The sequence below is a fragment of the Paenibacillus sp. FSL K6-2862 genome, assembly GCF_038005125.1.
GTDB lineage: Bacteria > Bacillota > Bacilli > Paenibacillales > Paenibacillaceae > Paenibacillus > Paenibacillus illinoisensis_A.
On record NZ_JBBOSN010000001.1, the window covers coordinates 3658600 to 3716270 of the forward strand.

Consider the following 57671-nt stretch of genomic DNA (forward strand, 5'->3'; position numbering starts at 1 on the left):
AACGCGTCGCGTATGCTGTTGTTATTAACGCCCAGATGTTAGTAATAATTTCATAGCTTCACTCCAAGTCGCTTGGAACTTCTTAATTCAGCTTACTGGCTATATCATCTACCCTATATCCATTAAGACCATCTCGTAGAAACGTCATTTGAACTGTTTCTGGCTGCTCTCCTTTCATCACCGTCATTTCTAAAATAAATTCTATCTGCAGAGTGTCTGAACCTTGGATCGGTAATACATGGACATTCGAGTACAAAAAGTTGTCTTGGTACTTTTGACGAAGAGCACTCATTATTTGAGGATTCAATTCGACTATCAGTGCCTGTTGAATTAACGTGCATGGCATTGTGTCTGTTGCTGGCAGAGTGTCTTCGCCCGAAGCTGGGGTTTCTATTAGCGAAGCTAACCCAAGGGCTAAAACGAACGCCAAAATTATTTTTATCAAATGCAATCACCTCATAGTTGGGATATTTTATTTTTCCCAAAATGAGGATTTGAATGCTGTTTCAACTAATTTCTTACAGCTTTTTTGAAGAAAGTAGACATTTGATTGAAACCGTACAGACTGTTGCTAGTAAATATAATGGTTTGTCCCTTGGTGTTTGTTAAAAAATGTTCATTCCAAGAATCAATCATGGAGGTAGTCAATTCAGCCAATTCTTTATTAGCGAAATACCCTAGAGAGATGTGAGGTGTATAGGAATATCCGCACGTTTCTAATCCGAAATGTCCCTTATACTCTTCAATAAGGTATTTTCTTTCTTTTTCAATCTTATGTAAGATGGCTTGAGAATGAGAATTCGCAGGTTTTAGACTTGCTACTAACACAGAATTCCCCCACTTTAGGAGTCTATCAAATTGAAATGTAATGGGTTCTTTCATGTTGATATTTAGCGGCTGGTTTTCGATACAGAGAAACTCATTTTCTCTCAGAAAGGAATGCGGTAAACCTTCAAGCAGATCTTCGGCTTTGAACCTATGTTGGCGTGAGACAGCTTGAACGTTGGCTTCATTAATTCCATCCCAAAGCGTCACATGATAAGAATGAGAAGGCAAAGGGCAAAACAAATATGTATTGTTCAACTCTGTGAAAATTGTAAGAGTTTGATATAAACTTTTGTATAATTTTAATTCTTCAGTTTCAATATCACAACTAAGTGACCTCAGCTCTCTACTTTCATCTAAGGGAAATAATCGGTCTGATGGATTATCAAATAGAATTGAGAATCCTCTAAATTGTGACCACTGGGGCGTAAATCCAGAAACTTTAGGATTAGTAATGAGAAACATATTCACCCTCCATTTAACAATCTACTTTGACTATTATTATTTCCATGCGAGTAATTGTAATCCCTTTTATTTCATTAAACTGTCCTACCCATTAATTCAACGCGATTATGATAAGGTTTCCCATACATCCTGTTCAGCTAATTAGCTGTCCCTCTAATCTATTATTTCTCATCTATTAAATAGGTAGAAGCACGATCGTTGCGATTAGTAGAATCATATATTAATACATAAACATGAATAACTATGAAGGAAGTGATAAGATGCTGGATTGTATAATCTCTCCTTCCATTACGATACTAGGCAGCAGCGGAGGTGCGGCTAAAGCGGTATTAGCCATTCTTAATCAATCCGTTCAAGATAAAAATGACCCTATGCACTCTATCATTAACCAATCACAATTCCACCTCATTGATATGAACCAAAAGGATAAAGCATATTATGATCAACTCTGCCCCCATCTTTCGAAACAAATCAAAATCCACCAGTTAGATCTTAAAAAAGTCAGCGACTTCCGAAAGCACCTTACTAAAACAAACACAAAAGTAGTCATTGATGTATCATGGGCCGATACGATCGAGATGCTTAACTGCTGTAACGAACTAGGCATATTATATGTTAATTCTGCCCTTGAGAATGAGGAGGTGGATAATAACGAGAGCATGCACGGGTTTCCCCTTGCAGAGCGAAATATTAAATATCAAACTAGAAAAACTGATTTCACCCATACAACCGCCATTACATGCTCAGGTATGAATCCTGGCGTCGTACAATGGATGGCTATAAAACTGATGCAAGAAAATCCAGATAAAAAACCTTTAGCCTGCTACATTGTTGAGCATGATACCTCCTTTTTTGCAGACCAAACATTAATTGAACCTAACACCATTTATACTTCTTGGTCAGTCGAATGTTTCCTGGATGAAGCCATATTAAGTTATCCGATGTTTGTTCATAATCATTTGCCTCATTATTTTTATGAACAGGTCTATTCAATGGAATACAAAGTAAGGTTAGGAGACAAGGAATTTTACGGATGTCTGATGCCGCATGAAGAAGTGCTAACACTAGGTGAGTTGTTTGATATGCAGATTGGATTTATTTATCGTGTTAGTGAGTATACAACGAATTTAATTCGAAACCATTTAGATCGAGTAGACGATTTATGGAATTGGAACCAGCGCATAATTGATCCAGACAAAGGGGAGGTTGAAGGGGCTGACCTCGTTGGAGTTCTTTTGGTTTACGAGGATCATGAAAAGTTTATGTATAATTCGATGAAAAGTAGTAGCATTTATGCTCAGTACAAAACAAATGCCACGTATTTTCAAGTCGCATGCGGCATTTATGCTGCCTTGGCCAGCCTAATACTGGATGATATTCCTGTAGGTATTTATAACGTTCATGAGCTCCTGCTCAAAACCGAAAGCAAGTACGAACAATATCTAACGTACCATATGACTGATTTTGTCGTGGGAGAAAATAAAGATTCCGATGGATTACTTCATCAAAGATTAAAATGGACTAAATGATAGATGGCTTAGAGTACAACCATATGCAATAAGCTGACGAAGACGGACAAGTCTATAGAGCAGGTATAAGGTAATGGATAGTACTGCACAAAAATGGAAAGAAGCCGCATCTCAAGAATCCTCCCTAGTTTTCACTTCCAAAGTTTCATTCATCTAAACTGCCCTTAGCTCAATAAAAAGACAGCCGATCATGTTGGTCGGCTGCCATTTTTCTTACGATAATTTTTCAAAAAAAGCCGCATGACTGGAACTGCCCTACAGTGAATATGACATGACCTAATCACTCTGCTGGATGCTCAGCTAGATTTCGCAAGAAAAAGTTCTCCCGCCTTGGCTGCCTCTATGAACAATTTGTCTGTGATTTGTAGCATAATAGCCCGGTTCATTGCTACTTTGGAAGGAAAAACAATGTTGGATGCAAGCGGATCAGCCCATGAGTTCCAATTGCTATCATTTAGTTTATCATAAATCATTGAAAAAATATGAGCATCGTCTAATAGATATTTCCATTTTAAATAACTTAAGTAGTCATCATTTCCACTTGAAAAGATGGATGGGCTGCTTCAATGGTCAAATAAAGATTACATTTGTGACCCGAACTGTATCAAAACCTCTGCATCTTCTTGAGCTAATCCTTTGCCAATCTTGGCTTGCACTTGATGGACAAATCCGTTGATTGCGCCTTTTTTTCCTCCCTCATTACCTGATTCATCGGCTCTTTCTACTTTGGTCAATTGTTCCTTTAGTCTATCAGCCAGCTCTTGATCATTAGCGAGAAACTTGTCGATAAGTCCTGCCATACCTTTATAGGTAAGGATCACCTCATAAGAAAAAGAAGAATTCGTAGCGTTCCCAGCGATATCATGGGCGGAAGCATGGACCAAATGCTCCCCAACACCATTCAAATAGGCGTGGCGATCCGCAAGCACAGCATCACAATCACTTTTAGCTACACCTGATAATGCATCCTGAGCGGAGCATTCGATCCGCACTTCCTCATCCAGCTCGTAGACGGATTTCCCTGAAAATTCGATGATAGGAGCCGTTTTGTCAATCTTAACTTCGGTAGTAGAGGGTACCCCGGGCACACCATAAGCCGATGCCGACCAATAAGTTACGGCCGTCACTCCTTCTTCGCGTACGGTAAACTCAGTGGTACCACCTTCGGTCTCACGCTGATTGATTTCCTCAGCCCCCGTAGTTTCGAAAAAGATAGAGCTTGCTCCTTCCGATTTTAGAGTAATCGAAACATCTTCATGGTGCCAACCCTGCTCATTTGCCTGCGGATTAAACGCAGCTTCAGTTAAGGGAGCCGTATTATCTTTAACCGTTACGGAAAAATCGTCATAGTAAGCTGTGGAGATATTATAGCGGCTGGTTACCGCAATTAGTCTGGCATAAGCCGTTCCTTCCGGTGCCGTACCGCGGAGAGTTACTTTTTGCCATTGGTGAAGTCGCGATTCATCCAGATGCGTTTCCAAAGTAGACAAGCTGTGCCCTTCTGCATTATAAAATCGGAACATGAAACCAGGCTGGCCTGACTCAATATATATTTGAGTACTTGCGGTATACTCCTCTCCAGGCACTAATGCGATTGGATCGCTTTGCACTGCAACGGAGCCAGTACGAATAAGATCCGTTGTTTTCAGGCTGTAATCACCTGCATAACTCTTGTTGCTGCTACGCTCAAATTTAACATCCCCACTTGTTGCAAACAGTGAAGTCCAGCCCGGCAGCTTTCCGCTCTCTTCTGGCTGCTCCAACCCGGCATTATTTACCGGCAAAGGAAGCCCCGGCGGTTCGGCCACAATCTCACCATCAATTTGGATTCGATACAGAACCGTATTGGTTGCGAGATCTGTGAAATACAGGTCCCCATCCATCCCAAGATCAAATCTCGAAGCATCCGTTAATGTTCTGAAATCCAGTGTTTCGGGATCAATCACTGTCAGCTTGTTGTTAAACAGGACATACAAAAGTCCGTCTTCCGACCAACGCATCGGATGATGATGCCACTGGGTGTAATAGAGCTTCGGATAAATCTTTTTATATTTTACAAGTTGGTACGTATCCGGATCGATTGCAAATATATATTCGTAGGATGCTCCCCAGATCAATCCATCCGGCCCGAGAGACAGGTCCCCAATGAAAATCGGATCGACAAGTTCGGGAATATCCAACGTAAACTCCGTTATTTTTTGCTCATTTTGAACATCCCACACAAAAATTTTGGCCTCCTGCTCGCTCGGCGTGGAGCCCAGTCCTCCTCTGATGGTCGTAGATCCAAAAACCTTCCCGTCTACATAAGCGGTACTAAGCACACTCTGATTCTGAACTACATTTCGATGGACTTTGGTTTCACCTGTAGCGGTATCATGGACTGTAAGCGATCCTCCCAGCGTCCCGTATCCTGAGATGGTCGAAATAAACAGTTTACCGTCCCCTTCAGACATATGCACAAGACGTTCCTGATCGTTCCCGAGTACAGCGAGACGCTGCGGATTTGTGCTTCCCGGTTCTTGATTCAGATCATAAACGTACAAGCCACCTTCCGGGTAGACTCCCATATAGACTTTATTTCCAATTGGATATACACTATCCGCTTGACCAATGCTGAAAGGTTTTGTCGTCATGGTCTCTAAGTCAACTAACGAAGATCTGGCTTGAGAACCCGTTGTTATCAGCTGTGTATCGGAAACACTTTGGAGACGATTGACGACTCCCGGCAATCCCGGAATAATCGGCGGCTGTACAATGACTTTTTGGGTATCGATATTGAGCATGGCAACTCCGCCGTCATATCGTACCGTAACGAGCGTTTTTCCCGGCAGCTCGGGATTGTTCTGAAACTCTACCCAATCCGCCCCTCTGAACCCACTCTCATAGGTCATGCCGGTTTCCTCTACCTGATGTGTCGTGAGGTCAAAGGTTTTCAGTTTTTTCTCGGACATATAATACAGCTTTCCATCCACAGAGTCAGCTGCGTGAAGACCGGTTACCTGCTGGAGCTCCACATCAAGCCAGCTTCCTGTTGTAGTATCGTAAATATAACCCTCACCCGGTACACCACTTCCATCCGTATAACGCGCGAACAAATAACGGTTATCGATCGTACTCAAATCGTATACTGTATCGTTTTTGACGGTAAGCGAAGCGGCAATATTCGTTTTTTCACCCGTAGCCAAATCCACACGCACGATCTGTTCATGGGCTGTACCGGCATAAATATATCCCCCCTGGTAAGCAATGGAGCGAACATACTCCTGATCAAGCGCACCGATAACACGGCCATAATCCCTCACTTGCTTGGTCACAGGATCATACTGCCAAACCTTTCCGCCCGGATAAGTCCCCACATACACTCTACCCTGTTCATCCGTCGTGATACTATTAGAGACAGACTGTCCTTCGAATTGAGCCACTTGAACAGCCTGATGGGTGACTGGCGAATACTCCCATAATCGTGCACCCGATCCTTCGGCAGCCACATAAAGCGTACCGTTCGGCGCAACAGTATGCGCCCAGGAGCTTTCCGATGGCCCAAGTGAAATCGTACGAAGCAGTTTGTACTCTTCGAGGTCAATCACATTCAGGAAGCCAGGCTTGCCTTTACTCGTGGCATACATGACTGGTTTTCCATCCTCATAGCCTACAGTTCCGTTAAAGACAGCTACCGTGTAATTGTTGGGAACAAGCAGTTCTTCAGGGTCGCCGAAGTTTTTTTGAGTAAGCCTGGATTCCTCTGCTTGGGCAGGAGCAGACTGCACGGGAAACATCACAATAACAAGTAAACAACTCATGAACATGATGATCAGGTTGAAAAAAGGCTTTTTCATCACACATCTCCCCTTCTTCATGCATTAAAAATACTTGATCAACGTGGCAAGTGCCCCTTGAGCCGAATCAGATTGATAATTTTCATAAGCTTCAGATGCTTCATCCAAGGCATACATATGCGTGATGGCAGGACTTACCGTAATTCGCTTATCAGCAAGCAGCCTGACGTATTCGTCCATATTTCTTCCTTCTGTCCACCGCACGAAACCGATGGGATAATCCTGATTGTGCTGCTCGTACTGCAGATCGTACCTTCCAGGTCCGCCTGCTCTAGAGATAAGTACCTGGGCTTCTTTGCGAAACATCAAATCTCTAGAAAACTCCATAGACAAATCACCAACAATCACGACTTTTCCCCGATCACGAAGCCACTCAAGTGACTTGTTGATCAGCACTTCTCCAGGCCCGCCAGCACATAAGAGGATGGAATCAAATCCTAAACCTCCCGTTTCGTTCATCACAAAACGCTCCACTTCCTCTTCAGTTGAAAAGCCTGCTTGAATGCCCATCTGCTCCTGAAGCAGCTGAACCCGTGCTTTGCTCAGATCGTATGCAGCCGTGTGACATGCACCAGCAGCGGCGATTTGGGCCACAAGATTACCGAGAATGCCCAGTCCAACAACAAGCACCTTGTCGCCGAATCTCACGTCAGCCGTCCGAAGCGCATGTATGGCGATGGCTCCGAGCCCCGTAAATGCGGCCTCCTCTGGTTTGACATGTTGAGGTACTTTGGTTACCAGATTGGTCGGTACCGAAATGAGTTCAGCATGCCTTACATAAGGCACACCATAACAAGCTACCCGGTCTCCCGGTATAATATCTCTGACTTCACTTCCCGTTTTTTCCACAATCCCAACAGCGCTATAGCCAAGGTATACCGGGGATACGCCTGATCTTTTAATCGCACTCATTTCCGTACCAGGACTAATGCCAGAATATTCGGTCCTCACTTGCACATGTCGTTTGTTCAGTTCGGGTATATCCGCTTGCAGTATCGTGACCTTCCCTTCCTTTGCAGCAACGATTTTCATTAGATACGGCTCCTCCTTCAGTCGATTTAGCCTTTTTCCGAACCGAGCATCACCCCTTTAGCGAAATACTTCTGGGCAAACGGATACATGAGCAAAACGGGGATCATAGAAAGTACGATGGTTGCATTTTTAATAGACTGTGGGGCAAGGGCTGAACGATCCACAAGTCCCGCGTCGTTTTCTGCGCTGTAGATTAACATATCCCGCAGCACGACCTGCAAAGGATATTTATCCGGATCGTTCAAGTAAATCAGCGGTAGGAAAAAACTGTTCCAGTGGCCCATGAAATAAAAAAGTCCGATGGAAGCAAGCGCAGGCTTGGATAAGGGAATGACAATGTTAAACAGAATCCGGTATTCGGAAGCTCCGTCGATCAGGGCTGCTTCGCGTATCTGGGAAGACATGTTTTCGTAAAAGCTTTTAAGAATGATCAGTTCCATTGTCCAGATGGCATTGGGAAGTACGAGTGCCCAAACCGAATCTGTTAACCCCAGCTGCTGCACGACCACATACGTGGGAATAATGCCGGGATTCAAAAACATGGTGAGGACAATGGCCATCATAAAAAACTTGCGTCCGAAAAATCCTTTTTGCGACAAAGGATATGCAGCTACAGCCGTAAAGAGTAAATTCACAAACGTACCGAATGCCGTATAAAAAATAGAATTCAGGTAGGCTCTTGGAATCGTGTCATTTTTAAGCACCTCGATATAAGCCTCAAGGTTCAGCCCTTTCGGAAAAAGAAACACCCTACCTTGAACGACCGCTGCAGTATCACTTAAAGAAACAGCCGTAATGTACACGATGGGATAAAGTGTAGCTACAGCAACAAGACAGAGGATCAGCGAATTCATGACACTAAAAACCGATATTTTGCGCTCACCTACCATAAGCCATTACCTCCCAGCCGTTTGCTGATCGCATTGGCGGACAGCAGCATCACCATTGCCACGAGCGCTTCGAATAATCCTACTGCGGCTGCATAACTGTAATTGGATTCAAGCAGTCCTTTGCGGTATACATACGTTGAAAATACGTCTGCAACGTCATAGGTCATCGGATTATAGAGCAGAAGCACTTTCTCATAACCGACGCGAATCATGGAGCCCATTTTCAAGATGAACATGATAAGCATCGTGGGAAACAATCCAGGAAGCGTAATATGGCGGATCGTATGGAAACGACTGGCACCGTCCACCTTGGCTGCTTCATAAAGCGTAGGACTAATTCCCGCAATGGCTGCCAGATAAATGATGGATTCGTATCCTGCGTTCGCCCATATTTCCGAAATGACATAGATCGGACGGAACCAGCCCGGATCTACGAGAAAGTATTTTTTCTCAAAACCAAGTGCAGCCAGCATTTGATTCAAAATACCATGGTTTGGGGAGAGAAAATCGATAATCATGCTGCTGATAATGACCACGGACAAAAAGGCAGGCAAATAACTGAAGGTTTGAACCGATTTTTTAAACCATTTGGTTCTGACTTCGTTCAGCAGAAGGGCGAGCATGATGGGAAAGGGAAAGCCGAAAATAAGCGTATATAATCCCAAGAGCAGCGTGTTCCGGAAAAGCAGCCAAAAATCCTGGTTCGTAAAGAATTTGATGAAATGCTCCAGTCCGACCCATTCACTGCCAAGCACTCCTGTAAACACACTGTAGTCTTTGAAGGCAATAATCAATCCATATAGGGGCCCGTAACGAAAGATGACATAAAATAGGATGCAAGGAAGAAACAGCAGAAGCAGCTGCCTGTCGCGCTTAATATGATTCCACGTCTGTTTAAGCCGACCTCTGAAGCTCTTCTTTCGCAGTTCTTTATGGTAAGCTGCCGAATGTTCCGTGCCGATGTCTGCCATAAGATTATCGCCTCCAATACCTTTTTCCCTAAGGAGGAAACGTTCCAAGCATCGCCTCCTCCAGTTCAATCATGTCTTAAGCTCGTTTATTTGGATTCGTCATATCTTTTTTGAGCTTCATTATAGATTGCCATCAGTTCCTCCACACCGCCTTTGCTGATCTGACCTCTGAAATTCTCCCACTCGGCATCTCCGTAGCCGGCGTCAAGAATATATTTGGAGTTGAATTCTTCAGCTGATTTTTGCAGTGACGTCTGCTGCTCGGCAATCTTGGAAGTTTCGTCGTCCGTAAAATTAAGTATCGGATCAAGGGGCTCGAAACGCTCCTCATTCACGATTTTATCCTGCGCCTCCTGTTCTTTCTCCGAGAAACGATAATAGATGCTTCGATGGTCCGGTCTTAGATAAGCTCCTTCAAGCCACATGGCATAACGATCCTCGAGCACGGTTATATCCACAAGGGGAAGATCCTTTAATTCCGGGTACACGGGATATCCGTCCTCGCCCCATTCGAAGTTCACCTTTTCCACTCCGATCGTCATTAACTCGCTCCCGGATGGGCTGGTCAGATAATCGAGCAGTTTAAGCGAGGTTTCTGTATTTTTGTTCTTGGCAACAGCAACGCTGAAATCTGAAACCTCAGGCAGTGTTCTAATATTGCCGGTCGGTCCCACGGGATTGGCATACCTGAGGTCATAGTCTGGATTTTGCTCTTTGATCTGGTTATAAAAGAGATCCAGGCGTCCAATCCAGTCAAACGTGACAAACGATTGGTCTGTCGTCATCTTGGTCGTCCAGGAATCCTGCGTATCCGTCAAAAATTCTGGATCAAGCAGTTTTTCATTGTACAGCTTCTTCATGAAATCAAGCATGTCCTTATGCTCTTGCTGTACTGCGGCGTACTTCCATGTGCCGTCTTTTTCATCGTAATAGGCAGGGTACTGATCCGTATTGCCGAGTCCCCAGCCGAAGGTCCAATCTCTAAAGATATTAGCCAAGCTCTTGGAAGCATAAGGGTAAGAATCGGGATAAGCTTCTTTTACTTTTTTCAGAGCTTCATAAAACTCGTTTGTGTTCGTCCATTCCTTGATACCAAGCTCATCAAAAATATCCTTCCTGAACATGAATCCGTGATTGACTTTGCGATTGAGATTGTAGATAGGCCAGGTATATATATTGCCGGCTTCATCGCCGAAAGATTTGATGACCCAGTCGTTTTCTTCCATATATAGCTTTTTGAAGTTAGGGAGCTGATCTGCGTATTCATTGATGGCAACGACACCGTTTTGTTTGCCGATTTTCTTGAGTTCAGCCGGTTTTAGCCCTGTAAAAATGTCCGGCAGCTTACCGGATGCCACAATGACTTTTAATTTATCCTGGTAGGTTTGAGGGGAATACGTTTGGAAGTTAACTTTAATACCGGTCCGTTTTTCAAGCTCCTGGACAACCAGTTTGCTCGGGCCAAGGTCTTTTGCATTGCTTGGCAGCATGTACGTGATGGTCGTCGGTTCATCAACAAGAGGCAAAGTGAGACCCCCTGTATCACCGTACTGTCCGGGTTCCTGGGGAGGTAGGGCGGTCGAACCGCCTTTGTCTGTACCGCTGCTGCATGCGGCAAGGATTGAGGTCAACAGTGTGATCGCAAGTAGTATGGAAATCCTCTTTTTCAGCTTCATCAAACATTCCTCCTTCAGATAGGTGGATCTGATTCACTAGAGCAAGGAGTCAACACGTATAAGGTTTGATCACATTTCCATGGGGATGGTGCATTTTTGTAGACGACTTTGCTCTGCGCACTCCAAAAACCGGATGACTTCCAGCGTTTCAGAAGGATGCACGGTGCACACGCCGTTTTTGAGCCAATTCATGACCGACTTCAGGAGCCCTTTGTAGCTCGGTTCAAGCGGTATATGCTGGTTAGCGTTTCTGGTGTGCAGCGTTATTCCAAAGTTCTCTGGGCCATTTCGGATTCCGCGGATCGTTCCCATCCTCCCCTCTTTCCAGGTTCCAGTAATGAGATCGCCATGATCGGTAGAGAAGGCGGTCACTTCCCTGCATCCAGGGCCCATGATTTGAAAGAGTAGTTCTACCGAATGGATGCCGTACCAAAAATAATGTCCCTGCGTAGATTCGATGTGCATTGGGCCGTACACGTCCGCCCCCAAGATGTCTCCTCTTATGCATTCAGTCAGGACTTCGGCATAACGCAAGCTTGAAGCACTCATTAACGGGATTTGAAACTCTTCTGCGTGTCTGATGATTTCACCTGCGTCTGCTGAAGACAAAGCAAAAGGTTTATCGATAAATACGGGTTTCCGGTAAGAACAGATCGCTTTGAACTGATTCAGATGTATCCTACCGTCGGCACTCAAAATAAGGATGGCATCGGTGTTTTCTGCAACTTGCTGCATCGTGGGCATCAGTCTCACTCCGTATTCTTTCGTCATCCGGCCGGCAAAAGTCTTAACACGGGTGATGCTGAGAGGAAAATCCGGAGATCCGCCCGCATATGCAGCCGTCACAGTCACATCTGCGAAAAGAGTCTCCTGACTTTCGTGAAGAATACGGGTGAATGCCAGGGCATGAGAGCTGTCAAGGCCGATGATTCCGATATTCATGACTGGGAGAGCGAAGCAACCCTAAGCCACTCATCCAGATGCTGCTTCACAAAATCATCATCATTCAGGTGAGGATACTGGCGGTATACACGATCGATTTCCTCCTTTTGCCCTTCGGATAAGGTCTCATGTGGAATCAAGCACCAAATTCCTCGCATGAGACCCTGCCTTCGAAGAACCTCGTGTATCCCCGGTATACAGCCAGCAAACTGATGGGCAGGATCAAAAAAAGCGGCATTGGCATCTGTAATCTCCACGTTTCGTGTGAGCAAGTCCCGTGACAACGGTGATCCCTTGGGCTTGCGGAGACGTTTCACTTCTTCCAGCAGCTGGACCGCTTGATGTGTCCAGACAGCGAAGTGACCCAGCAGCCCGCCAACGATTTCTTTTTCCATGGTACCTTCTTCCGTTTCGAACCGAAAAGTTGTAAGTAGATCCATCAGGATGTTGTCATCGTTCCCTGTGTACAATGCAATTTCATTACGGCGGCTTGAGCAGCAAACCGCTCGGACAACATCAATCGTTTGATATCGGTTGAAAGGAGCTATTTTGATGGCGATGACATTATCAATTTCAGCAAAAGCCTGCCAAAAGTCGAAGCTTAGCCAGCGGCCACCAACAGAAGGCTGAAGATAAAATCCGATGACCGACATCATTTCGGCTATCTTTTCCGTATGCCGAAGTAGGTCCTGCTCACTCCAATCATGAAGTCCACCCATACTCAGCAGTACCGCATCATATCCGAGGGATTTACTAATCCGGGCTTCTTCCGTCGCCTGTTCACTATCCCCGCAAACGCCCGCCACCTTGATGAAGGGCCGCTGCAGGCGAGCTTGCTCCGTTTCCTCTGCCGCCAAGCGGAGCACCCGTTCATAGAGGTTAACCTTGGGATCCCGAATCTCAAATTGGGTGGAATGCACACCAACTGCAATTCCGCCAGCTCCTGATGCAATGTAGTACTTTGTCAGCACCCGCTGATAGACTTCATCCAGCTCTCTGCGTTCATTTAAAGCAAGCGGATGAGCGGGGATGACCAACCCTTCATGGAATGCAGCTGCCAGTTCCGGTGTAAGTGAAGCTTGTTTTTTGTGCATTCAGAACCTCCCCTTCCTCTCCGTAAAGTGGGTTGGTTTGTTCCACGTAGGTCCGCCGGATTCAACCCATTCAGCAATGAAATCGATCATCTCCAGCAAGCCTACTCTCGGATAACCAAATTCGCGAAACGCCTTAGCTGCATTGCTGAGTAGAGCCGTTTCGGATTCACTTCCCTCAAACGATGCGGTAACACCAAATCTTTTGGCAAACTGCTGCGCTGCCCAGCGTACGGACATGGTTTCAGGTCCAGTCACATTCAAAATTTCGGGAGGACTTTGGCACTTAAGCAGGCTCCTTAAGGCAATCTCATTGGCATCTCCCTGCCATATCACATTGGCATGCCCCATCGTAAGTGATACTGACTTGCCTTCATGGACCTTTTGGGCAATTTCGAGCAGCACCCCATAACGTAAATCAATGGCATAGTTCAAGCGGTACAGCAGCATCGGCGTGCCATACTTATGAGAGAAGTATTCAAACATTCGCTCTCTCCCCAGAGTGGATTGTGCATATTCGCCGAGAGGTTCTGGGGGTACTGATTCATCTACTCCGCCGAGAGCCACCGGGGAAAAGGGATACACGTTCCCGGAAGAAAAAACGACGATACGCGAATCTTTATACTTTTCTGCCACTTTTCCCGGCAAATACGTATTCATTGCCCATGTATAATACTCTCTGCCCGTTGTACCAAACTTGTTGCCAGCCATATATATGATGTTGTCCGCTGCAGGCAGCTGCATGAACTCTTGATCGTCCAAAAGATTGCAGGAAATCGTCTTAATTCCAGCGCTTTCAAGATCGTTCTTCACCTCCTGATTCTGAAACCGGGATACAGCAGTCACCTTCTTGTTCATTCCTCCCGCTCTGATGGCTTGTGCGGCCAATCTCGCAAGACTTGGGCCCATCTTCCCGCCTGCGCCCAAGATAAGAAGATCCCCATCCACTTTATGTAAGTCATTGATTAGCCGATCTGATGCCTCCGAAAGCTTTGCTTCCAATTCAGCCACGGTCTTCATCCGAATACGGTCACCTCTCCCTGTTAACTTTCATAGTTGGATCATATGTGGTTCTTATTTTCAATAAGAAATTAGCATACGGCACGTTTTCTGTCAACTGGTTCTTTTGTAGTTCATATAAAATAAAAAAAGCACTACCTGATGGCAGTGCCTTTTTAAAGCTTCTATTCGTATTTTATAACTTGAGGCTTTTAGACGGAAGCAATACTTCAGCAAGTCCCTCTTCATCCATTAGATAAGACATGTACTGCTTCAGGCTTTCTCCGAAACGAATCTGAGTTTGCATGGAAATCGACAGATCCCGATACGTCATGTATTTCGAACTATAGTCACGGTGAAGCTCCAACCTGGACGGTTTGTTTTTAAGCTCCACTGAACATGTTTCCGTTATATATCTGCTTGCAGGCAGACTATAGGTCTGCTGCCTAATATAGGTCTGTGCCTCATCTGAATGGAGATAATTCACAAAGCAGGCTGCCGTGTCCTTTTGGCTCGATTCTGCACTGAGAGCAATGGCTGTTGACAGAAGAAGTGTCCTATCATTCTTAAAATGTGGTAACTGTGCGATATCATAGGAAAAATCCGCATTTTTTAGCTCATTCAGCATGTAATATGTGGTTAGCATGACGGATATCTTCTGCTCCTTAAACAACTTCTCGGCTTCAAATTCACCTTGTGCCAAGGCAAGTGGAAATATGCCTTCCTCTGTCACAAGATCCCTCAACCATCTTAATCCTTCTGTAGGAAAGCTAGTTCCGTTCTGAGCTGGACTGGGATCCGTCGAAGATAGATCGTCCTCATTTTGCATCCAAAAAATCGGCCACCGATTCATGGAAAATAACTGAAAAGCGATACTGTAGCGATGAGGCGCCTTAAGTTCTCTGAGCAGCGCCGCCAGTTCATCCCAGCTCCAGCTACTATTGGGTTCGCCCAGTCTCTTCTCTCTCAGATGCTCCTTGTTGTAACACAGAATAACAGGTGAATATATGAAAGGCTGTGCTGCCAAAACACCCGATTCCTTCTCAAAATATGTTGTCAGAAAAGGGTAAATTGTATCGTCTCGATCCTGGTCGACCAACAAATCAAGGTACTTTTTTTCTTGGAATTGGTACATATCCTGCAAGTTGATGGTTAACGCATCGACAATCCCTAATTTGACAAGATTGGCGATACTGTCTGAATTCATATAAGGAAGCTCAATGGTCTCCACATGAATATGTGGGTGTTTCTCGTGGAATCGCTTAATGAGTTCCTCCATCCCTGCTTCTTTATAAAGTGAGGGATATACACCAAAACGAATGGTTTCCCTCGAAGCTGGCTTTGCCACCTGCGTGCCCACCCTGGGGATTTTAACGATCAATCCCTCCTGTACAAGCTCATCCAGTACGTATCTCACGGAGTTTTTACTTAAATTGTACTGTTCTGTTAGTGCCAACTCAGAAGGCAGAAATTCTCCCGGGCTGTAAGAGCCGGAGTTAATTTTTTGCTTCAGGTCGGCAGACATATGTCTGGTTCTGGTCTGAAAAGTATGACGATCTATTTTCGCCATGGGCCGTTCCACCTATCCTCTTCATCTTTTTTTATATTTTACCTATATTTTCATTGTATTTCCTGATTATTATTTTTATTATACCAGATATGAACCAGATTTACACAGTAAGTAAATGAATTCACAACCACATTCACTCCAAGCTTCTTGGAAACAAGAAAAATCCGGAACTGGTTGTCCCGGATTTCCTTGAGGTTAACTCTGCTGCCCATGATTTTTATCCCCATATGCTTTAACATAATTCCAAGTGAATTCGCGCTCCCTGGTGGTTAGGCTCCAGCTGTAACGCTTCATTAAATCGTTTTTTGGCCTCTTCTTTGTTCCCAAGACCCAGTAATCCAAGGCCAAGCATAAACAAGCAGTGGGTTTGATTCCGCTTATTCAAATCATCCTCAAAAACCAGAAAATCGGGTAAGGATACAGCAAAGTAATCGATTTTCACATCATCAAACAGATGTCGTTCTGCGTAGTCGATCAGCTTGTTAAATCGGCGCTTTGCCTCTTTCGAATGCTTCAATTGATTCCAAGCAAGGCCTTGATAGAATATCATCTCTGGTGGCTGATCATTGTAATACATCGCGCTAGCCGGTTCATCCAACCCCTCCGAAGCGAGTTTCCAATGATAAACAGCCTCTTCTCGCTGTCCGAGTCCCTGATAAGCCATGCCCAGCTCGTAGTGAATATTGTTCTCTTGCGCGCCTTCAAGTTTGCCTTCACCCAAATTTTCCGGATATTGAAGCGCCCGTTGAAGCAGCAAAATGGCTTCTTGATAGGATTGACGTGTATTCTCCTGCTTGGCAAGCTCAACGAGAGCTAGTGTATATTGTCCCGTTGCTTTCCCCTCCCCGCCTTCCCAAGGATGAAATCGGCGACTTAATAATAAAGACAGTGCTTCATTATGTTTGCCTAGCGTGTTCAGCAGTGTAATATGTTCGAGATAAAGATCGTCGCGTTGTTTGACCAAGTGAATATGTTCCTGAAGCTTCGTTAATCGTTCTTGTGCTGAAACGCCCGTTTTCTTAAGCAGCTGATCGAGCTCGTAGAAAACTCGTGCATCATCCTTGTCACATGCAAACGCCTGTCGAAGTGATTGCAATGAAGCTTCTGCGTCATGACGTTTGTTATAATAGGCCAGCGCAAGATTGCGGTGAACCGTGGCGAATTGGTGTTCAAGGCCCGTGGAAATCTCCCAGTGCTTTATGGCCTCTTCCGCTCGTTTTTTATCGTAATACAGGTTACCTAAATAATAATGGGCCTTACTGTCAGATGGATTTTTATGGACTGTATGAAGCAATACACTTAGATCAAACAGGGTGTTCGGAAAACAGTAATCCGGCGCAGTAGCCCCTCCAAGGTGACGTTCATGTTCAGCTTTATCAGTGAGTCCCATCTTGTCATAGACGTAGGCAAGTGTGTAATGAGTCATAGGATACGCCAGTCCATCCGGATGGGACGAAATTTCTTCTAACAGACGTGATGCTTCTTCGTATAGACCACTTCCTGCATAATCCCAAGCCAGGTTCAAGTAATTATGTGCGTCATCTCTCAACAACCGGCGGAGTTCCGATTTCACCAGATGAGCATCTTCACTTTTCCCCATGGCTTCTAGATTCATGAATTTCTCATATCTAGCACCAAAATCCGCAATGTCCATCGTCAGCGTTTCGTCTGCAAACGCAATAGCTTCCTCATAACGACCCAACTTGCGAAGCAGCGCCGTTTTTACGAGCCTTGATTTGTAGTTTCTTGTATTGCGAATCAATGCACGTTCTACCAGATCCAGCGCTTCGATAAACTCCCCCTGCTCGGAAGTAATCTGGCTTAATGCGTAGTAGCCACTATCCTGATATGCTGCAGACCATACTGCCTTATAAAAGGCTTTGAAAGCCTCTTCATTTCGTTCCTGAAGCCGGAGCGTCAAGCCTAGTTGATAGTAAGCTTCACTGTCATATGGATTGGGATTTCTCCAGGTCAATGACTCAATGGCCATACGGAAATGCGACTCCGCTTTCTCCAAATACCCTCTTCGAAGCAGAAGTGTACCATAAGCGATATTGAGACGAATATCAGAACCATCTCTTCTTAATCCTTCTTCGTAATAGCTTTCCGGTTCAAACGTAGCGTGCCTGTACTGCTCCAAATGAAGGCCGGCAAGATACAACTGTTCTGTACTCTTGAGTTCTTCTGGAAGAGGAAGCGGTTTGGCCGCATCCGGAATCTGTTCGATAGATGGTTTCGCCGGCTTGTAGCTGATGAGCAGCTTTTGCTTGGCATCTCGCACTGTGACAAGTAAGTCATGCGGTTGATCTTCATCGTCCAACGTAATGATGGTTTTATAAGTCGACTCGGGCGAAAGTGTAACAGTATCATTGACATACGTACGCTTACGTCCCTTTAGTTGGATTTTCGCACCTTCAAATATAGAGCTCGCATAGGCCATTACTGTCGCAACGCGTTGTTTTTCATCCACCTCTAAATTCACCGCTGCATCGATAGAAGCGTTTTTGACAACGCCAATGTTTTTGTATGGCATGAAATATTGGGTAAACGACTTTTCTTCATACGGCTGAAGCCAGGTGAAATCGGGTTGGTTATCAGTGAATACGCCTGTCATTAACTCAATGTAAGGTCCGTCTTCATCCGTCAGACTTCGGTCCCAAGCTTGGCCGAATTCACCGTTGCCCCACGTCCATTGCTTCTTGCCTGGAGAGACATGGTGGTTGGCTACATGCAGCAAACCTGCTTGCACGCCATGGTCGTAACCGCCTACAAAATTGTAGTCAGATTTATATGCCATATAAGAAGTCGGGACCGGGATATTTTTGTACCTAGAGATATCAACGCCTTCGGAATAATCCATTTTGTAATAGGTCCCTGTAGCAATCGGGAATTTGGACACATCCCTTTTTCCGTGGTCAAAGACTGCTGTAACATCAGGTGGAAATACGGTCTGTGTATGATCATTGACAGCCACGGCCGGGTTGGCCCACCACAAAAACGTTTGCGGCTCGGAGGTCCGGTTATACATTTGCGCATTAATTTCGATATAGGCCTTACCTGGATGCAATGTAAAACCGGTAGTTACTTTTGTGCCGTACATGCGATCAATCTCACTAACCCATACGGTTGCGCTGCCGTCCTCATTCTCCGTTGCCGTGTGCTGTACAGGTCCAAACGTATTCGGTCGATGATGCTGCGGCCAGTTAAATTCGATACCTCCTGAAATCCATGGGCCAGCAAGCCCAACGAGAGCCGGTTTGATAACGCGATTGTAATACACGAAATCATAATTGTTTGTTTTATCTAATGCGCGGTAGATCCGCCCACCAATTTCAGGCAACATTTCGACGCGAATGTATTCGTTTTCAAGAATGGCCATGCAATAGGATTTGGATTCTTTCACATCCAGGATTTTATCGATGACTGGATGCGGGTAGACTCGTCCGGAACTCCCCTGGTACACGCGTTTCTCCAGAAACATGGGGTTTTTGTCAGGTTTGCCTGTTCCGTAAGTGGGAATTTCAACCTGTTCCTCCCATACTCGCACTTGATTAGAAACCGCTGATGAATCTGTTGTACTCATATCGAGATCCTCCTTTGTGTTATACGTTTAATGTAATGCCGCCCCCCCTTTCATACAATTAACGAAAGTCGGTAGTTGATGGATTATATTCTTAAACTTGATTGCACAAATGTGGGTAATGAAATAACCGCTCTATTCAATAGAGCGGTCTCTAATAAGTTAAATAACGATTAAATAGTGTGTTATTCTGAAGCCATGGCATCAGCTTTTGTTGGATGGACGGTGCCAAATGGATGTTGCGGTGGAGCGTAAATCACATAGACTTTAAGTGGTTTGTTGCCTGTGTTTGTTATGTTATGCCACTTGCCAGCAGGTATCATGATTGCATAGTCTTCGAAGGCATTCACACAATAAAATCGAGATTCTCTCTACGATCCCCCATTTGAACCAATCCTTGACCTTCTTCAATCCGAATAAACTGATCCGTATTCGGATGAACTTCTAATCCGATATCTTCACCTACATTTATGTTCATAAGAGTTACTTGGAAGTGCTCCCCCGTCCATAAAGCTGTACGAAAATTATTATTAAGCTTAGTTACTTTTTCGATATCTACCACCAAAGGTCTCTTCCCGTAATCCTTTAGAAGCATCACTTGCTGCCCTGTATTTTCCATACCCATTTGAGATCCTTGGTCTAGTGGATGATTGTTTCTTTCTGTATAAGTTGGATAATAATATGGATTATGTCCAATCGTGTATCCACCATATTGATGTGCTGGTGTGTGGTAGTAATACAATTTGCACCATCCCTTTACAAATATTATGAAGTCAGTATATGACTACATACAGGGAATGTGCCTAGCGAAACAAAGGGCTGAACTGGTTCCTCAGTTTTCATGGATACTTTTTTCAGCTGAAAATTGATTAGATACATCTTTAAAGTGAAGTTGCATCAATTCCTCCAGGTTTTTTTCTTCATTATCCCACGAATCACTTAAAGCCCGACACCAATCATGTTCATTCTGGACAAGCCAAGCTTGTGACTATTTTCTGAGTCAAATTTCATTTCTAATCTCCACCTTGAGATAAGGAAAAAGCCGCTAAGGTAATAGCGACTCTAATAGGGTATATGTTTTGTCTCTCTACAGTATCTAATATGAAATACCTACACGATATCTGATATAAGAACTATTATTGATTTGATTGTAGGTGAATTCTGCTGTATCACTCACGGATATCTCCCTGCCGCCTTCAGGCAGAACGTCACGCTCTACTCGGTATACGCCAAAATGTTCTCCATCTGGTAAATACGTAGGACACACTATCGTCCATTCCAATGTAGATTCTTGAAGCAGCGAGTACACTCGATGATGTTCCTCAGCAGCACGGGTGGATTTACGCCTCGATTCACTGGATTGATATCGTAGAATACTCGGAGAAAGCCTGCTTTGCAGAATACCCGCTGTCCCTACAGTAATGATTCGTTTTATCCCTTCTTCATACATTGCATCAATGATCAAAGGTATACTTTCAGATAGTGTATGGGTCCCATCCGTGTTTAGAGCACTAATAACGACATCGGCTCCATGGATAGCACGCTTAATATCTTCCTGATTCAATACATTACCTTGAATGATTGTTAAATGTTCATCATGAAACTGGCATTTTTCAGGATGACGAACCAGTACAGTTACATGATGCTGTTCCTTAAGTGCCTTGGCAACGATCTGACTGCCTACTCGTCCAGTTGCACCCAATACTAGAATTTTCATATTTCTAATGACCCTCCATCTTCTGCAGTGTTCCATCTATTATCTTTTTGATTAATAACAAGTAGCTTAGCCAGCAACAACATTTCTGAATAAAAGTATCAGACAGTATATGACAAAATCAATAGCAGACATATTTTAAAAAGAAAAAAGCCGCTAATCAGCGGCTTATTTACCATCAATTGAATGTATTACATCATCATCAACAGGACGTAAGAGCTTAATTCTAATTTACTTGTAAGACACAAATGTACGAATTAATATTCGAACTAACTTCCTTCATTGCTCAGGATCTACAGTTTCACAACGGCTCTGTAACAGTCCGTCTACTGATGGCAAAACCTACTATTCACTGGATACGCCAAGCGCTTTGTTCCGTTCCTTAAATCTCTCGTTATGTGACGATACATAAGCCATTCTAGGCGCCTCGGGATCGATATACCGTTTGGCGCTGTTAAGTGCTAAGGCGGCATCCGTGAATGCCCCTGCAATCAGGTTGAGCTTGCTTTCGTAATTGGCAAAGTCACCAGCCCCGAAGATACCCGGCAAGTTCGTCTCTAGTTTCGGGCTGACAAATATGTTCCAGTCGTCCATATCCAGTCCCCAATCCTTGATCCCTGTAAAATCGGACTTCAGTCCGTGGTTGACAATAACCTCATCTACTTCTAGCTCGCGTGAATCACCTGATTCGATGTGGTTAATCGTTACCCGTTCAATCGACTTTCCGTTGCCGCTGTATAACTGCGTGACTTCATATGGCGTAAGCACATCTGCAGAAGACTCCCTCATTCGAACAACGTTTTTTTCATGCCCGCCAAAGTGGTCGCGTCTATGCACGACAGTGACCTGAGCAGCGATGGAAACCAGCTCGTTCGCCCAATCGACAGCGGAATTCCCCCCTCCCGAAATAAGGACCCGTTTCCCTCTAAAAGGCTCAAGTTCCTGCACCGTATAGTGCAGATTGGATACCTCATAGCGCTCAGCCCCTTCCAGCTCCAGCTTCGCCATTCGCAGAATGCCGCGGCCAATGGCCAGAATGACTGTACGTGTCCAGTGCTTCTCCCCTGTTGCCGCCTCCAGGATGTACGTCGAATCCGCTTGTTTCTCCAATCCAACAATGTGCTGGCCGAATACAATGGTCGGGTCGAACGTCTTCGCCTGCTCTGCCAATTGGGCAATTAATTTCTCGCATAGAATCGGCGTAACCCCTCCAACATCCCAGATCATCTTCTCGGGATAAATAAGCATCCGCCCGCCCAGCTCGTCTTTCGCTTCGATTAGCTTTGTCTTTAAATCACGCATTCCACTATAAAAAGCAGTATACATTCCCGCAGGACCACCGCCAATAATTGTCACATCGTATAATTCAAGCTGCCCAGTCAATTGATGTCCTCCTCCAGCCGGCTTATGTAACATCCGTGCTTATGATAATCATTATCAATATCATTGTAGCTTCGACAGCGTGACAATAACAATGGACAAAACCGACGGTTACTTTATACAAAATGGAAGTTGCCGTTCCGCCATTCACAAGTGAAACCAAATCAAGCTAACGATCACAGGATATCATCGATTTTTTTGCCGTTGGAGATCATTCCATTATACATCCAAGTTAGAAAATCCACCTGGTGCATAATGTGGTCCGCCGAAATACGCTCTTCACTTGCTTACTGACTATTAAGTGCCATCACTACATCGTTTTAAAATGAACAACAAATAACCGCCGAGTTAAGGTTAAGCTCCGCAGTCATAATGTCTTCATTATTTAATAATGGTTTCCCTTCATAAGAGCTACATTTGCAGCTTGTTCAATCCATTTAACATCCCCACTCATGAATTTTTTAGTAGAACACCAGTTAATTGTTATAGATCCTTTCCCTACCGTTGTCATTGAAGTAACTTGCTGTCGATAAGACAAGCTTTTGCTTCTTTTTAACATCGTAGGATAACTGTATCTTAATATACTCATGCTCATCACCTCGGGTTTCGCCTAATGGTTATGTCTATCCTATCGAATACATAAAACACTAGTCAAATAGGAGAAATTCAGTGGCCAAAGGACCAACATTTCATTCAGCCCCACTGACCCGAAACTCAAGATACACGACTAGCTCTGCTACATCATTCGAGTTTTTATTCCATTTTTCAACATCCATGTTAAAATCGATATAACTAAATAAACGCTAATAAGGAGTATATTTTTACATGAAAGCTATTCTTATTGACGATGAAGTTTTAGCGTTGTCTTATTTGGAGCTTCAACTACTGAAGATGGAAAACTTCAGCCTTAATATTATTGGTAAATTTACAAACCCATACGATGCCTTGGATATCGTTGAACATGCCAAAGTGGATATCGCCTTTATTGATATAGAGTTACCTGAGATCAATGGTATTGAACTGGCGGAACGCTTGTTAGAGTATGACCCTGACCTGATGGTGGTATTTGTTACAGCCTATCAAGAATACGCTGTGGACGCCTTCGAATTAAACGCCATAGATTACATTGTGAAGCCGGTTCGCTTTGATCGATTGTCCAAAACAATGAATCGGATATTGAGCAAGAGTACCGCCAGATTGGATAACCCTGATCCCCATCAACCTCTCAGGATGACCATGTTCAAACAAGTCATGATTGAGGAACCACAATCGCCTGGACAATTTACGTTGATGCAATGGAGAACCTTCAGAGCGCAGGAGCTTTTCCTGTATCTTCTTCAGCATAGGGGACAGCTTGTTCGTAAATCGTTTATCGTTGATTTATTGTGGAGCAATACAGATGTAAACAAAGCCTACTCACAGTTATATACAACCATTTATCATATTCGCAAAACGCTTACTGCGTATGGAAAGAGATTTCAGATTAAGAGTGCAAATGAAGGATATTTACTAGAGCTGAACCATATCATTTTGGACGTAGCACTTTGGGAAGATTCTATGCAGACCATCGATATCTCAGAGGATAACCTGGAGCTTCATTTGGAGAAGATTAACAGCTATACGGGTGAATATTTACAGGAATACGATTATTGGTGGGCCGAGGCAGAAAGGCATAGGCTTAAACAATTATGGCTAAACACAGCTCTAAGTGTCGGCAGTTGGTATGAGGATCAGCAGAGATTTGGCGATGCGTTGACTACATACTTGAAAATTCACCGCCTCTATTCAATAGAGGAAAAGTCTTCGTTTGCCTTAATGAAGCTGTATGACAAATTGAACGAGCCACAGAAAACGATAGAAACTTATCAAGAACTCACGACACGACTAAAAGAAGAATATGATATCCTCCCCGGAAACGATATTCAACTATGGTTTAAGGAGTGGCAAGAGAAACAACTGCCCTCTTGATCCGTATTTTAGATGTATAACAGATAAGAGCTTTTTTACAAGCCCACTATAACGTATGATAAAGGATTGTTCATGTTGCCATCATTCACACCTATTAAGAAAACCATATCCAAACACAGGATGGCTTGGCTCATCCTCATATACTTAGCAGCTTTGATTGGAGTAAGATTTTTCTGGTATACGGAGTTCTACCCTCCGAATCAGCCACATGCAGCCCAGGGAGAACTTGATTTGTCCAACTTGAAATTTACGGATCAACAGACGATCACACTTAACGGGGAATGGAACTTTACTCCGGGTACCTTCATTCAGCCAAGCACATCCTTTAGTCATACATTACATTCTGCTAATTTGACAGAGGTTCCCGGTACTTTTAACGATACGAGTCCAGAATCCAATTTCGGAACATATCGGCTTCGCGTACTTTTGCCTAAATCTAATGCGTCTTATGGCATTCATATTCCTGAAATCAAGACGGCTTATCGCTTATATGTTAATGGAAGCCTTCTATATGAATCAGGTCATCCTGATGACAATCCGATTGGAACGATCTCTAAGGTTGTACCCTATACAGGTAACTTTACCGTGGAGCAGTCCACCATGGATATTGTCATTCATGTCAGTAATTTTCACTATCATAATAAAGGTGGCATTATTCAATCCATTAAATTTGGTACTCCATCTGCTGTCCTGAATGAAATACACTTTAGCGAAAATATGCAGCTGCTCGTCGGAATTATTCTGCTGCTTCATATGTTATATATCGTTATTCTTCTTTTCGTAGGGCACCGACAGAAAGAGCTTCTTTATTTTGCCGGAATTATTTTGTTTGCCTTGCTTGTTACGTTAATAGACGATGATAAAATGCTGCTTCAATGGTTACCAATCAACTTCGAATGGGCAGTACGTATGAGGATTATTGGATACTCCGCCCTTTGTTATTGTCTAGTGTTATGTACAAAGCACCTGCTTGGCGTACATAGTTTTAAGAAACTGATTTTTATTTTCTCTATTTTCTTTTACACCTATGTATCCATTACACTTTTCTTTCCGATCCGTTGGCTGGATTATACCTCTAAGATTCTAGGAATTTTCATGGTCATAGCCATCTTACTCGTACCGATTATTTCAAGACAGGCTGTGAGGAGTGGTCAAGAAGCTGCCACTTCAATATTACTTGCGGGCATTGCCGTATCATTTAATATAGCATTCAGTGGATTGTTCAAGTCATGGTTTAATAAAGACCTGCCGTATTACCCGATTGACCTGATTGTAGCCTTTGTTGTGTTTGCATCCTTTTGGTTTGTACGCTTCACCAAAACAGCAATACGTGCCGAGAAACAAGCGGAAGCGCTCAAGAAAGTGGACAAACAAAAAGATGAATTTCTCGCGAATACGTCGCACGAGCTTCGTAATCCGCTCCATGCAATCATTAATATGTCTCAATCCATCATCATTCGGAGGGGCAGTAAGCTCGATACATCTGATCAAGAAGATTTGATGCTAATTACCAAAGTTGGACAACGCATGTCACGTCTGCTCGATGACTTGATTGATATTACCCTACTGAAGGATAGCCGGGTTACGCTAGAACCAACAAGTGTCTCTTTACCAGCAGTGGCCAAGGGAGTAGTCCATATGCTGAACTATATGACGGTAGATAAGAATGTGAAGCTGCAGAACGAGATTCCTGATACATTACCTAACGTAGCAGCTGACGAAAACCGACTTACCCAAATAATGTTCAACTTAGTGCACAATGCATTGAAATATACCAAGGAAGGCTGTGTTTCTCTTCGTGCGGAGATCCTGAATGAAGCTGTTTATGTTCATATTATAGATACGGGTATTGGAATTGACGAAGAGCTGCAGCAGCGCATATTCTCCCCGTATGAACAAGCGGATTCCAGCATAACTTCTCCAGGCAGCGGCTTAGGTCTGGGACTCAGCATAAGCAAAAATTTAGTAGAACTTCATGGCGGAACACTAGAGCTGACGTCTAAGATTGGACAAGGATCCGTCTTCACATTTTCCTTACCGTTGGCCGACGCCGTACCGGCTGTTAAAGGAGTACAGAACGGTGAAGAAATAGAGTCTCATTTCAATCACCTGGGATCCGACGTGATGGATGCAGCGATGGAAGCAGCTGTTTCTTCAGAGAATAGATACAAGGTGGATCATATCAAGGGGTCTATTCTTATCGTGGATGACGATGCCATCAATCTGAAGGTTATAAAATCATTGCTGGAGCTGGACAACTATGAGGTTACCGCTGTAAATAGTGCTCAAGAGGCCCTTAGACAAATTAACCATAAACAACAGTGGGATCTGATCGTAACCGATGTGATGATGCCGGAAATGTCCGGATATACCCTGACTGAAATGATACGAAAGAAGTTTACCATTTTCGAGCTGCCTATACTGCTGTTGACGGCTAGAATCAGACCAGAAGATATTCATACCGGGTTTCTTGCGGGTGCTAATGATTATTTAACAAAACCGGTTGATATGTTAGAGCTTCAGTCAAGAATTCGCGCTTTAATTCATTTTAAACAGTCTGTAGACGAGCAATTACGTATGGAAGCTGCGTGGCTCCAAGCTCAGATTCAGCCTCACTTTTTGTTTAATACAATCAATTCCATTGCTTCGCTTAGTCTATTAGATCCAGATCGCATGATCACGCTGCTCGAGGCATTCGGTGATTACTTAAAGGGAAGCTTTAATTCAAGGAACTTAGAGCGCCAGGTCCCTCTGTCCCATGAACTTGATTTACTGCGAGCTTACTTGTATATCGAAAAGGAGCGATTTGGAGAACGATTGGAAGTAGAGTGGAATCTGCCCGACCCGTTGGATGCTAAACTTCCTCCACTTACGATCCAACCTATCGTAGAGAATGCCATCCGGCACGGAATATTGAACCGTACCAGTGGAGGAAAGCTCACTCTATCTGCTACAAAAGAAGCGGATTACATCCAATTCATCATACATGATAACGGAGTGGGTATGGATGAGACCAAGCTGTCCTCCCTATTAGATCGTAATAAAAATGCGGGGACCTCCGGTGTGGGATTAACGAATACCGATCGACGGCTCAAAAAAATGTATGGACAGGGCTTAACGATTCAAAGTAAACCTGGTGAAGGAACTACGGTTTCCTTCATCGTACCGAACCCATAGAATAATAAAAGAAGGAGCGAGCATAGTTTCATGCGGCTCCTTCTTTTTAGATTTCTAGCCAAAAGCTTGCCTTTTACGATATCGCTCGCCGAATGGCGCCATTGGATGCTTTTCTTATAAATGAACCATGTTAGCTACAATCTCAGTCTACATACTAGGATTACCTGGTTCCTCATTTCCTAAGTACATCTCGGTTTTTTCTCCATTGAATAACTGCTGAATTTGCTTTCGCAATTTGGAAGGATACAATGGTTGCCCAATCAAATTATCGATATCAAGCCATTCATAACGGACTTGATGTCTGTCACCTTGGAAAAGTAAATGGTCAGTTAATCCTTTATATTCGCATAAAAACACAAAATCCACACGGTGAAACGCCTCACCATATACACCTTCAATGACAAATTCCAATGAATTAGGAATGATCTCGACTCCAACTTCTTCTGCGACTTCCCGCTTTACGGCTTCAGTTAATGTCTCCCCCGCACTTTGGCTTCCACCAGGCAGTATATAAAAAGCATCGCCCTCATCGTCTATCTTAATTGCCAACATTTTCCTGTCTTCAATGATTAAGGCCTTTACGGAATTTCTTATCCTTCTCTCCATCTTATCTACTATCCCCTATATTCCTATTGATTTTATCCTCAGGTTCAGTTGCGCTTAAAACTAAGTTAGCATATCAGTCTCAACAAATTCTGAACACCTCTAATGTATTTTTCGTCAATAATAGCGTACAGATTTAGTCAACGGGCGATGCAATTTTTATTGGTAATATTTACTCATTAAACAGTGCTCACATCTTTGCTAAAGTGGATAAGCATTATGATGACATAGACAGGAGTTTTAATAGACATGAACGTTCGCACCAAATCCATCATTGGTCTGCTTTGCGTGACGACTTTAGCAGGCGCGTATTTCAGCTATACGGAGCATCAGAATAATCGACAATGGGAGCGGCAGCAACAGAGCAGTACGCAACACTGGTCGAATATACAATCAATCTACCTGCGCGATTTTGACTATGCGCTTGCGGAATCCCTTGCGGCATCTACGATTGCAGATCGGCAAGCAGCACTTCAATCTGCGATTAAACATGCCAATATTATCTCGGAATATGTAAGGATCGGATCGATCACGATGAACTTTCAATCTTCGTCCTCGTATGAGTGGTTCATCACGGAAGGCAGCCACTACTTGGCCTATCCCGCCAGTGAGAAGGGAATGTCGCTCACCCCGGATCAATTAGAACAAATTCAGCGCTTGAGAACGTTCGCGAGGACCGCTCTGCCGTATCTCGAGCAGATGAGAAAGAAAGCTTTTGATTCCTCTTCTTCAGATATACAACAGATTTCGACCGAAATGGAAGAGGCCTTGTCTGAGCTCGACATGGTCTTCACATCCGGCAATAAAGCCTATAATGAATTCCGGTACAACCAAAATCCTTACATACCTCTGAAGCCAGGAACCGTTTTCGCCGGTGAAACCACGTATACGGCTATGGAGCTTGCGGCCAAAGCAAAGATCTTCATGGGAGAGACTTGGAATAAAGGGGCAGGTAAGCAAATCGTCCACATGACCTCTGGCGGGAGCAGCCCCGAGTTCGGAGAAGTCATGGATTTCCGGTTATCGGACACTGATGGAAAATCAACCAGTCCCTATACCGTCAAACTAAGTAAAAGCGGACACGTGCTCCAAGTGAGACGCAAGGGCTCGATCTCCAAAGATGCTGCTGTAGAGAAAAATATGGACTTAAAGCAGTTTATCGAAGTTGCGGACGCCTGGATGACTCGCTGGTCTGACGAACGTCTGACATTAACAGCGAAAGAGATAAAAGAAACTTCCATTTATCTCGTCTATATTCCAGTCCGGGAGCAAATCTCCATTACGCAGATGAAAGTCGTATGGCGATTTGATCGTCGTACAGGTGCGTTGATAAGCTTTGATGCGTCTAATTATTTTTCCCATTATAATAAAAACTTCCCCCTTCACCCGAAGCTGACAGCGGAGCAAGCCTCTGCGAAGCTTGGCCCATACGTAAACGTCTCGGGTAAGCCAAAGCTGAAGCTCCACAACGACAAACTCGTCTATGCATTTCCCGTCACCGGGATCGAAGGCGTTACTCACGTATACATTAACGCCCGCACAGGCGCTGGAGAAGGTATTGACTATAACCTGTAACCTATAACAAAAAGAGGCAGCCTCGCGAATACCATCGCTATGGACTGTCTCTTTTTATGTGTTGTTAGGATTGTTCATACTTCTTTTTGATCCGAGAGCATGGTTACGGCTTACCTTTATTCATTTCGTAACGCTTCAACAGGATCTTTCGCGGCAGCCATTCGAGATGGAAATACTCCCGCCAAGAGCGTAAGCAGCGTGCTTCCTACAATGAGATATAATGCATGAAGAGGACTCAGGTTGGCGATATTGGAAATATCAGCGAACTTCTGAACGAGAACATTGATGGGGTACGAAATCACGTAAGTGATCCCTACACCAAGCAGTCCAGCAGCCAAACCTACAATGATGGTTTCTGCATTGAACACCCTTGAAATGTCTCTTTTGCGTGCACCCACACTGCGAAGGATTCCGATCTCCTTGGTACGTTCAATAACAGAAACATACGTAATGATACCAATCATAACTGTGGAAACAAATAACGATATTCCGGCAAAACCAGTTAACACGGAAGTAATCCCATCGAGAAGTTTTTTGGTGATAGAGGTGATCCCTTCTGCAAAATCCGAGTAAATTACTTTTTCTTGATTGGATTTCCCTTCATTATATCGATCGAGATCATCTTTAATTTGTTCTTTGCCTTGAAAATCTGCAGGGAAAATGTCTATGCCAACTGGCGTATTCGTCACACCAAGCCATATCTCCGCCCTCTCCCTTGCTTCTTCACTCACAAAAGGTACACCCCGTAACACATCGGTATTTGTCTTGGCCTGTGCCTGTGCAATAGAGCTTTTTTGTGAGTCATCGAGCATCGCGCTTGTTAGATCGGAAGAATAAGCAAAACCCTCCGTTAAAAGACTGCTATTGATTCCTTCTTTAGGACGTAAAATCCCCGTTATTTTGAGGTTTGTTCCTGATGAGTTATTATATAATCTGCTGTAATCATTCGGAGTAGCAGCTACAAATAATTCATCAGTCTTTTTCGCATAAAAAAGATTGTTAGGGATGACCTTCAGGACTGTTTTTCCGATAAAATCAGTCAGTGGGTAATCAGATTTCACATCCGTTATCCCGATCTTCTCAAAGAAGGCTTCCTCCAACCGATTAAACTTGTCTACCACAAGGGCCACTTCATTCTTCTGAGTAGGTAACTTACTTCCTTTTCCAATCAGGTCATACTGGGATAAAACGAGGTCGTGGTTCTCCGGAAGCTGCTGCCAATACGCTTTCCCTCCAGCTTCGTTCCCTTTGTTGAAATCAACTACGGTGTTTTGTGCTTTCGCCAAAAGATTCAGGTGCAGTCCGTAATTAAACGTAACATTGGTAACGGAGCTTGGCATATCATTCTGAATGTTCTGGATGTAGTTTAGAAATTCATCTGTTATCTCGTTCGTATGCTTCTGATACTCCAACTCCGGACGAAAAGGATATACAACATCCTGAGTGGGATATTCTTTTAACTCTGTTGTTGGGCTTGGATCTTCATCTGTTCCTTCAACAGTGCCGGCGGTGATGTTAATTGGTAGTCCGCTTAAGGTACTGGCTTGCATGGAATCCAGATAAGTAGATAAACCATTGGAAAGAGCCAGAACCAGTGCCACTCCAATAATACCAATACTGCCTGCGAAAGCTGTCGTTAGCGTTCTTCCTCTTTTGGTTAAAAGATTTCGAAACGAAAGCATCATTGCGCTTTGCATGGACATGGATGTTTTCTTTATTTTCCTCTTATCTGTATTTGAAGTGTGCTTGGTTAACGATTCATCTTCATTCAGCGGATCACTGTCCGATATGATCTGGCCATCCAGCATTCGAATTATGCGGTCTGAATACATTTCTGCTTGCTCAGCGTTATGTGTCACCATAATAACAAGTCTTGTTTCGGAAACTGCTTTTAAAATGTCCATGATCTGATCACTGGTATGACTATCAAGTGCGCCTGTTGGTTCATCCGCAAGAATAATATCAGGGTTATTCACCAGTGCCCTGGCTATGGCAACCCGCTGCATTTGACCCCCGGACAACTGATTTGGCTTTTTATTTACATGTTTAGAAAGGCCAACATCATTCAATGCTTGTTTGGCTCGTCTTTTCCTTTCGGCAGGCTTAACACCAGAAAGTGTCATTGCTATCTCAACATTCTGTAATATCGTTTGATGTCCTATTAAGTTGTAACTCTGAAAAACAAAACCAATGGAATGATTACGGTAAGCATCCCAATCACGTTCTTTAAACTTCTTGGTGGAAATTCCGTTGATCATTAGATCTCCACTTTCATATTGATCCAAACCGCCAATAATGTTCAGAAGGGACGTTTTGCCACAACCCGATGGCCCGAGTATTGAGACCAGTTCACTCTGACGGAATCCAACGGTTACTCCTTGTACGGCAGTAACTTGTTCACCGCTCATATACGTTTTTTTAACATCAATTAGTTTAAGCTTCATCATACGTTCCTCCAGATTGTTTCAATTAAAGATATGTCTTTTTTGCCTTGATGTAATATACCTGATCTGAATAAACTGAAAATAAACGAATAGGATGATGGCTATAAACCAATTGAATTGCACCCTCAAAAGATACAAACAAAAAGGTCCCCATTAGATATGGGCACCTTTGATTTAAAGACTCCTATTTAAGGTATTGCTACATCTTATTTTAAAGCGAGTAATCGGCGGGCGGACTGTAGGATGTGTTTACATTTGAGATAATTCTACCTTTATCTTTCTCCATGCGTCTGCATACCGATTTTTGGCCGCTTCATCCTCAATGTTTGTGATTGAATTCTGAACAAAATGATTCAGTTCATCCATTGAATGATTTTTTGCCCACTGTGATAATTCTTCCACGACCTCCTGCTGATAAATGACAAGAGAGCCATAAACCGTATCATCCATTCCTTCATGAGCAGGTAATTGAACACTCCTTCCCTGATAACGATCCAGAAGTAAAAGAAGTTTTCTTGGCATCAGCATTTCTGTTTCTGCCAAGCTGCGGGAGAACATATCTCGAAGATACGGAATATCATCGGTTACCCCTGTTCCGGATGTCGCTCGATGGCTCCCGTATGATTCTACGGTTCCATCGTCGTAGATATTCAGATTGAACGGTTTCTTACTGTCATACGGAAGTATACTGTCTTTATCTGGATCAGTAATCATAATGTGTTCTGTTCTTGTAAGCTCTGAAGGCAGTTCTTCTTCCAAAGAATGTCCGAGAACTCCTGGATTGCTGCTATCCAGTCTTGTCGAAAATCCATCCGGCATTGAATTTCCGTTTTCTTCATAGGTGAATCGTCTTGAAATCTGATCGATTGGAACCAAAACATCTGAGGTGACATGATTGATGACCATAGGGCTGCTGAAATAATCTGTGAGACCAACGGGAGAAAATGCTTCCCATCTCGCGATATCTTCTTTGTCCGGAAAGTTTTCTAAGATCGGATCAAACATTCCGGACAACATGCCTAAAAATGGAATCGGTAGGTCCATCATCGTTTTCAGCATTTCTTTTTCTCCGTTATCTCCGGCAGTTATCATCTTAAAGAATCCTTTAAGCATGACCCAGCCCATATTATCGTTTACTTTGTTTCCTTCCGGAAAGTACTGATAAAAATTAAAGTATACATTGGTGATCGGTGAATTCGCTATCGAAGCATTGATTCCCATCTGTAAAGCATTGAGCATCAATGTCGTGTATCCGCCTGCACTTCCGCCAATAAGAGCGATTCTTTCATGATCGACTTCTTCCATATGACGAAGTGTATATAAGGCAGCATTATTAAAAACCAAATCATCATCGGTCAGCTGTCCATTGTATTTATTATCAAAGTTCGTCGGTGAAGCAACCATCCACCCTTCAGCCAGATACTTGCCCAATTCAAGTGCATCTTCGGTCATCTCATAGTGCGGAACATAGATGAGGGGCATCGGCTGCTCTGTATCTTCCGGAATATAGAGCCTCAATTGTCGGGTATCCACGATACTGTCCTTGTTGATGTATTTTATATCAATGGTTCTCTGTTCTATATTTTCAAGAGGAGGAATATCTCCTTGTGATTGCGCTTGTTGAGCAAATATCTTATCCATATCTAGTTCACTGCTATCATCTCTTGAAGGAAATAACGTATTTTTAATTTTCAATCCCACGATCAAGAGAATGACTATCAATATACTAATACCCACTATTTTTATCATTTTTCTCATGTGAACTCTCCTTGACACATTACTTCTTCGTCTTCTGTAACTGCCACATAAACCGGGCCTTCATATCCTATCTGCCACGTATACTGCCTGTAGTTAATGAGACATATATTTGTCTAAATACTCATTGATTTTTTCAAAGTATAATTGTGATTCTTTCCTATCATTCTGTAAACCATGACCTGATCGTTTAAATTCGATGAAATCGTGAGGAACACTATTATCTCTTAACGCCTCGATGAAATTTTTGGTTAGGCCGAAAGGCACCACTTTATCATAAGTGCCATAGGCAGCTAATGTTGGAACAGAGTTTTTGGTAATGTGTGTGTAAGGTGAAATTTCATCTACGTATTTTTTGTACTCCCCGTTTCTCATCATCTCTACGGTGATGCTTTCACCTGTCATAACTGAAGCAAACGATGCACCTGCTTTGGCAGCTTCATCTGTTTCATATGGGTTATCCATATTATCCATACCAAGCCAAATAGAAGGTTCAAAGCTAGGAGGGCCAACTCCTTCGAAGACCATTTTTAACGGGATCGGTGAGGAATCTACATCGCGGTATGCATAAAGTAGAGCAAGTGCACCTCCAGCAGACCCGCCCGATATGGCCATTTCATCAAGGTTATACCCGAGTTCTGCCGCCTCTTTTGTAATGACGGGTATACTTTGCTTAATTTCCTGAGACATTTGATTAAGGTTAACTGTATTCGTATCGGTTCGTAAGCTGTAATTAATGCCCGCAGCTACATAACCTTTGGATGTAAAATACTTCAGCATATCGGCATCGTCACTCTTATCTCCACTCGTAAATCCGCCTGCATGAAGATAAACGACAAGTCCATAAGTCTCCTTGGATTGATCAGCTGGAACATACAGGTCATAGTTGTTCAATTCTTCTTCACCGTACACAAGATCTGTATACACCGTTCCAACGGAATCACTCCAGTCCACATGTAATGGGTTGCTAAGTGTAGGAACCTTTAGTTTGAGAAAGACTGAACCAGAGAAGACGAATACAAAGGTAAGGATACAAGTTAGTATCCACATCATTTTTTTCATTAAAATAGTCTTCCTCCCAATAGCATATTTAACAACACACTAACTGCTAATCTTCCTAATACAAAAGCGATAACTGCAATTATGGCAAGAATAACAACACGTTTTTTGGTTAACATCGTTTCTCCTTTTTCTTCGTTTTCTGGTAGTTCGATATATATAATTAGCGTTTATTGGAGTTACATTATCATGAAAAAATAAACTGAAAATAAACAAGAAGCGTATTACCCCCTTGTTCACTTGAAGCAATATTTTGTGATAGAATGCAGTTCAGTTAAGTTCAGATGTAATGGAAAGGAATGAGAAAGATGTTCAAAATCCTCGTTGTAGAAGACGACAAAAATACAGCCAGATTAATGAAAACCATTATCGGGTCTGCAGGATACGAGGTATTCTTGGCGGAGAATGGCATTATGGCGTTAGAGTTATTGGACAAGCAGCAGTTTGATCTGATTGTGCTTGATATCATGATGCCTCACATGGATGGATTCGAATTGACCCAAATGATTCGGGAGAGCAGAAATGATATTCCTATTCTGATGGTTAGCGCAAAACATCTACCTGCTGACAAGCGTAAAGGCTTTATATCAGGCACTGACGATTATATGGTCAAACCAGTGGACGAAGACGAAATGCTTCTTCGAATCAAGGCTTTGCTGCGGCGAGCCAAGATTCAGAACGAACGAAAACTTCAAGTAGGGAAAATCACTCTTCAATATGATGAATTGTCTGTGACAAGAGAAGGCGAAGTACAGACGTTACCGCAAAAAGAGTTTTTTTTATTGTACAAATTGCTGTCGTATCCAGATAAAATTTTTACCCGCATTCAGTTAATGGATGAAATATGGGGTATGGACTCCGAAACTAGCGATATTACGTTAAATGTTCATATAAATAGGTTAAGAAAGCGATTTGGCGATTATCCTGAATTTGAAATCATCGCCATTCGGGGAATTGGTTACAAGGCGGTAAAACATGAAGACTAGAAAAAACAACAATATATCCTTGCGTGGTTTTGGACTCACGTTCATGTTTATGTTCATTGTGCTCTTTATTTTTCTCATCTCCATTTTTCTAGCGTGGTTCATCATCGTGTTTCTTGTGTACACTGGCCTCTACACACCGCCTTCAACAGAAGATCCAGAGTCTGGAGGCGCTGTGATGTTTATTGTTTATTTCGGTTCGGTTACTGTTCTCGTCAGTATCTTTGCCTCGTTGATCTTCAGCCGAATCCCCCTAGCTCCCATCCGTGAGGTTATTCATGCATCCGAAAAACTGGCTACAGGAAACTTTTCCGTCCGGATTCATCTCAAAGGGCCAAAAGAGTTAAGACAATTGAACAAAAGTTTCAATTATATGGCTGAAGAACTCGGCAGCCTTGAAATGCTGCGTTCCGATTTCATCAATAATTTCTCACATGAATTCAAAACACCAATCGTTTCCCTAAGAGGTTACGCAAAAGTCCTAAAAAGAGAAAACCTGTCCGTCTTGGAACGCAATGAATATCTGGATATCATTATTAATGAGTCAGAACGTCTTGCTGAACTTGCCACAAATGTCCTCCAGCTATCCAAAATAGAAAGTCAAGCCATTATAGCCGAAAAGACTTCTTATAACTTAACAGAGCAAATTAGAACGGTTATTGTATTGCTTGAGTCAAAATGGTCCGCAAAACATATCAGTTTTCAGGTTAATTCAGCTGAAGTGATGATTATCGCAAATGAAGATATGCTCAGCCAAGTTTGGATCAATCTTCTGGACAATGCCATCAAGTTTTCGCCCTTGAATTCAGAAATTACCATTAGTACGAAGTCGAAAGATGGACAAGTCAGTATTTCAATTCACAACAATGGGCCAAGGATTGAGTTGGATCAACAAAAATACATTTTCGATAAATTTTATCAAGGTGATGCCTCCCACTCCTCCCCTGGTAATGGTTTGGGTTTAAGTATCGCTCACAAGATCGTGATATTGCACGGTGGAACAATTAGAGTTGCAAAATCTGACGACAACGGTACCACATTTGAGGTTGCTCTTCCATTAAGTTAGCGATTAGTTGAAAGAAAGCAGCAGATCTCAAAGATCCACTGCTTTCTCAGAAAACGTTGGAGAAGATGACAGACAGGATAAACAGTAAACCGTCTCATAAGGCTGATTAGACAGCACACTCTTTCCATTCATCCGTAGCACAATGAGCTGGATATTCTGCTTCTACCGAAAGCAGATCGATTTATTAATCCGATCATTGGGTTTGTGACAACATTTCAGACGATGTCGGTGTAAACGTATACGTTCCGCCAGCTTCTGCGTTGAAAGAAATCGGCTTAAGGCCAGGACCTTCCAACTGACAAAGTCCAGCAACTGAACTTTTTACGGTGACTTCAGTAATTTCTGATTTCGCCCAGGAAAATCCAATGGTATATCCGCCACGGGCCCTGAGCCCCTCCACACTCCCGTCACACCAATTGTCTGGTAAGGCAGGTAGAAGCCGGATCACATCGGTGTGGCTCTGCATTAACATCTCAGCAATTCCAGAGGATCCCCCGAAGTTGCCGTCAATCTGAAACGGAGGATGATTGTCAAAAAGATTAGGCAACGTGGAGTGCTCCAGGAGAGCTCTTACATTTTCATAAGCCTTCTGTCCATCCTGTAGTCTTGCCCAGAAGTGAATGATCCAGGCCCGGCTCCATCCGGTGTGTCCACCCCCATTGTCCAATCTACGTTCGAGCGTTGTACGTGCGGCCTTTGCGAGTTCGGGCGTGTGTTCTGGAGTGAAGCTTTCTCCAGGGTACAAACCAAATAGATGCGAGATGTGCCGGTGCCCCGGTTCCACTTCTTCGTAATCCTCCATCCATTCCTGGATTTGGCCGTGTTTGCCGATTTGTGTCTTCGGAATTCGCGTCAGAACAGCAGCAAGTTCTTCCCTAAAGGTATGGTCCCTTCCGATCAACTCTGCACTTTGAATGCATGCAGTGAATAGAGCCTCAATGATCTGAAAATCCATCGAAGCGCCTGCACATAGAACCCCTACCTCACCATTTGGCAGCTTGTAGCTATTCTCTGGAGAGACGGATGGACAGGTAATCAGACGGCCATCTGCATCCTCAATTAGATAATCAAGGAGAAACTGCGCAGATTCCTTCATCGTTTCGTATGCTTCCTCCAGAAAAATGAGATTCTGACTATAGCGATAATGCTCCCATAAGTGCAGGCATAACCAAGCAGCACCCAGCGGCCAGAAGGAAGCGGGCAGGTAGGTATCCTGAGGGGCTGTGTCTGCCCAAATATCCGTATTATGATGTGCGGTAAACCCGCCGCAGTCATACATCTTTCGTGCCGTAATTCGGCCAGGCTCCCGCATTCGCTCAATCAGATCGAACAATGGCTCATGGCACTCGGCTAGATTGCAGTTTTCGGCAAGCCAGTAGTTCATTTGGGCATTAATGTTGATCGTAAATTTGCTGTCCCATGGCGGAGTGAAACTGTCATTCCATATGCCTTGAAGATTAGCAGGCAAGGAGCCTGGCCGGCTTGAGGAAATCAGCAGATAACGACCAAACTGAAAATAGGTTTCGATCAATTCGGGATCTTCTTCTCCCCTTTGGAATTGTTTTAATCTCTCATCCGTCGGACCATCATGACGATCAGAACGTTTGGACAGGTTCAATGAAACCCTGCTGTACAGTTCATGATAATCCGATGTATGCCGTACAAGCAGTGTTTCATAAGGAATCCGACTGAGCTCTTCTATACGAAGTTTATTGTATAATTCAGGATCTTCCTGGCGGAAAGTCGTTTCCGCAGCAAGCAGCAGTGTGACCGAGCTCGCCTCCTTCACCAGCAAATACTCGCCAAGGAGCTGACAGGCACCTCCATCTGGTATCGCTTTCAACACAGCTGCGAAGGAGCTGCCGTCTGTACCACCGCAATCACCAAGCATAATGAGTCCGCTTTGCTCCCACTTCTTGGTTTTCTCCAGGTATCTCCAATTCTGTCGATTAAAACGGGCTTTCATAGACAAGGCATTCTTCTTGTCTGTTGAGATTCGGATGATAATGGCTTGATCCGGATGGCTGGCAAACAGCTCACGAGTATAACGGATACCATTAACCTGATAGCTAACCCGGGAGATTCCCCGGTTCAAATCCAGCTCACGTACATAATCTTCAACAGGACCATCATGATTGCCGAATGATAACTGCAGCTCACCAAGTGGCACATAATGTCTCTGGGCTTCAGGAAGCCCGGCCATCGTCATGCTGGCCAACTCTTCAGCCTCCCGAAGTTTCCCTTCCATGATTAACTTGCGGATATTGGGCAGATTGGGCAGTGCATCATCGTTATTCCGATCCCGGGGGCCCCCATACCACATCGAGTCTTCATTTAACTTCAAACGCTCCTCCGCTACGCCTCCAAATATCATTGCCCCAAGCCGGCCGTTCCCGATTGGCAAGGCCTCGTTCCATATCTCTGCCGGTTTGCTGTACCACATGCGATGATTGTTCCGATTAGATTCTTTCATTCTGAACCTCCACTATGAATTTCAATGAATGATAAGAGATTAATCTCATAATAACATCCCAACAAAGAATAAAAATAACGTATTAATGCAGATCCATACTCTTTCATGATATGAGAATCGAGAAGATCATGTATTGGGAGATTTTCTTCGATAAACATCAATGAGATTGGCTTCCTGCCATAAAAGATTACGGACCTGATTCGCAAGAATGCGAACCGGCCCGTGTTTGATAATAATAAATGATTTGTCGCCCAGGATTGGTATATACCTACCCATTCTCCCTACTTGGAAATGGATGAAGAATCAAACGCTGCCTGCATAATTTCCAGATAACGCTTGATGTTGAGGCCTTCCAGCCCTTTCACATAATCGTCCCAATCCTTTTCCAGACTCTTTGCTCCTGTGATGAACTGCAGGGCATTCTGGTCAATATAATCCTTGAGGTTCGTCTGCATCATGCTTGTTTCATCCGCATTTGCCGGGTCCACCCATAGGGCCCAATGCGGAAAAACTTCCTGGGGTTCTTTGTCTTCCATCAAGAGTGTTGCCTCATAAAGTCGGCGCTCATAACCGTCACCTGCATAGATGTCCTTGCCTTGTACTTCGGCATCGCGGTATGCTCTGTGGTGATTATACTGACTCAGCGCACCCCAGCTGTCATTACGAGGCTCCTCACCTGTGGGGAGGGGAATGGCTTTGTAGAGTGGCTCTACCTGATCATTAAGGGCAATGTCGCCTTCCTCCGGCTTGCGCCAGCTGGTGCCCTCCTCACCCAAATATGCACTCATGGCTCCTTCTTGTGTGTAGAGATAATCCAGCATTTTTATGGCTGCAATCTGTGTCTCTTCACTTGCCTTGTTTGTTAGTACAAACGATGCTCCAGGGTCAATTGGATAGTTATAGGTCGCATAATTGGCATGCGGCCCTTTCAAAGGCGGAATCGGATTATAATCCTTCCCATATGGGGCGCCCTCGGCCGTATTTACAAAAAGAGATGGGTGCATGGCTGCACCTGCACCAAGAAGCTGCGCATCTGCATTATCTCCGATTTTTTTAAAGGCCCCCACATTTTGCGTGAACGCACCGGGGTCAATCAAACCTTCATCGTACAGCGACTTGATATAGGCCAGTCCTTCCTTCCACTCCGGTTTGTTCGCAACCGTATCAACCCGGCCTTCCTTTGCAATGAGATAGGTTCTGTCATCGTCGTAGATAAACCCGTTCATCAAATAGGGAATGATGTGCACGCCGAAATTTTCAATAGAACCGCTCAGCGGAACTTCATCCGCTTTACCGTTGCCGTTCGGGTCCTTGGTTTTGAACGCTTTAAGCACTTCCTTAAATTCTTCCGTCGTTGTAGGCTCGGATAAGCCGAGCTGTTCTAGCCATTTCGTATTCATCCACATTTTGTTCGGGTATGAGCAGTGGAAACATTCATTTAAGCCCGTCAAACCGTAAATATTGCCGTCTGGCGCAGTATTCATTGCTTTGTAATACTCACTGCTGTCCAGTACCTTTTTGATATTCGGTGCGTATTGCTCAATTAGATCATTGAGCGGCACAATGACACCTTGCTGGCCAAATTTCAACAAGTCCGTTTGAGAAAAACGGTCAACCCATGGAATGAGCAAATACAGATCCGGGTAGTCCCCCGAAGCCAATGATATCTGTCTTTTTTCAGCCGCGCCATCAAAAGGAACCGTCGTCCAGTTGATCTTCACGTTAAACTTCTCTTCCATCTTTTTCGTAAACTTGTTCGTTTGAAGGTTGGTATCCGAACTTTGATGAGCAAACACATTAATGGTCACGTTGTCCCCGGATGAAGGGCCGCTCCCCTCTTCTCCGCTGCCCTGATTTGAGGATGAACATCCCGCTAGTGCCACAGACAAGAGCAGTATACAAGCAAGTACGAATGACCCTGTTTTTCTCAAATAGACCCTCTCCCTTATGAATGAATGTAGTGAACTAGCCCTTGACGGAGCCAATCAACATGCCCTGAACGAAATATCGCTGCACAAACGGATAAATGACGAGTACCGGCAAACTGGCCATAACAATGAGTGAGAACTTCATCAACTCGGCCATTTGCTGCTGCTTCACCATCTCTCCCACATCCATATTCCCCGTGCTGTTACTCAGAATCAGAATGCTGCGGAGAATCAACTGAAGCGGATAGAGCGATTGCGTTTTTAAATAAATCAGGGCATCAAAATACGCATTCCACTGCCCAACGGCATACATCAATGACAAAACAGCGACGATGGGTTTGGCGAGAGGCAAAATGACGCTGAAAATGAAACGGATATCACTGCATCCGTCAATATCGGCTGCCTCGGAGAGCTCTTCCGGGATGGAATTCTGAAAAAAAGTACGTGCGATAATCACCTGCCACACCCAGATGGCATTAGGAATCAACAGAGCCCAGCGTGTATCAATCAGTCCCATGGATTTAACCACGAGGTACGTTGGAATTAATCCGCCGGAAAATAGCATGGTGAATGTAATAAACATCATGAGAGGGCTGCGCCCAACAAAGGTCTTTTTGGAAAGCGGATAAGCAATCATAATGGTCAGCGCTACACTAATGATTGTTCCTATTGTGGTGTAAAATAACGAATTGGCGTAACCCATGATAACCTGATCGTTGCGCAATACAGACTTATAGCCGTCGAGTGTCATATCAACAGGCCACAGCCAGACTTTTCCGGATGTAACTGCTGCCGGGCTGCTCAGAGAAGAGCTTACGATATAGATCAGTGGATAGAGTACTGCAATCAAGACAACTGTCAGAATGAGGTAGATGATGGCTATAAACACCCGGTCCCCAAAAGATTCTCTGATGGTACTCCTCTGACTAACCGCTGAACCGGCTTGGGACTGCAACTTGCTCATCTGATTCCCCCCTTTCCTTTTGCCGCATTACCATAAGCTTGTATTGGACAGACGCTTGGCAGCAGCATTGACCGTTAACAACAGAATCAGGTTAATAAGCGAATTAAAGAGGCCAACTGCGGTAGCAAAGCTGTAATTGGCATTCAGTAAACCCATTTTGTACACATAGGTGGAGATAATCTCGGAAGCCGATAAGTTCAACGGATTTTGCAGCAAATAAATTTTTTCAAATCCGACGGCCATGATATTGCCAACGCTCAGAATCAGAATAATGACTGCCGCCGGCAGCAGGCCGGGCAGATCGATGTTCACCATTTTCTGAAACCGGTTAGCTCCATCAACCTTGGCTGCCTCGTACAACGAAGGATCAATACCTGCAAGTGCTGCCAAATAGATGACTGCGGAATATCCCATGCTCTGCCAGACATCTGAAAATACATAGATGGAACGAAACAGCCCAGGCTCTCCAAGGAAATTGACCGCTTCAAAACCAAGCGTTCCTGCGATTGTGTTCACAATGCCCAGCCGTGGCGATAGGAAAAGCATGATGATGGATACCATAACAACGGTTGAAATAAAGTAAGGTGCATAAGTAACCATCTGTACCGTTTTTTTGAATTTGGCATTCTTGACTTCGTTCAACGCCAGTGCTAGAAGTATCGGGACTGGAAAACCCACGACCAAACTGTAAAACGAAATATACAGTGTGTTTTTGATCAGGGTAGCGAACGCCGGATTTTGGAAAAGCAGCTCAAAATATTTGGTGCCTACCCATGGACTTCCCCAGATCCCCTTGATCACGTTGTAATCCTTAAAAGCGAGCACTGCATTAACCATAGGTACATACTTGAAAATAATGAAGTACGCGACGGGAGGAATCATCAAAAGATAGAGCTGCCAATGCCTCCTCCAGCTTCTGGACAAGGCCAGTTTCACTGCAGACCGCCTGCCTTGTTTTACTACCGTTTTGCCATTCGAGATTGTTGTTCTCAGAGTCATCCCCCCAGGAGGTAGCCTATATGAATAAGGCCCTCTTTTTTTGATAGCGCTTTCTTGTTCGTAATCATAAGAGGGCTCCCTCAGTCACGTAAAGGTACACTTTACTCGTTGAGGTACGAATCAAGGACAACAAGGCCGAGAAGCCTGATATGGCTTTAATTTCGCAATGATTTTTTTGATGTTTCTGCTTGGATTGATAATCATGATTGTGCCAGCTTCATTTCATTTCGTTCTCCATCTGGCGAAATGAACTAGGCAAAATCCCACGGACTCGCTTGAAGGCTCTTCGGAACGAATGCGCGCTGTTGTATCCGGTGGTCAGGGCAATCTCATCGATCGTCCGTTCAGTCTCACGCAGCAGTTCAGCAGCTTTGTTAATTCGTACCTTCTCCACATAGTCGGAAAGGTTCTCTCCGGTATACTCTTTGAATAACTGCGAGATATATTTTTCCGGTTTACCCATTTGTTCTGCAATGCGATATACCGTTAAGGTTGCATCCGCATAGCGTTCCTGAATGTAAGCCATCGTTTCGTTGATAATTTCAGTATGCATATTGGATTTTTTGCGTTGTATGTTCAGGCAGATGTCTTTCGCCAGTTGATGAAACTTTTCCCGGAGTATGGTTACACTGTCGGTTACCTGAATAGCCGCAATCCGATTCTTAAACTCATCGACAAGCGCTTCGTCAAGCATGACTTTAGGTTCCAGCTTCAGAAATGTTCCCTTCAATTCCACAACGAACTGCTGTGTCATGTCATAAGACAGCTCTCGCTCGGTAAAATTGCGGTGGAACAACTGATCCAGAACCCGAACTGATTCTTCCATTTCACCCGCCTTCAGCGTATTGAGCAGACGCTGTTCGGACTCCATCGGATAGTAATACAATTCGGTTTCCTTGACGGTGTCCTCGAATCTCACCAGATGCTCAGTTCCCATATGAATGGCATATTCCAATGCTTGTCTGGCCTCGTTAAACGAACGGCCAACATCATTCCACACCTCATAAGAAGCACCCATTCCAACAGTGGTCGATACCCGGTATTCCCGGTAAACTGCATCCATCTGTTTGCTCAGTTCGGATACCGTTGTGTGCAAGGATATATCCGAAGCTTCTACGCTAAGCGGTTGTACAAAAGCAATCTGATCTGTTCCCCAGTCTGTTATCAAGATCTCTGAATTCCATGTCGTCAAAGCTTCATGCACGATAAGCCTCGCAACGCTTAGTTCTTGAATAATTTCTTCGCTATCCGGACTTCCATAACCGTCTACCTTCACAATTCCTACAACCCCTCGGCTCGTATGAAGGGATATGTCGGTCTGGGAAGAAATCGCCTCCAACTCACGGATGGTGTAAAACTCACCTGTCAGCAGACGTTTGATAAATCCATCCCTTAACATGGGAATCTGTTCATTTAATGCATTCTTAAGTACATGGTTATTGGTGATTAGGCTGGTGATATTGCTTGCCAAAAAATCATATTCGTTGCTTGTCTTTCCAGGCAGCCCTATATCCTGTTCCCGGAAGACCGACAGAAGCCGGTGAATCGGCGCACTGTGTCGGTAAGCCAGCATTAGCCCAATCAATAATCCAATACCAAGTGTTGCTAGCGTAAAAGTTAAGGTAACCTGCTTGATCTGATCGGCTTTTACCATAAGCGCACCTTCGGGGATGCCAGCCATGTAATTCCAGCCATTTTGATTGGAGTGAATGGAAATGAGTAGCCGCCCGTCGTCCATTGGCATCACTTCATCGTTCTTGTTAGCAGGCATACCTTTCAAGTTTTCCGCCTCGGCTTCATCTATACCACGTGAAAAAATAATATCCCCATTCGAATCTGTCACCAATGTCCACCCCCCATATTGCTCCACAATATGTTGAGTCAAACTCGCCATCTGATTCTCATCAATCATGACGCCAATGGTAGCCTGCGGCTTGTTGAAGCTGTTTAAAGGAATCGACTGAAGAAACGTGATGGCTGGAGCGTCCACAAACACATCACTTCGAATCTCCTTCTTATAACTTTGTAGGGGAATGATTTCATTTAAATGCGGCTTTTTTAATACGTTCTCTTTCCACTCTGCGAACGTTATGCCTTCCAGGCGGTTGGCAGCAAAATAATGTTCAGGTCGGTAGTAAACCGTCGTAGGCGTAATAATGACATTATAGTTGGGGATATAGATGAAAAAACGAGACAAATAATCATTCGTACTGCTGTACATGGACAGGCTGCGCTGCATGCGGCTCAAACCATAGACATTATTAACGTCATGCGGCTTGGGATCAGCTATCAAACGGTTTAAATCCTGGTTAATGGCCAGTTGTCTCGTGAAATCTTCAACCAACATCAAATTTCGTTCAATAATCTCCTTGCTCAGGTTGAGCGATTTGAGGCTGTTCTCAATCGAGCTGGTCCTCGCTGCTTCAATGGATGTTCGATAGGAGGCATATCCGGCAATTTGAGGAATCATGAGAACAATAAGATACGAAATCATGAATCTGCGAAACAAAGGCGAGAATTTGGACCATAAGCGCTGCATATGTACCCCCTTCTTTAGTAAGCGTTTACAAAACTGTTTTGTTAATGATACACCTATCATTTGCACAAGGTGAAGGTACAACTTCGGCTTTTGGGTACAAATCCTTAAATTCCTACTTATGACCGAAATCATTCACTGAAAAGTCCTCGCTATTTCCAACCTATTGGTTCGTTTTTAAACGTTATTGTATGGTGTGGCGGTGTTTTTGTTTCTCACCTTTCACGCACTCAACCGGCTCAAGCCTAACGAAAAGAGCCGATCAGCTCGATCGGCTGTCTCCTTGCTTTTTTTAAGCAATCATTTCCGTTAGCTCAATCATGTATCACACAAACTCAATTAACTTCCTATCTATTTCTGCGATATCACCAATCTCCGATGTACCATCCCAAAGAATAATTGAAGAAGCTTCATCGTTTTCAACAAAATCATGAAGTTGGGATAGTTCCCCCATAAACAGAGCCCCATATTCTGTCCGTTCAGGTCCATGGAAACTTGGCTGAAGTTTAAACTTCATTAACCCTTTAAATTCAGCCGTGTCCATAGGTTGATTGGTTTCCTCAAACAATTCTCGAATGACACATTGTTCAGCGTTCTCACCGGGTTCGATCATACCTCCCGGCAGTTCCCAGTTGTTTCTCCACTTATTATGCATAAGGAGGAACTTCCCTTGGCACTTCACCACAATTAGGGCATGGGTTAGTGGAGCATCCAGCGTCATTGTAATGAGCTTTTCATCCTTGATAGGATTAAATTCCAAAAAAATGTTGCCTTTTGAATCCGTCATGATTGTCATGCACACATCCTCCATTTCTGTTATAAAAAAATAAAAAACGCGCCAGACCGAAGTCCTGCGCGTTGTATATCGCAGGATGGTAAGCGCGTATAGCGTTAACCCATCCCTAATTTTTCAAGGAATAGATTAACGCTCTCCATGATGATAACGTTGTTTTAATTCTAAAATGAACATGGTTCATTCCTCCAATCACTGACTATGGAAATAATACCCATCGTTGTGCTTTAGAGTCAAGTATAAGTTTTGATGACCTAATTTTTTCTTTACGACCACCCAAATATGTGTTAGCTTTTATAACATTACCATTACGAAAGCGAGTGGGTTGAAGATGGATCTGCAGCATTTATTGACTATCCCCATTCTATCCAAAGCAAAGGTTATCGCTGGGCATCACGGCCTCAATCGCTATGTACAATCCATTAACATTATGAACACCCCAATTCCCGCTCCCCTTCTCACACGCTGTCCGCGCAGGAGATTTTGTCTACGTCGCAGGTCAGGTAGGCGTAGATCCGCAGACGCTTGATCCAATCGGTGGCATTAAGGAGCAGACGGAACAGTGCATTCACTATATAGAAGTTATCCTCCAGGAAGCGGGCCTCACACTCGATCATATCGTTAAGGCAACCACTCATCTGGCCCGAGTAGAAGATCAGCCGGAATATAATGAAGTATATGGACGGATGATGAAAGAGCCCTATCCCGCCCGTATTACCGTATTCAGCGGATTAGGCCCTTACTTGATTGAGATGGAAGTGTTGGCGTATGCCCCTTCGGTGCGGGGTGAGTAGTATACCGCCTAGAGATGCCTCGAAATCTTCAGAATTCAATTAAGGAAAAGAAAAAATAATGAAGGATTTTAAAAGGGACGAAGCAGTGTTCTAAGCTGCTTCGTCCCCTTTCACGATATATGAAAATTCAGTTTGGCGCTCATCCAAACTATACGTTTCTATAGATATGAATATCTATTCCAGTATTCGAAGGTATGCCTTCGCCCATTAGTTCATCATTGTTCAAATAGGACAGCGCTTGGCTGTTCGTGATGATTTTAGGAGAGGTTCGAAACAATACATTCTCCAGTTTCTCATCGAACATTCCATTATTCTCGATATACATTTTACAAGCTTCACCTGTAAAATCCTTACCCTGAAGCATGTATCTTGCAGATAAGCTATGCCGGCCGCCATTCGGACCAATAATTTGAGTATCTACCCCTCCAGGAAGAATGTCACCTTCGAAATATTCTCCTGTGACATGGCCACCAAAAGAAATCATGACTACGGAGTCGCCATCATTATTGTTGGAGAGATCCGTAGTATCCCCTATCGCAACATGTACCGTGAATACTTTTTCCCATGCCATGAATTTCACCTGCTCTTTAAGTATAGAGTCATCTACAATTTTATCGTTATCAACATCTGTTGGACTGAAATAGTCCTTAAATAGCAGTTATCACAGCGTAGACAAAACCTTATAACATATCTTCTTATAAAACATTAGGTCACTAGTAACTTCAATCTTCAATCGTAAATATATTGACACACAGCGGAAGGCACTGATTGCAATTCGATTCTAGAGGACAGCCCAATTTCATCAATTCAACATGATGTTATTCCTTTCCTCCAAATGATCACAAATCTATAATTCCTGTTTCTCCACCATCTTGTAATAACCCCCCTTTTGCGGAATAATAGCTTGCTTTCATAAGAGGTTTTAGAATCGGGTTAATGATCTCGTTTCTCGTTAGCTCAAAGACTCCGTAATAGAAATTAGCCAATCACGGCTGCTATCTTCAGCCACGACTTCATACTGTAATGCCTTGCCCCTAGTCGGTCCTACCTCCGCCCAAATCAATCTCTGTGATTCATTGTCTCCGATGTAAACGGCTTCGTTGGAACGAATTGTTAACTTCTCAATCGTTTGTTTCTCCATATCAGGTACCTGAATACGACTTTTTGTCGTTCCGAAAATCCGGAATTGAAATAGCGTTTCATCTTTACGATATAATAAACTGACACCAACGAACGTATCATTTGGTTTGAGATCTCTCACAACATCTTTGCCAGTTTCTGAACTCTCCATAGCCATTTCATCGATTTCTTCCTCTGTCAGATTGTCAAATCCATAATAAACCTGAATATCCAACACATTAGCATCAGCAGGAAATACGGGCTCCCATGGTGATAGTTTTGCCATTAACTCTGTAACACCTCCGAGCCACTTCACTGCTCCGTAATTTGTTTGCTGACTGATTTTTTTATCAGCGGCAAGATATATCCCTCTTCCCATCCCAGGTTTTAATTGGCGAACAATGCGATCAATGGTACTCTCCCCTTGAGATGAATCGATATTTACAATGGCTAACACTTCTCCCTCTTCATTCCTCATTTCCAAAGTCTACACGCTCCTTGTAAGGTAGTAAGGACGCAGCTTCAAAATCATGAGTAACCCCCATCCCAGGAACCGATTAGCGGTTCAAAAGCAGGACGGGGGCTTGGCTAATTATTCTCTACATTGTCATAACGGTACACTTATTGGACTGCAGTGACATTGATGTTATCAATATTTGGCCCTTCTGTACCAGTTGTGACCACTTTAATCGTATTGGTTCCCGCGTTCATGGGGACCTGAATGGTTTTTTCACTCCAGGTCGACCAGCTGCCTGTTGCCGGGAAGGGTTCGTTGCTGATGACTTTGGTTCCGTTAACGAAAATGTCGAGATTACGCGTTCCGCTTTCCTGGGCGTAACGAAATTTCACGTTTTTGGTACCTGTTATCGTGTTATTGATGGCATTCCACTGAATGGCCGAACCTGTATACGCATTAAAGTTCACGTATCCGGTCCCAGTGTATCCCGGGTAGAGCGTCTCGATCACGGCATCGGTAAGTGTAGTGCCCGTTTCCGCCTCGTACGTGGTTCCGCTGCCTGGAGTGACACTACCACCGGTAATGTTGGCTACAAACGTTGTTACGCTTTGGGCTGGCAGTTGTGCTGTAAAGGCTCCACCTGACACCGTAATCGGTGCTCCGCTTGCCAGGTTTCGGCTGCTATCCGTAACCCAAGAGGATACAGTGGAAGCGTTACCATTCTGCAGGACAAATTTTTGGCTTACAGCCGAGGTGCCGCGATTAATCGCCACAATGACCGCCTTATTATCACCTTTGTAGGCTGAAACGAAAGTATTGGTATCCGGATTTTTGGTTGCATCGACTCGGTAATAGCCTGGCCGCACGAATTTGGAGAAGTGGGCCATATTATATCCACGTTTGCTAATGCTTCCATCCTCATTCATCGGGCCATATTGTCTCCGAATGTACCACCATACATAAGCCTGGAAATCCCCTTCAACCATGGCATTATGCATATGGTAAGATACGTCCAGTGCCTCAGGCCAACGGTCTGACGAGTTGTTATCACTGTTCGGGTAATACACTTCGGTCATCCACAGTTCTTTGCCGGCTCCCTTTTGCTTAAAGAGCGGGTATGCGAAATCTTTGAACTGTGTCCCGTACGTATGTGCTCCCAGAATGTCCATATTGGCGAGTGCCTGAGGATCATTTAGAATCGGATCAGACATGTTTTTCAAATACTGGAACGATTCAGGAGCCATGACTTTGGTATTCTGGATGGATCCTGCATTCTCCTTCATGAAACGAAGCATCTCCTGCGGTGTCCACCATGTCCATTCATGGGCATAATCCGGCTCGTTTTGTACCGAAATGGCATACAGATTTACACCGTTATCTTTCATGTAAGTGACAAAGTCGTTCAGATGCTGTGCGTACGCGGCATATTTGTCGTATCTCAATCGTTTGGCGTTTGTATCCCCGTTGCGATTGAAGGTTTCGACCATGTCGCTTGGCGGATTCCAGGGAGAAGCGAATACGAGCGCACCTTGCTCTATGGCTCTTTTCGCGGTAGCCACCTCCCTGTACCAGTTATTTCGATTTTCGTCGACATAGATTCTCAGTATGGAAAAACCCAGCTGGTTCGCTCCGTTGCCAAAGGCGGTTTCACGCTGAGCTGCCGTCAAGTCACCGATCCAGGCGGGATGATTAATGCCTCCAAACCCCTTGATAAGCTGTTTTTCGGAAGACAAATTAATGTTGGCATCACTTGCTGCTGATACGTGTGTCGGCGTTAACATGAGAGGCAGGGCTGTTAAACAGGCCAACAGAACATGAACTGATTTTTTTTAAATTCATCTTAAATTTCAATATCTTCACCTTCCTCAATCCTCAAATTGTTGTAGATATGAAAGCGTATTCAAAAATATCAACTTGTCCAGCAGCGAATAGAAATTCATGTACCACTCCCTTTCAGATCAAAAACAAAAACTAGATTTTATTTGTAAATCTTACTATATTATTCATTTAGCTAAAACCTGACAAATTATAGGTTATTTCTGGTTTGCGTAAGTTGGAGATATATAGCAGACCACCAGATCAGCAGCTTGGCAGATGTCAAAGCTAAAAAAAAAATGACCCCTGAAGAATACAGGAGTCATCTGTTAAGTACTTCGCAACTTCAAGGTTGGTCCTCACCTGTTTACTACAAAGGTCTTAATTCAGCATTGAATCGGTTCATTTATGTCGTTTCGTTCTTTGTTTTCTTATACAAAAAGTAATCAAAATCAGCATGCTTGCGGGTACCGCCAAGATCCTGCACACAGAGACCAATATATGTTCCTGTAAACCGGATGTATTCCGGAGATTCATCGGACAGATGTGTGACATCCAACCATCCACCTGCAGGATACCAGGATGGTTCATCATCACATGCATAGTAAAAGCAGGCACGGTCATACTCATACGCCACCTTCAACCGAATCCGACTCACTGATTTCAAGGGAATATCCTCCAACAGTTCATCGTATATTCCGTATCTCGACTGAAGAATTCCCAAGCACGTTCCCTTCTCTTCATGATAGGTGACCCGTAAATAGAGATAGTCTTTGGTATCGTAGTACAGTATTAGTCCTGCCATTTGCTGTGGATGGTCCGGGGCAAATTCCAGGCAAGTTTCAGCTTCACACCTGAAATCCTGAAGCCTCCGGGCAACCATGCTTTGTCTGTGTGTCGAGCTCATGGACTCCATCCCGCGCAAGCGCAAGTAACCAGGACGTTCCGTCATGCTGAGCCAAGATGGATCTGGTGGGATACGAAGGGTATTCCAATCGTTCCGGAGCTCTGATTGATCGAATTGGTCCATTTCGGGTGCCGGTTCAAATGGAACCGACGAGATTTTCGGTGCAGGCACCGAAACCTCCGGATGCCGACCACCGTTTGAAAGCTTCAGCCAGCCTTCATCGCTCCACGTACACGGTTGAAGAGCAGTCTCACGTCCTAGGATGCAAAATTTCTCATGAACTGGCCTTCCGACCAGATGAGCCATATACCATTCACCCGTGTGAGTTTCGACAAGACTGCCATGACCGGCCTTTTGCAGAGTCAATTCCGGCCTGCCGTATGAAGTAAGAATTGGATTCGCCGGATCAACTTCATAAGGACCTTGCAGGGAACGAGAGCGGGCAACCGTAACGGCATGTTCATAACCCGTACCGCCTTCAGCCGTAATCAAGTAATAATAGTCTTTGTATTTATATAGATGAGGCGCTTCTGTCAGCCCCAGTTCTGTTCCCTTAAAAATGTTAATGGCAGGTCCGATCAGCTTTTGGTCCTGAACAGAGTACTCCTGCAACACGATGCCTGCAAATCGATTTTTGCCCTTCCGATGATCCCAGATCATGTTAACCAGCCACTTGCGACCATCTTCATCGTGAAACAAGGAAGGATCGAACCCGCTGCTGTTCAGAAAAACCGGTTCGGACCATGGCCCTTCGATATCTGTTGCGGTCACAAGGTAATTGTGAGTATCTTTGAAAGCCCCTACACGGCTTTTGACATCTGTGTAGATCAGGTAAAATACGCCGTTGTCAAAGCTAAGGCATGGCGCCCATACCCCTCCGGAATTAATGTTTCCTTCCATATTCAGCTGAGTGCTGCGGGTCAGCGGAGAAGTTATCGGCCGCCAATGAACTAGGTCCCGGGAATGGTGAATTCGTACACCCGGGAACCATTCGAAGGTGGAAGTGGCGATATAATAATCTTCCCCCGCCCTGCATATGGACGGATCGGGATGGAAACCGGGAAGAATGGGGTTGGTAATCATATTCATTATAGAAGCAACCTCCGGTATTAAAATAATGGCAGATACAACAAATGATAAAAATGCATCACCATGCCAGTGCTTTTTTGCCGGCTTCCAGGGCAGTTATGATCCGGTCTACATCATATATATTCCCTCTCCATGTTCCGCCGCTGACAGCTTGCAGCGCAGCCCACAGTCTGGTATCATCTGGCAAATTTTCATCAGGACGCATATCTGGATGGAAGGTCCTTTGAGCCAGAATGATAGCTCCTTCTTCCGGCGAAAACTCCGTATCTCCTTCACCAATGAAGTTCACGCTGCCCTCCAGCTTGCTCCGATCCACAACGATGTCAATCAAGTCGCCGTTTCGGAGTTTGCCAATGGGCCCCCCTGCCAGTGCTTCGGGCCCAACATGGCCAATACATGCTCCGGTTGAAACTCCCGAGAAGCGGGCATCGGTGATGAGCGAAACATACTTCCCAAAAGACAAATGCTTGAGCGCAGAAGTAAGCTGATACGTTTCCTCCATCCCGGTTCCTGAAGGTCCACGACCGAGCAGTACAACAACGTCGCCAGCCAGAACCCCGCCAGTCTTAATGGCACGGATTGCCTCGCGTTCAGTTGTAAATACCTTTGCCAGGCCACGATGCCGATACACGCCATGCTCATCCAGCACATCAGGATCAATGGATGTGGATTTGATGACAGAGCCTTCTGGCGCGATATTCCCGGTTGGAAAGGTCACGGTCGAAGAAATCCCAAGACGCTGCGAGTGCTCTCTGCTCATGATCACACTGTCCGGATCAATCCCGTCCTTCTCTTTCAATTGCTTGCGTATGAGATGACGACGTTCCGACGATTCCCACCAATCCAGCACTTCACCCAGTGACGCACCTGTTACTGTAAGTACAGATTCATCCAGCAGGCCAAGCTGTCTAAGGTGAAGCATAACCTCAGGAACACCTCCGGCCTGAAAAACCCGTATGGTCGGATGGAAGATCGGTCCGTTCGGCAGAGCACTAACCAGTCTTGGAACGTTCTTGTTCACCTGTATCCAGTCCTGTACCGTTGGCACAGTTAAACCCGCTGCATGGGCAGCAGCCGGGATGTGAAGAAGTAGATTGGTAGATCCGCCGAACGCGGCATGAACGACCATGGCATTGCGAATGGACGCATCTGTAACAATGTCTGCCATCTTAATCCCTTGGGACTCCATGTTGATCAGTGCACGCGAAGATTGGCGCGCCATCTCGAACCAGATGGGCTGCCCTGAAGGTGCCAGAGCGGCATGCGGCACCGTCATGCCCATCGCCTCTGCTACCACCTGGGCGGTTGCCGCGGTCCCTAGAAACTGACAGCCGCCGCCCGGTGTAGCGCAGGCCCGACACCCTAGCTCCGATGCCATTTCAAGAGAGAGCTCTCCATTCGCGTACCTTGCGCCAATGGTTTGGATTTTACCTGCATCCTCCCCATCGGTAGGCGGAAGCGTAACGCCGCCGGGAACAATAACTCCTGGCAGCTGCGGCATACCTGCAAGTGCAAGCATCATGGCGGGTAATCCCTTATCACAAGTTGCAACGCCGAGCACGCCTTTTCGCGTGGGCAGGGATCGAATCAATCTGCGGAATACCATCGCGGCATCGTTCCGGTACGGCAGTGAGTCGAACATGCCGGTTGTTCCTTGAGACCTGCCGTCGCAAGGGTCGCTGACATAGCCAGCAAACGGGATTCCTCCGTGGCTCGATATTTCTTCTGCGGCAGCTTTCATCAGCAAACCGACTTCCCAGTGTCCCGTATGGTAGCCAAGAGCTGCGGGACTGCCATCTTCATTGCGGATACCGCCCTGCGTACTTAAGATCAGAAACTGTTTTCCGTTCAATTCTCCAGGCTTCCAGCCCATTCCGACATTCTGGGACATGCCGAACAAGTCGCCGCTTGGAGCATTCCGCAGCAAATCATCGGTTAAAGGCAGACGTCCTGTTGCCCCTGGAGCATGCGCTATAATATCATAGCTGCTAGACTCCTTCTCCCCCATAATCGACATTATCTGTTCGTACATGGTAGCCTCCCACAGTTTATGACTTCACAAAGACTGTTTTGATCGCCGTAAAAAACTCGATGGCCGCTTGCCCCTGTTCTCTGGAATGCGAGCTTGACATCTTCATTCCACCGAACGGTGCCTGCAGTTCTACGCCGGCAGTTTCCGCATTAATTCTTACGAGTCCGGCATCCATATCCCGGATGAAGGACAGCATGGCCCCAACGTTTTGTGTATAGATTGAAGCACTCAAACCATAATCGCTGTCATTTGCCGACGCGATGGCCTCTTCCAAGGAATCCACAGGAATCAGGGCCAGAACGGGGCCGAATATTTCTTCCCGGGCAATGGACATGTGCGATTCGACACCTTCAAATACGGTCGGCTGTACATAAAATCCTTCTGCGAGCTCAGGATTGTCCGGTCTTTTTCCTCCAGCGAGCAGTACGGCACCTTCATCCTGTCCTTTTTGAATGTAACCAAGCACGGTACTCAGCTGGCTTTCACTCGCACATGGACCCATCCAGCTTCCGGAAGACATCCCGTCACCCAGACGGATTTCCTGGATTTGCGACAGGAGTTTTTCTTTAAAGGCATCATATACTTTTCGTTCAATAATGACCTTGCTGGTGGCCGTGCATTTTTGGCCAGTTGATTTCAAGCCGCCGCTGATGGTGGCCTCAACAGCCAAATCCAAATCAGCGTCTGCCGCGATGATAATCGGGTTTTTGCCACCCATTTCAAGCTGATACTTGGCTCCACGAGCAAGTGCTGCAGCGCCGACCCGCTTCCCGACTTCATTGGAACCAGTAAAAGTTATCCCGTTTACATCGGGGTGTTCAGCAAGTGCGGAGCCGATTACCGAGCCTTTTCCACTTACGAGATTGAGAACACCAGCCGGGATGCCGGCTTCCTCAAAGCATTCCAAAACCTTGGCAGCCGTAACCGCCGTTTCCTGAGCTGGCTTCAATACAACCGTGTTGCCATAGATCAAAGCCGGTGCCGTTTTCCAGATGGGAATAGCCACCGGGAAGTTCCAAGGTGCAATTACACCTACTACGCCAAGCGGCACACGGGTTGTGAACATTAGTGCCTCCCTATCCGTGGAGGGAATCACATCACCCGTTTTTCGCATGCCTTCCCCTGCGTAATATCTCAAAATGGCGACGCCGCGCATCGTTTCTCCCTTGGCTTCCGGGAATGTCTTCCCCATTTCTCTGGTCATGGCTTCTGCCACCTCGTCGGCCCGGCGCTCCAGCACATTAGCAGCTTGAAAAAGATAATTCCCCCGTTCCGCACCCGTTAAGTTCCGCCAAGCCTTCGCTGCTTCTTTTGCCGCTGCGACTGCATTGTTCAGGTCCTCTACACCCGAGGCTGGCACATAACCCACGATTTCTTTGCGATTCGCCGGATTAATGCTCGGTTCCGTCGATCCGGACGTTGGTTTTACCCATTCCCCGTTAATAAAATTGTTATAGGTCTGCTCTAACTGAAATGCGCTCATCGCATTCATCCTCCTTCTAAACTAGTTTGTAATGACAGGATTGATCAGTGTTCCGATATCACTTATGGAAATTTCAATGCGGTCTCCTGGTTCAAGGGTGAAATCATTCGGAGGCACGATGCTAGTGCCTGTCAAAAGTACCGTACCGTCATACACATCGTTATCCCTTGCCAAAAAGGAAACCAGTTCATCCAGCTTGCGGTTTAATTCACTCGTACTCGCTTCACTTTTAACAACCATTGATTCATCCCGATAGATTTGGCAGACAATGCTGAATTCATAGGGATTCTTCACCGTTTCCGCTAGTCGAATAGCTGGACCTATGGAACAGGAATTGCGCCATATTTTGGCTTGTGGCAGATACAACGGGTTTTCCCCCTCGATATCGCGGCAGCTCATGTCATTTCCGGCGATGTATCCCACAATGCTGCCATCCGCGGCAAGCACCAATCCCAGCTCAGGTTCCGGGATCTGCCAAGTAGAATCGCTGCGCAGCGTGACAGCCTCATTCGGCCCGACAGTCCGGGCTGCTGTGGATTTAAAGAAGATCTCCGGTCTCTCTGCGTCATAGACCTTATCGTAGAAAGTTTCCGCATCCAACTTTCCATCCGTAGCTTCATAATTCCGCGCTTCCCGGCTCCGCTGATATGTCACACCTGCTGCCCACACTTCCGGTGCATCGACTGGTGTGATCAGGTGCAGAGAAGTCCAATCATCGGTCAGCTTGTTTACCGGTTTAAGAGCGCTTTCAATCCATTGAACCGGAGTAACACCCTTCTCCCTCGCCTGATAGATTAAAGTCATAAAATCTGCTTGCGGCAAACGATACGCTTGTTCATCATCCGTAACGGCTGCCAACCACTTCTGTTGTCCATCCAAAAATCGAATAATTCTCATTCCAGCTTGCCCCCTATCTCCCTACCGGGTTGATAACATTACCATAGCACCAGCGATGTTTCATGACGATGGACTTATCACTCCGACGACTTACCCTTTTCACGCATTATTTTTCTGTTAAAATAAATCTATTCGTATTTGGAATACAGAGCGTTACGAGGAGGTAGCTGTGACCAAACTTTCAGAAGCCGTATATTTAGGCCGTCTGCCCGATGTTCGCATGTCTTTTCAATTGTTGGGACTGCATGCAAGACA

At 44.6% G+C, this 57671-nt stretch carries 38 protein-coding genes and 3 pseudogenes (2 of these 41 only partly in view); 8 read left to right on the top strand and 33 right to left on the bottom strand.

Going from position 1 to position 57671, the window contains the following annotated elements:
* The 3 genes and pseudogenes from MHB82_RS16550 to MHB82_RS16560 all read right to left on the bottom strand — a co-directional run.
* A pseudogene (locus MHB82_RS16550) lies at positions 1–54 on the bottom strand (Type 1 glutamine amidotransferase-like domain-containing protein) (it extends 612 nt beyond the left edge of the window).
* A 28-nt stretch (positions 55–82) separates the two neighbouring features.
* A complete protein-coding gene (locus MHB82_RS16555) occupies positions 83–445 on the bottom strand; it encodes a hypothetical protein (protein WP_341175320.1) in 363 nt (120 codons plus the stop codon).
* 65 nt (positions 446–510) lie between these two features.
* Positions 511–1290: a hypothetical protein gene (locus MHB82_RS16560; protein ID WP_341175321.1), complete on the bottom strand. Its 780-nt coding sequence runs from the start codon at positions 1288–1290 to the stop codon at positions 511–513.
* Between the two features lie 260 nt (positions 1291–1550).
* Between MHB82_RS16560 and MHB82_RS16565 the strand changes: the two genes are divergently transcribed.
* Positions 1551–2819, top strand: coding sequence for a saccharopine dehydrogenase NADP-binding domain-containing protein (locus MHB82_RS16565; protein ID WP_110822755.1), 1269 nt, complete (start codon positions 1551–1553; stop codon positions 2817–2819).
* 581 nt (positions 2820–3400) lie between these two features.
* Here the strand turns inward: MHB82_RS16565 and MHB82_RS16570 are convergent.
* From MHB82_RS16570 to MHB82_RS16630, 13 genes and pseudogenes are all read right to left on the bottom strand, one after another.
* Positions 3401–6655 (bottom strand): hypothetical protein, encoded by a 3255-nt coding sequence (locus MHB82_RS16570; protein ID WP_341175322.1) that lies wholly within the window; start codon positions 6653–6655, stop codon positions 3401–3403.
* A gap of 24 nt (positions 6656–6679) precedes the next feature.
* Positions 6680–7687, bottom strand: coding sequence for a zinc-dependent alcohol dehydrogenase (locus tag MHB82_RS16575; RefSeq protein ID WP_095357749.1), 1008 nt, complete (start codon positions 7685–7687; stop codon positions 6680–6682).
* Positions 7688–7713: 26 nt separating this feature from the next.
* The gene (locus MHB82_RS16580; RefSeq protein WP_095357748.1) at positions 7714–8577 is read right to left on the bottom strand and encodes a carbohydrate ABC transporter permease; all 864 of its coding nucleotides are present in this window, start codon (positions 8575–8577) and stop codon (positions 7714–7716) included.
* Complete coding sequence (locus MHB82_RS16585; protein ID WP_095357747.1) at positions 8571–9548, bottom strand: ABC transporter permease; 978 nt, start codon at positions 9546–9548, stop codon at positions 8571–8573. Before MHB82_RS16585 ends, MHB82_RS16580 begins: the two co-directional genes overlap by 7 nt.
* An 86-nt stretch (positions 9549–9634) precedes the next feature.
* On the bottom strand, positions 9635–11224 hold the full coding sequence (locus MHB82_RS16590) for an extracellular solute-binding protein (RefSeq protein ID WP_341175323.1): 1590 nt from the start codon (positions 11222–11224) through the stop codon (positions 9635–9637).
* Positions 11225–11293: 69 nt separating this feature from the next.
* Complete coding sequence (locus MHB82_RS16595) at positions 11294–12166, bottom strand: Gfo/Idh/MocA family oxidoreductase (protein WP_341175324.1); 873 nt, start codon at positions 12164–12166, stop codon at positions 11294–11296.
* Positions 12163–13260, bottom strand: a complete 1098-nt coding sequence (locus MHB82_RS16600; RefSeq protein ID WP_341175325.1) for a dihydrodipicolinate synthase family protein — start codon at positions 13258–13260, stop codon at positions 12163–12165. The genes MHB82_RS16595 and MHB82_RS16600 overlap by 4 nt, the downstream gene beginning before the upstream one ends.
* Entirely contained in the window at positions 13261–14277 is a 1017-nt protein-coding gene (locus MHB82_RS16605) for an NAD-dependent epimerase/dehydratase family protein (RefSeq protein ID WP_341175326.1), read from the bottom strand.
* A 175-nt stretch (positions 14278–14452) separates the two neighbouring features.
* Positions 14453–15826, bottom strand: coding sequence for an extracellular solute-binding protein (locus MHB82_RS16610; protein WP_110822746.1), 1374 nt, complete (start codon positions 15824–15826; stop codon positions 14453–14455).
* Between the two features lie 232 nt (positions 15827–16058).
* Positions 16059–19409: a DUF5107 domain-containing protein gene (locus MHB82_RS16615; RefSeq protein ID WP_341175327.1), complete on the bottom strand. Its 3351-nt coding sequence runs from the start codon at positions 19407–19409 to the stop codon at positions 16059–16061.
* A 182-nt stretch (positions 19410–19591) separates the two neighbouring features.
* Positions 19592–20148, bottom strand: a pseudogene (locus MHB82_RS16620) (cupin domain-containing protein).
* 354 nt (positions 20149–20502) lie between these two features.
* Entirely contained in the window at positions 20503–21123 is a 621-nt protein-coding gene (locus MHB82_RS16625; protein ID WP_341175328.1) for an NAD(P)-dependent oxidoreductase, read from the bottom strand.
* Between the two features lie 342 nt (positions 21124–21465).
* On the bottom strand, positions 21466–22503 hold the full coding sequence (locus MHB82_RS16630) for an NAD(P)/FAD-dependent oxidoreductase (RefSeq protein ID WP_110822740.1): 1038 nt from the start codon (positions 22501–22503) through the stop codon (positions 21466–21468).
* An 822-nt stretch (positions 22504–23325) separates the two neighbouring features.
* Here MHB82_RS16630 and MHB82_RS16635 point away from each other — a divergent pair.
* Together MHB82_RS16635 and MHB82_RS16640 are read left to right on the top strand one after the other, a co-directional pair.
* Positions 23326–24468: a response regulator gene (locus MHB82_RS16635; protein WP_095357736.1), complete on the top strand. Its 1143-nt coding sequence runs from the start codon at positions 23326–23328 to the stop codon at positions 24466–24468.
* A gap of 231 nt (positions 24469–24699) precedes the next feature.
* Positions 24700–27645, top strand: coding sequence for a hybrid sensor histidine kinase/response regulator (locus MHB82_RS16640; protein WP_341175329.1), 2946 nt, complete (start codon positions 24700–24702; stop codon positions 27643–27645).
* Positions 27646–27792: 147 nt separating this feature from the next.
* On the opposite strand, the gene MHB82_RS16645 is transcribed toward MHB82_RS16640, so the two are convergent.
* Positions 27793–28251, bottom strand: coding sequence for an NUDIX domain-containing protein (locus MHB82_RS16645; RefSeq protein ID WP_341175330.1), 459 nt, complete (start codon positions 28249–28251; stop codon positions 27793–27795).
* A 246-nt stretch (positions 28252–28497) separates the two neighbouring features.
* Here MHB82_RS16645 and MHB82_RS16650 point away from each other — a divergent pair, with 246 nt between their 5' ends.
* Positions 28498–29823, top strand: coding sequence for a PepSY domain-containing protein (locus MHB82_RS16650; protein ID WP_341175331.1), 1326 nt, complete (start codon positions 28498–28500; stop codon positions 29821–29823).
* A 116-nt stretch (positions 29824–29939) separates the two neighbouring features.
* On the opposite strand, the gene MHB82_RS16655 is transcribed toward MHB82_RS16650, so the two are convergent.
* The 3 genes from MHB82_RS16655 to MHB82_RS16665 form a co-directional block, all read right to left on the bottom strand.
* Complete coding sequence (locus MHB82_RS16655; protein ID WP_341175332.1) at positions 29940–32270, bottom strand: ABC transporter ATP-binding protein/permease; 2331 nt, start codon at positions 32268–32270, stop codon at positions 29940–29942.
* A gap of 246 nt (positions 32271–32516) precedes the next feature.
* Positions 32517–34025 (bottom strand): alpha/beta hydrolase family protein, encoded by a 1509-nt coding sequence (locus tag MHB82_RS16660; protein WP_341175333.1) that lies wholly within the window; start codon positions 34023–34025, stop codon positions 32517–32519.
* Positions 34026–34118: 93 nt separating this feature from the next.
* On the bottom strand, positions 34119–35084 hold the full coding sequence (locus tag MHB82_RS16665; protein WP_341175334.1) for an alpha/beta hydrolase: 966 nt from the start codon (positions 35082–35084) through the stop codon (positions 34119–34121).
* 305 nt (positions 35085–35389) lie between these two features.
* Here MHB82_RS16665 and MHB82_RS16670 point away from each other — a divergent pair, with 305 nt between their 5' ends.
* Positions 35390–36067: a response regulator transcription factor gene (locus MHB82_RS16670; protein WP_341175335.1), complete on the top strand. Its 678-nt coding sequence runs from the start codon at positions 35390–35392 to the stop codon at positions 36065–36067.
* Positions 36057–37130 carry a HAMP domain-containing sensor histidine kinase gene (locus MHB82_RS16675; RefSeq protein WP_341175336.1) on the top strand — a complete coding sequence of 358 codons (1074 nt, stop codon included), beginning with the start codon at positions 36057–36059 and terminating at the stop codon, positions 37128–37130. The genes MHB82_RS16670 and MHB82_RS16675 overlap by 11 nt, the downstream gene beginning before the upstream one ends.
* A 193-nt stretch (positions 37131–37323) precedes the next feature.
* Here the strand turns inward: MHB82_RS16675 and MHB82_RS16680 are convergent, their stop codons facing one another.
* From MHB82_RS16680 to MHB82_RS16705, 6 genes are all read right to left on the bottom strand, one after another.
* Positions 37324–39603 carry a glycoside hydrolase family 95 protein gene (locus MHB82_RS16680; protein ID WP_341175337.1) on the bottom strand — a complete coding sequence of 760 codons (2280 nt, stop codon included), beginning with the start codon at positions 39601–39603 and terminating at the stop codon, positions 37324–37326.
* Between the two features lie 281 nt (positions 39604–39884).
* On the bottom strand, positions 39885–41534 hold the full coding sequence (locus tag MHB82_RS16685; RefSeq protein WP_341175338.1) for an ABC transporter substrate-binding protein: 1650 nt from the start codon (positions 41532–41534) through the stop codon (positions 39885–39887).
* A gap of 34 nt (positions 41535–41568) precedes the next feature.
* The gene (locus tag MHB82_RS16690) at positions 41569–42495 is read right to left on the bottom strand and encodes a carbohydrate ABC transporter permease (RefSeq protein WP_095357727.1); all 927 of its coding nucleotides are present in this window, start codon (positions 42493–42495) and stop codon (positions 41569–41571) included.
* A 27-nt stretch (positions 42496–42522) separates the two neighbouring features.
* Complete coding sequence (locus MHB82_RS16695) at positions 42523–43377, bottom strand: ABC transporter permease (protein ID WP_095357726.1); 855 nt, start codon at positions 43375–43377, stop codon at positions 42523–42525.
* 334 nt (positions 43378–43711) lie between these two features.
* Positions 43712–46033, bottom strand: a complete 2322-nt coding sequence (locus MHB82_RS16700; RefSeq protein WP_341175339.1) for a helix-turn-helix domain-containing protein — start codon at positions 46031–46033, stop codon at positions 43712–43714.
* Between the two features lie 322 nt (positions 46034–46355).
* Positions 46356–46826, bottom strand: a complete 471-nt coding sequence (locus tag MHB82_RS16705; RefSeq protein ID WP_341175340.1) for an NUDIX hydrolase — start codon at positions 46824–46826, stop codon at positions 46356–46358.
* Between the two features lie 461 nt (positions 46827–47287).
* On the opposite strand from MHB82_RS16705, the pseudogene MHB82_RS16710 reads away from it, so the two are divergent.
* Positions 47288–47617: pseudogene (locus MHB82_RS16710) on the top strand (RidA family protein); the annotation flags it as partial.
* A 148-nt stretch (positions 47618–47765) separates the two neighbouring features.
* Here the strand turns inward: MHB82_RS16710 and MHB82_RS16715 are convergent.
* The 7 genes from MHB82_RS16715 to MHB82_RS16745 form a co-directional block, all read right to left on the bottom strand.
* Positions 47766–48188 carry a DUF3237 family protein gene (locus tag MHB82_RS16715; protein WP_341175341.1) on the bottom strand — a complete coding sequence of 141 codons (423 nt, stop codon included), beginning with the start codon at positions 48186–48188 and terminating at the stop codon, positions 47766–47768.
* A gap of 381 nt (positions 48189–48569) precedes the next feature.
* Positions 48570–49220, bottom strand: a complete 651-nt coding sequence (locus MHB82_RS16720) for a hypothetical protein (protein WP_341175342.1) — start codon at positions 49218–49220, stop codon at positions 48570–48572.
* A gap of 137 nt (positions 49221–49357) precedes the next feature.
* Positions 49358–51004 (bottom strand): carbohydrate-binding protein, encoded by a 1647-nt coding sequence (locus tag MHB82_RS16725; protein WP_341176651.1) that lies wholly within the window; start codon positions 51002–51004, stop codon positions 49358–49360.
* 410 nt (positions 51005–51414) lie between these two features.
* The gene (locus MHB82_RS16730; RefSeq protein WP_341175343.1) at positions 51415–53004 is read right to left on the bottom strand and encodes a glycoside hydrolase family 43 protein; all 1590 of its coding nucleotides are present in this window, start codon (positions 53002–53004) and stop codon (positions 51415–51417) included.
* A gap of 58 nt (positions 53005–53062) precedes the next feature.
* Positions 53063–55036, bottom strand: coding sequence for a YjhG/YagF family D-xylonate dehydratase (locus tag MHB82_RS16735; RefSeq protein ID WP_341175344.1), 1974 nt, complete (start codon positions 55034–55036; stop codon positions 53063–53065).
* A 16-nt stretch (positions 55037–55052) separates the two neighbouring features.
* A complete protein-coding gene (gene gucD / locus MHB82_RS16740; protein ID WP_341175345.1) occupies positions 55053–56519 on the bottom strand; it encodes an alpha-ketoglutaric semialdehyde dehydrogenase GucD in 1467 nt (488 codons plus the stop codon).
* A gap of 21 nt (positions 56520–56540) precedes the next feature.
* Positions 56541–57416, bottom strand: coding sequence for a fumarylacetoacetate hydrolase family protein (locus MHB82_RS16745; protein WP_341175346.1), 876 nt, complete (start codon positions 57414–57416; stop codon positions 56541–56543).
* Between the two features lie 169 nt (positions 57417–57585).
* Between MHB82_RS16745 and MHB82_RS16750 the strand changes: the two genes are divergently transcribed.
* Positions 57586–57671, top strand: the start of a protein-coding gene (locus MHB82_RS16750; protein WP_095357717.1) for a helix-turn-helix domain-containing protein. 829 nt of this gene lie beyond the right edge of the window; 86 of the gene's 915 nt are visible here — the first part of the coding sequence; its start codon is at positions 57586–57588; its stop codon lies beyond the right edge, outside the window.

Coding starts and splice junctions, on each gene's coding strand:
- MHB82_RS16730 (WP_341175343.1), bottom strand. CDS start 53,004: ATGAATATGATTACCAACCCCATTCTTCCCGGTTTCCATCCCGATCCG.
- MHB82_RS16675 (WP_341175336.1), top strand. CDS start 36,057: ATGAAGACTAGAAAAAACAACAATATATCCTTGCGTGGTTTTGGACTC.
- MHB82_RS16695 (WP_095357726.1), bottom strand. CDS start 43,377: ATGATTCCTCCCGTCGCGTACTTCATTATTTTCAAGTATGTACCTATG.
- MHB82_RS16590 (WP_341175323.1), bottom strand. CDS start 11,224: ATGAAGCTGAAAAAGAGGATTTCCATACTACTTGCGATCACACTGTTG.
- gucD (WP_341175345.1), bottom strand. CDS start 56,519: ATGAGCGCATTTCAGTTAGAGCAGACCTATAACAATTTTATTAACGGG.
- MHB82_RS16705 (WP_341175340.1), bottom strand. CDS start 46,826: ATGACAATCATGACGGATTCAAAAGGCAACATTTTTTTGGAATTTAAT.
- MHB82_RS16715 (WP_341175341.1), bottom strand. CDS start 48,188: ATGGCATGGGAAAAAGTATTCACGGTACATGTTGCGATAGGGGATACT.
- MHB82_RS16680 (WP_341175337.1), bottom strand. CDS start 39,603: ATGAAAGAATCTAATCGGAACAATCATCGCATGTGGTACAGCAAACCG.
- MHB82_RS16650 (WP_341175331.1), top strand. CDS start 28,498: ATGAACGTTCGCACCAAATCCATCATTGGTCTGCTTTGCGTGACGACT.
- MHB82_RS16635 (WP_095357736.1), top strand. CDS start 23,326: ATGAAAGCTATTCTTATTGACGATGAAGTTTTAGCGTTGTCTTATTTG.
- MHB82_RS16580 (WP_095357748.1), bottom strand. CDS start 8,577: ATGGTAGGTGAGCGCAAAATATCGGTTTTTAGTGTCATGAATTCGCTG.
- MHB82_RS16585 (WP_095357747.1), bottom strand. CDS start 9,548: ATGGCAGACATCGGCACGGAACATTCGGCAGCTTACCATAAAGAACTG.
- MHB82_RS16595 (WP_341175324.1), bottom strand. CDS start 12,166: ATGAATATCGGAATCATCGGCCTTGACAGCTCTCATGCCCTGGCATTC.
- MHB82_RS16690 (WP_095357727.1), bottom strand. CDS start 42,495: ATGAGCAAGTTGCAGTCCCAAGCCGGTTCAGCGGTTAGTCAGAGGAGT.
- MHB82_RS16600 (WP_341175325.1), bottom strand. CDS start 13,260: ATGCACAAAAAACAAGCTTCACTTACACCGGAACTGGCAGCTGCATTC.
- MHB82_RS16605 (WP_341175326.1), bottom strand. CDS start 14,277: ATGAAGACCGTGGCTGAATTGGAAGCAAAGCTTTCGGAGGCATCAGAT.
- MHB82_RS16660 (WP_341175333.1), bottom strand. CDS start 34,025: ATGAGAAAAATGATAAAAATAGTGGGTATTAGTATATTGATAGTCATT.
- MHB82_RS16735 (WP_341175344.1), bottom strand. CDS start 55,036: ATGTACGAACAGATAATGTCGATTATGGGGGAGAAGGAGTCTAGCAGC.
- MHB82_RS16700 (WP_341175339.1), bottom strand. CDS start 46,033: ATGCAGCGCTTATGGTCCAAATTCTCGCCTTTGTTTCGCAGATTCATG.
- MHB82_RS16745 (WP_341175346.1), bottom strand. CDS start 57,416: ATGAGAATTATTCGATTTTTGGATGGACAACAGAAGTGGTTGGCAGCC.
- MHB82_RS16570 (WP_341175322.1), bottom strand. CDS start 6,655: ATGAAAAAGCCTTTTTTCAACCTGATCATCATGTTCATGAGTTGTTTA.
- MHB82_RS16565 (WP_110822755.1), top strand. CDS start 1,551: ATGCTGGATTGTATAATCTCTCCTTCCATTACGATACTAGGCAGCAGC.
- MHB82_RS16645 (WP_341175330.1), bottom strand. CDS start 28,251: ATGGAGAGAAGGATAAGAAATTCCGTAAAGGCCTTAATCATTGAAGAC.
- MHB82_RS16610 (WP_110822746.1), bottom strand. CDS start 15,826: ATGGCGAAAATAGATCGTCATACTTTTCAGACCAGAACCAGACATATG.
- MHB82_RS16560 (WP_341175321.1), bottom strand. CDS start 1,290: ATGTTTCTCATTACTAATCCTAAAGTTTCTGGATTTACGCCCCAGTGG.
- MHB82_RS16625 (WP_341175328.1), bottom strand. CDS start 21,123: ATGAAAATTCTAGTATTGGGTGCAACTGGACGAGTAGGCAGTCAGATC.
- MHB82_RS16615 (WP_341175327.1), bottom strand. CDS start 19,409: ATGAGTACAACAGATTCATCAGCGGTTTCTAATCAAGTGCGAGTATGG.
- MHB82_RS16670 (WP_341175335.1), top strand. CDS start 35,390: ATGTTCAAAATCCTCGTTGTAGAAGACGACAAAAATACAGCCAGATTA.
- MHB82_RS16575 (WP_095357749.1), bottom strand. CDS start 7,687: ATGAAAATCGTTGCTGCAAAGGAAGGGAAGGTCACGATACTGCAAGCG.
- MHB82_RS16655 (WP_341175332.1), bottom strand. CDS start 32,270: ATGATGAAGCTTAAACTAATTGATGTTAAAAAAACGTATATGAGCGGT.
- MHB82_RS16665 (WP_341175334.1), bottom strand. CDS start 35,084: ATGAAAAAAATGATGTGGATACTAACTTGTATCCTTACCTTTGTATTC.